Source organism: Paenarthrobacter sp. TYUT067, assembly GCF_023656375.1.
Taxonomy (GTDB): Bacteria; Actinomycetota; Actinomycetes; order Actinomycetales; family Micrococcaceae; genus Arthrobacter.
The window spans coordinates 57117-114787 of record NZ_JAMOIT010000003.1; the positions used below are offsets into that span (position 1 = coordinate 57117).

The 57671-nt window shown below is 62.3% G+C and carries 49 protein-coding genes (2 of these 49 cut by a window edge); 23 read left to right on the forward strand and 26 right to left on the reverse strand.

The genetic code is table 11. The features are described from left to right. The 3 genes from MOD31_RS03255 to MOD31_RS03265 form a co-directional block, all read right to left on the reverse strand. Window positions 1-102 carry the start of a universal stress protein gene (locus MOD31_RS03255; RefSeq protein WP_250819835.1) on the reverse strand. The gene continues 357 nt to the left of window position 1, outside the view, so the window shows 102 of its 459 coding nt (coding positions 1-102); its start codon is at window positions 100-102; its stop codon lies beyond the left edge, outside the window. A 67-nt stretch (window positions 103-169) separates the two neighbouring features. Then, window positions 170-2770 (reverse strand): cation-transporting P-type ATPase, encoded by a 2601-nt coding sequence (locus tag MOD31_RS03260; RefSeq protein WP_250819836.1) that lies wholly within the window; start codon window positions 2768-2770, stop codon window positions 170-172. Window positions 2771-2986: 216 nt separating this feature from the next. Next, window positions 2987-3781 carry a universal stress protein gene (locus MOD31_RS03265; RefSeq protein ID WP_250819934.1) on the reverse strand — a complete coding sequence of 265 codons (795 nt, stop codon included), beginning with the start codon at window positions 3779-3781 and terminating at the stop codon, window positions 2987-2989. Between the two features lie 170 nt (window positions 3782-3951). Between MOD31_RS03265 and MOD31_RS03270 the strand changes: the two genes are divergently transcribed. Together MOD31_RS03270 and MOD31_RS03275 are read left to right on the forward strand one after the other, a co-directional pair. Beyond that, window positions 3952-5106, forward strand: a complete 1155-nt coding sequence (locus MOD31_RS03270; protein WP_250819837.1) for an acetate/propionate family kinase — start codon at window positions 3952-3954, stop codon at window positions 5104-5106. A 7-nt stretch (window positions 5107-5113) separates the two neighbouring features. Then, a complete protein-coding gene (locus MOD31_RS03275) occupies window positions 5114-7519 on the forward strand; it encodes a phosphoketolase (RefSeq protein WP_250819838.1) in 2406 nt (801 codons plus the stop codon). A 40-nt stretch (window positions 7520-7559) separates the two neighbouring features. On the opposite strand, the gene MOD31_RS03280 is transcribed toward MOD31_RS03275, so the two are convergent. Together MOD31_RS03280 and MOD31_RS03285 are read right to left on the reverse strand one after the other, a co-directional pair. Then, window positions 7560-7655, reverse strand: coding sequence for a multicopper oxidase domain-containing protein (locus MOD31_RS03280; RefSeq protein WP_250819935.1), 96 nt, complete (start codon window positions 7653-7655; stop codon window positions 7560-7562). Window positions 7656-7794: 139 nt separating this feature from the next. Then, entirely contained in the window at window positions 7795-8217 is a 423-nt protein-coding gene (locus MOD31_RS03285) for a multicopper oxidase domain-containing protein (protein WP_238703438.1), read from the reverse strand. Window positions 8218-8238: 21 nt separating this feature from the next. Here MOD31_RS03285 and MOD31_RS03290 point away from each other — a divergent pair, with 21 nt between their 5' ends. Then, the gene (locus MOD31_RS03290; RefSeq protein WP_250819936.1) at window positions 8239-11004 is read left to right on the forward strand and encodes a polysaccharide lyase family 8 super-sandwich domain-containing protein; all 2766 of its coding nucleotides are present in this window, start codon (window positions 8239-8241) and stop codon (window positions 11002-11004) included. Window positions 11005-11158: 154 nt separating this feature from the next. On the opposite strand, the gene MOD31_RS03295 is transcribed toward MOD31_RS03290, so the two are convergent. The 4 genes from MOD31_RS03295 to MOD31_RS22035 all read right to left on the reverse strand — a co-directional run bounded on the left by MOD31_RS03295 (window position 11159) and on the right by MOD31_RS22035 (window position 14904). Beyond that, window positions 11159-11908 (reverse strand): maleylpyruvate isomerase family mycothiol-dependent enzyme, encoded by a 750-nt coding sequence (locus MOD31_RS03295; RefSeq protein WP_250819839.1) that lies wholly within the window; start codon window positions 11906-11908, stop codon window positions 11159-11161. Next, window positions 11908-12744, reverse strand: coding sequence for a fumarylacetoacetate hydrolase family protein (locus tag MOD31_RS03300; RefSeq protein WP_250819840.1), 837 nt, complete (start codon window positions 12742-12744; stop codon window positions 11908-11910). Before MOD31_RS03300 ends, MOD31_RS03295 begins: the two co-directional genes overlap by 1 nt. Next, a complete protein-coding gene (locus tag MOD31_RS03305) occupies window positions 12745-13872 on the reverse strand; it encodes a cupin domain-containing protein (RefSeq protein WP_250819841.1) in 1128 nt (375 codons plus the stop codon). A 189-nt stretch (window positions 13873-14061) separates the two neighbouring features. Next, the gene (locus MOD31_RS22035) at window positions 14062-14904 is read right to left on the reverse strand and encodes an IclR family transcriptional regulator (protein WP_250819842.1); all 843 of its coding nucleotides are present in this window, start codon (window positions 14902-14904) and stop codon (window positions 14062-14064) included. Window positions 14905-14952: 48 nt separating this feature from the next. Between MOD31_RS22035 and MOD31_RS03315 the strand changes: the two genes are divergently transcribed. Both MOD31_RS03315 and MOD31_RS03320 read left to right on the forward strand, forming a co-directional pair. Next, window positions 14953-16257 (forward strand): aromatic acid/H+ symport family MFS transporter, encoded by a 1305-nt coding sequence (locus MOD31_RS03315; RefSeq protein WP_250819843.1) that lies wholly within the window; start codon window positions 14953-14955, stop codon window positions 16255-16257. Then, window positions 16250-17500 carry an FAD-dependent oxidoreductase gene (locus MOD31_RS03320; protein WP_250819844.1) on the forward strand — a complete coding sequence of 417 codons (1251 nt, stop codon included), beginning with the start codon at window positions 16250-16252 and terminating at the stop codon, window positions 17498-17500. The genes MOD31_RS03315 and MOD31_RS03320 overlap by 8 nt, the downstream gene beginning before the upstream one ends. A 39-nt stretch (window positions 17501-17539) precedes the next feature. On the opposite strand, the gene MOD31_RS03325 is transcribed toward MOD31_RS03320, so the two are convergent. The 4 genes from MOD31_RS03325 to MOD31_RS03340 all read right to left on the reverse strand — a co-directional run bounded on the left by MOD31_RS03325 (window position 17540) and on the right by MOD31_RS03340 (window position 21126). Then, window positions 17540-18307 carry an SCO1664 family protein gene (locus MOD31_RS03325; protein ID WP_250819845.1) on the reverse strand — a complete coding sequence of 256 codons (768 nt, stop codon included), beginning with the start codon at window positions 18305-18307 and terminating at the stop codon, window positions 17540-17542. After that, the gene (locus tag MOD31_RS03330; protein WP_142939365.1) at window positions 18307-18855 is read right to left on the reverse strand and encodes a DUF3090 domain-containing protein; all 549 of its coding nucleotides are present in this window, start codon (window positions 18853-18855) and stop codon (window positions 18307-18309) included. The genes MOD31_RS03325 and MOD31_RS03330 overlap by 1 nt, the downstream gene beginning before the upstream one ends. Before the next feature lie 24 nt (window positions 18856-18879). Continuing rightward, window positions 18880-19572, reverse strand: coding sequence for a histidine phosphatase family protein (locus MOD31_RS03335; protein WP_250819846.1), 693 nt, complete (start codon window positions 19570-19572; stop codon window positions 18880-18882). A gap of 90 nt (window positions 19573-19662) precedes the next feature. Next, window positions 19663-21126 (reverse strand): glycosyltransferase, encoded by a 1464-nt coding sequence (locus MOD31_RS03340; RefSeq protein ID WP_250819847.1) that lies wholly within the window; start codon window positions 21124-21126, stop codon window positions 19663-19665. A gap of 215 nt (window positions 21127-21341) precedes the next feature. Between MOD31_RS03340 and MOD31_RS03345 the strand changes: the two genes are divergently transcribed. Together MOD31_RS03345 and MOD31_RS03350 are read left to right on the forward strand one after the other, a co-directional pair. After that, window positions 21342-22442, forward strand: a complete 1101-nt coding sequence (locus MOD31_RS03345; RefSeq protein WP_223942630.1) for a ferredoxin reductase — start codon at window positions 21342-21344, stop codon at window positions 22440-22442. 13 nt (window positions 22443-22455) lie between these two features. Then, window positions 22456-23616 (forward strand): acyl-CoA desaturase, encoded by a 1161-nt coding sequence (locus MOD31_RS03350; protein ID WP_223942511.1) that lies wholly within the window; start codon window positions 22456-22458, stop codon window positions 23614-23616. Between the two features lie 47 nt (window positions 23617-23663). Here the strand turns inward: MOD31_RS03350 and mtr are convergent, their stop codons facing one another. From mtr to MOD31_RS03365, 3 genes are all read right to left on the reverse strand, one after another. Further along, on the reverse strand, window positions 23664-25073 hold the full coding sequence (gene mtr, locus MOD31_RS03355) for a mycothione reductase (protein ID WP_223942512.1): 1410 nt from the start codon (window positions 25071-25073) through the stop codon (window positions 23664-23666). Between the two features lie 159 nt (window positions 25074-25232). After that, complete coding sequence (locus tag MOD31_RS03360; RefSeq protein WP_250819848.1) at window positions 25233-26192, reverse strand: D-glycerate dehydrogenase; 960 nt, start codon at window positions 26190-26192, stop codon at window positions 25233-25235. Then, window positions 26189-27388, reverse strand: coding sequence for a pyridoxal phosphate-dependent aminotransferase (locus tag MOD31_RS03365; RefSeq protein ID WP_166842091.1), 1200 nt, complete (start codon window positions 27386-27388; stop codon window positions 26189-26191). Before MOD31_RS03365 ends, MOD31_RS03360 begins: the two co-directional genes overlap by 4 nt. 124 nt (window positions 27389-27512) lie before the next feature. Between MOD31_RS03365 and MOD31_RS03370 the strand changes: the two genes are divergently transcribed. Further along, entirely contained in the window at window positions 27513-28547 is a 1035-nt protein-coding gene (locus MOD31_RS03370; protein WP_223942515.1) for an AAA family ATPase, read from the forward strand. 82 nt (window positions 28548-28629) lie between these two features. Here MOD31_RS03370 and MOD31_RS03375 read toward each other — a convergent pair whose 3' ends face one another. From MOD31_RS03375 to MOD31_RS03405, 7 genes are all read right to left on the reverse strand, one after another. Then, entirely contained in the window at window positions 28630-29652 is a 1023-nt protein-coding gene (locus MOD31_RS03375; RefSeq protein ID WP_142939356.1) for a DUF808 domain-containing protein, read from the reverse strand. A 139-nt stretch (window positions 29653-29791) separates the two neighbouring features. Beyond that, on the reverse strand, window positions 29792-30787 hold the full coding sequence (locus MOD31_RS03380) for a fumarylacetoacetate hydrolase family protein (RefSeq protein ID WP_166842093.1): 996 nt from the start codon (window positions 30785-30787) through the stop codon (window positions 29792-29794). A gap of 8 nt (window positions 30788-30795) precedes the next feature. Then, entirely contained in the window at window positions 30796-31872 is a 1077-nt protein-coding gene (locus MOD31_RS03385) for an amidohydrolase family protein (protein WP_142939354.1), read from the reverse strand. After that, complete coding sequence (locus tag MOD31_RS03390) at window positions 31869-32993, reverse strand: FAD-dependent monooxygenase (protein WP_142939353.1); 1125 nt, start codon at window positions 32991-32993, stop codon at window positions 31869-31871. Before MOD31_RS03390 ends, MOD31_RS03385 begins: the two co-directional genes overlap by 4 nt. Before the next feature lie 106 nt (window positions 32994-33099). Beyond that, window positions 33100-34059 carry a cyclase family protein gene (locus tag MOD31_RS03395; protein WP_243753300.1) on the reverse strand — a complete coding sequence of 320 codons (960 nt, stop codon included), beginning with the start codon at window positions 34057-34059 and terminating at the stop codon, window positions 33100-33102. Window positions 34060-34103: 44 nt separating this feature from the next. After that, window positions 34104-35045 carry a fumarylacetoacetate hydrolase family protein gene (locus MOD31_RS03400; RefSeq protein WP_250819849.1) on the reverse strand — a complete coding sequence of 314 codons (942 nt, stop codon included), beginning with the start codon at window positions 35043-35045 and terminating at the stop codon, window positions 34104-34106. 4 nt (window positions 35046-35049) lie between these two features. After that, a complete protein-coding gene (locus tag MOD31_RS03405) occupies window positions 35050-36069 on the reverse strand; it encodes a VOC family protein (RefSeq protein ID WP_166842095.1) in 1020 nt (339 codons plus the stop codon). 216 nt (window positions 36070-36285) lie between these two features. On the opposite strand from MOD31_RS03405, the gene MOD31_RS03410 reads away from it, so the two are divergent. Next, entirely contained in the window at window positions 36286-37242 is a 957-nt protein-coding gene (locus MOD31_RS03410; protein WP_142939350.1) for a LysR family transcriptional regulator, read from the forward strand. 84 nt (window positions 37243-37326) lie between these two features. Here the strand turns inward: MOD31_RS03410 and MOD31_RS03415 are convergent, their stop codons facing one another. Next, window positions 37327-38103: a type 1 glutamine amidotransferase domain-containing protein gene (locus MOD31_RS03415; RefSeq protein ID WP_142939349.1), complete on the reverse strand. Its 777-nt coding sequence runs from the start codon at window positions 38101-38103 to the stop codon at window positions 37327-37329. A 206-nt stretch (window positions 38104-38309) separates the two neighbouring features. Between MOD31_RS03415 and MOD31_RS03420 the strand changes: the two genes are divergently transcribed. The 8 genes from MOD31_RS03420 to MOD31_RS03455 all read left to right on the forward strand — a co-directional run bounded on the left by MOD31_RS03420 (window position 38310) and on the right by MOD31_RS03455 (window position 48354). After that, on the forward strand, window positions 38310-39377 hold the full coding sequence (locus tag MOD31_RS03420) for a LacI family DNA-binding transcriptional regulator (RefSeq protein WP_250819850.1): 1068 nt from the start codon (window positions 38310-38312) through the stop codon (window positions 39375-39377). 78 nt (window positions 39378-39455) lie between these two features. Continuing rightward, window positions 39456-41129, forward strand: a complete 1674-nt coding sequence (locus MOD31_RS03425; protein ID WP_250819851.1) for an ABC transporter substrate-binding protein — start codon at window positions 39456-39458, stop codon at window positions 41127-41129. A gap of 131 nt (window positions 41130-41260) precedes the next feature. Further along, entirely contained in the window at window positions 41261-42238 is a 978-nt protein-coding gene (locus MOD31_RS03430) for an ABC transporter permease (RefSeq protein ID WP_166842098.1), read from the forward strand. 10 nt (window positions 42239-42248) lie between these two features. Beyond that, window positions 42249-43187 carry an ABC transporter permease gene (locus MOD31_RS03435; protein WP_250819852.1) on the forward strand — a complete coding sequence of 313 codons (939 nt, stop codon included), beginning with the start codon at window positions 42249-42251 and terminating at the stop codon, window positions 43185-43187. Then, window positions 43184-44146, forward strand: coding sequence for an ABC transporter ATP-binding protein (locus tag MOD31_RS03440; RefSeq protein ID WP_250819853.1), 963 nt, complete (start codon window positions 43184-43186; stop codon window positions 44144-44146). Before MOD31_RS03435 ends, MOD31_RS03440 begins: the two co-directional genes overlap by 4 nt. Beyond that, complete coding sequence (locus tag MOD31_RS03445; protein WP_142939343.1) at window positions 44143-45237, forward strand: ATP-binding cassette domain-containing protein; 1095 nt, start codon at window positions 44143-44145, stop codon at window positions 45235-45237. Before MOD31_RS03440 ends, MOD31_RS03445 begins: the two co-directional genes overlap by 4 nt. Beyond that, window positions 45234-46796, forward strand: a complete 1563-nt coding sequence (locus MOD31_RS03450; RefSeq protein WP_250819854.1) for a glycoside hydrolase family 32 protein — start codon at window positions 45234-45236, stop codon at window positions 46794-46796. The genes MOD31_RS03445 and MOD31_RS03450 overlap by 4 nt, the downstream gene beginning before the upstream one ends. A gap of 133 nt (window positions 46797-46929) precedes the next feature. Next, a complete protein-coding gene (locus MOD31_RS03455; protein WP_308196349.1) occupies window positions 46930-48354 on the forward strand; it encodes a glycoside hydrolase family 32 protein in 1425 nt (474 codons plus the stop codon). Between the two features lie 166 nt (window positions 48355-48520). Here the strand turns inward: MOD31_RS03455 and MOD31_RS03460 are convergent, their stop codons facing one another. Continuing rightward, window positions 48521-49966 (reverse strand): SLC13 family permease, encoded by a 1446-nt coding sequence (locus MOD31_RS03460; protein WP_250819856.1) that lies wholly within the window; start codon window positions 49964-49966, stop codon window positions 48521-48523. A gap of 12 nt (window positions 49967-49978) precedes the next feature. Continuing rightward, a complete protein-coding gene (locus MOD31_RS03465) occupies window positions 49979-51091 on the reverse strand; it encodes a PrpF domain-containing protein (RefSeq protein WP_166842103.1) in 1113 nt (370 codons plus the stop codon). Between the two features lie 241 nt (window positions 51092-51332). Here MOD31_RS03465 and MOD31_RS03470 point away from each other — a divergent pair, with 241 nt between their 5' ends. The 6 genes from MOD31_RS03470 to MOD31_RS03495 form a co-directional block, all read left to right on the forward strand. After that, window positions 51333-52271 carry a LysR family transcriptional regulator gene (locus MOD31_RS03470; RefSeq protein WP_250819857.1) on the forward strand — a complete coding sequence of 313 codons (939 nt, stop codon included), beginning with the start codon at window positions 51333-51335 and terminating at the stop codon, window positions 52269-52271. A 275-nt stretch (window positions 52272-52546) separates the two neighbouring features. Next, a complete protein-coding gene (locus MOD31_RS03475; protein ID WP_166842104.1) occupies window positions 52547-52951 on the forward strand; it encodes a tautomerase family protein in 405 nt (134 codons plus the stop codon). A 162-nt stretch (window positions 52952-53113) separates the two neighbouring features. Beyond that, on the forward strand, window positions 53114-54148 hold the full coding sequence (iolC, locus tag MOD31_RS03480; RefSeq protein ID WP_250819858.1) for a 5-dehydro-2-deoxygluconokinase: 1035 nt from the start codon (window positions 53114-53116) through the stop codon (window positions 54146-54148). Further along, window positions 54145-55107, forward strand: coding sequence for a deoxyribose-phosphate aldolase (locus tag MOD31_RS03485; protein WP_250819859.1), 963 nt, complete (start codon window positions 54145-54147; stop codon window positions 55105-55107). The genes iolC and MOD31_RS03485 overlap by 4 nt, the downstream gene beginning before the upstream one ends. Before the next feature lie 6 nt (window positions 55108-55113). Beyond that, window positions 55114-57060, forward strand: a complete 1947-nt coding sequence (iolD, locus tag MOD31_RS03490) for a 3D-(3,5/4)-trihydroxycyclohexane-1,2-dione acylhydrolase (decyclizing) (protein ID WP_250819860.1) — start codon at window positions 55114-55116, stop codon at window positions 57058-57060. Between the two features lie 45 nt (window positions 57061-57105). Continuing rightward, on the forward strand, window positions 57106-57671 hold the 5' end (the start) of the coding sequence (locus MOD31_RS03495; protein ID WP_142939335.1) for a CoA-acylating methylmalonate-semialdehyde dehydrogenase. The gene runs 946 nt beyond the window's last position; 566 of the gene's 1512 nt are visible here — the first part of the coding sequence; the start codon lies at window positions 57106-57108; its stop codon lies off the right edge, out of view.

The following is a 57671-nucleotide window of genomic DNA, read 5'->3' on the forward strand; positions in this document are numbered from 1 at the left end:
CAACGCAGCTGCCATGCGGCCGGCCATCTGCAGGGTATTGGAGGAATATTCGGATCCATCGACGCCGACAACGATCCGATCTGAGCGCGAGTGTGTATTCATGGGACCAGCCTGCTCTTCCACCGGTCCGCGCCACTAGGGTCGAAGGGCACGGATCCGGCAGACTGCCCTAATGGGTGTGGGTCCCTCCGTGACGCAGCCGTTTGTAGAGCCAATCCGCCCCCAGAACGCCTGGAATCGCGAGGAGGGCAACGGCGAAGCCAGGGAGGGGAGGAGGAGCCTGGCCCAGGATGCCGGCTACGGGTGGTACATAGAGGAACAGTGCTAACGCCGCCAGTTCCACCCCTACAGCCCACAGCAGCAACGTATTGGTAAACCATCCCTGCCTCCACGCGGGAACGGTAGCACTGCGGCAAGCGAAGGCAGTTGCCAACTGGCCAAGGACCACCGCTGCGAACGCGGCCCCTGATGCGCCCATCAGCACAACGGGGTCCAGCGGGTCCCCACGGCCCCAACCGCTGCCAAAGAGAACCACGGAGAAAGCCCCCATGGCGAACAACGCCTCCGTGGGACCCATGACAGCAAACACCCTGAGCATGAGTTGCCGATCCAGGAGATGCCGTTTTTCGGGAGGCCTGCTCAACACCCGCTTGCCTGGTGGTTCCGCCCCGAGGGCCAATGCGGGAAGCAGATCGGTTCCGATGTCCAAGGCCAGGATCTGGAGAACGCCGAGGGCCAAGGGGAATTGACCACCGGAAAGTGCCCAGATCACGAAGGGCGTGAGTTCAGCGACGTTGTCAGTCAAGTGGTAAGTGAGGAACCGATGAATATTTGAGTAGGTGGCCCGGCCCTGTTCTATGGCGGCAACGATGGTGGCGAAGTGGTCATCCAGGAGCACTAGGTCTGCTGCCTCGCGGGCCACATCGGTGCCACTGAGTCCCATGGCCACGCCGATATCGGCTTGACGTAAAGCGGGACCGTCGTTGACGCCGTCGCCGGTCATGGCAACAACGTGCCCGCGGCTCTGCAGGGCTTTGGCCACCCTCAGTTTCTGTTCGGGAGAAACCCGGCTCACCACCACTCCATCACGGTCCAGCAGTGCCCCGAGGACTTGTTCGTCATGGGGGAGTTCAGCGCCTTGAAAGACCATGTCCGGTTGCCCCAGGAGGCCGATTTCCCGTGCAATTGCCGCTGCGGTGGAGGGGTGGTCGCCGGTGATCATCGCAATACGGATTCCTGCACCCCGGGCGGTTTTGATGACATCTGCCACGTCCGGACGGGGTGGGTCATGGAGGCCAATGAGGCCTATTCCTTCGAGGTTCAGCTCAGCCTCTTCTGCGGCCCGCTCACGCCAACTGCCGGCTGCTCCAGGCAGTTCCCTCGTGGCGACAGCAACGACGCGGAGGCCTTTGGCAGCCATGGTTTCTACTTCCCGGGACAGTTGAGTGGCTTCGACTCCGCAGAGGGGAAGGACGGATTCCGGAGCTCCTTTCACATATAGTGTGTTGCCCACAATGACCGATTCCCTCCGACGATCGGCGTCGAAGGCGAACCGTACCTCTGGCTGAAGTTCCTCAGGTGCATTCCCCACAAGGCGTCGGGCCAAAACATCGATCGCCGCTTCCATTGGATCTCCGCTGGCCACCCATTCCTCGCCGTGGAGCACGGCGCGGCCCTGCGACGCGGCGCGGGCCGCACTGGCCACCCGGAGGGCAGAGGGACGGCCTGGCCCATCAACCCGGGCCTCAGGCGTATAGCCGTCACCGCTGATATGTAGCGGCCCTTCCAGCGTGAAGACCTCGACGGCGTTCATCCGGTTTTGCGTCAGCGTTCCGGTTTTGTCGGTGCAAATGAAGGTGGTGGAGCCAAGGGTCTCCACGGCTTCAAGATTGCGGACGAGTGCGTTTCTCGACGCCATACGCTGTGCGCCCATGGCCAAGGACAGGGTAACCGTTGGCAGCAAGCCCTCGGGGATCAGCGCAACCGCAACTCCAATGGCAAACAGGAAGGAATCACGCCACACAATTCCGACCAGAAGTGAGACCACGAAGAACAGCCCGGCGACGGTGAGGGCCACCATGGCAACCAAGCGGACTATTCTGCGCAGCTCCATGGTCAGCGGAGTGGGCGGAGACTTGGTGCCGCTGGTCAGCGCTGCGATGGCGGCTAGCTTGGTGTTGGCTCCGGTGGCCGTGACCAACCCTTCCGCTTCGCCGTTGACCAGGAACGTGCCGCCCCATGCAGTGTCCGTCGCGGATTTGGGTACGGACTCGCTCTCACCGGTGAGCATCGATTCATCGACGCTGCATGCTGACGCCGAAATGAACTGCACGTCTGCCGGCAACCTGTCGCCTGCGGCCAGAACCACCACATCTCCCGGTACCAAGGCATTCGCATGCACCCTCTGAAGCCGCCCATCCCGCCGGACAGTGACGTCGGCCGGGAGCAGTCCTTGCAATCGTTCGGCTGCGTGTTGGGCCCGTTCCTGCTGGATGTGGGCGAAAACGCCGTTGACGATCACCACGATGATGATTGCGATGCCCAGTTGTGGCATGCCTGCCACGTAAGCGAGCCCAGCTGCAACCCATAGCATCAGGGCGAAGAAGTGGGTCAGTTCCCCGAGCAGCTTCCGCCATGGGGGGACCTTTTCGGCGGTGGGTAGAACGTTTGGTCCGGTTCGTCGCAACAGATCGCCGGCCGCCTGCGAGCTCAGGCCCTCGGCGCTCGGGGTCTCGGACAGTGAGGCCGAAGGTGTGTTCCCAAGGGACATCTTCTCTCCAATGCAGGAATGCCTGTTCGATGAAAGACTCCATCGGGGAACTGCCCGCGTCTAGGGTCGAAAGGCATGGTCGGGAGGGGCCGGACCATGAATCAAGCTCGACGTTCTTCGGGTGAGGGGGTGATTGCCGTGGAAGCCGATGGGTTCAACCGTTACGGGAGAGCCGCCTGGAGTTGTCCCTCAGAGGTAGCCCACCGGCATCTCAGGCTAGCTTCGGGTCAGGATAGTGGGACACTGCACCTGCAGGAGCACATGCTGGGCAACGGAGCCCACCAGTACGCTCAAACCGCCTCGCCCTTTGCAACCCATGACGAGCAGCTGTGCTTTTGCTGCAGCAGCTATCAGCGCTTCTCCGGGGCCACGGCTGGTATCCAGGACTTCCTTCACCACGACGGACGGGAACTCGTGCTTGACCCGCCGGACAGCCGCGTCAAGAACGTTCCTGCCATCGGCAGGGTCAACCCCGGGACCCGATGCGTGGACAATGGTCAATTCAGCATCCACACGTTGGGCCTCCTTGGCCCCCTGATCCAGGGCATCCACCGACTCAGGGGAGCCGTCGACGCCAACCACTACGCCGGAACGCTCTTGACGGGCAAGGTCGGGAACAACGGCGACGTCGCACTTGCTGGTAACAGCAACTTGGAAACTGACCGAACCGTATCCCTGCCCCTCCGTACCGGGTCCGCGGTCTGTGCCCACCACCACCATCGAGTAGGCCGATGACATGGAAGCGATCGTTGTGGCAGGTTCGCCTGACAACCGGTGAGTCGTGATGGCCAGAAGGGGAAAGGCTGCCGCCAGCCGTTCCGCTTCCTCGGTGAGCAGATCCTCAGCGCGGCGTAGCGCCAGTTGACGGTCGCTCTCCCGGGGGTAAGCCCACCGATCGGGGATTACATGGACCAAGGCCAGGCCAAGGTCAAGGGACTCCGCGCGGGCCGCAGCCCAGTCGGCCACAGGAGACCTCGCCCGTGAGCCGTCGAGGGCAACCAGAATCTGCATCTTCACGAACCGATGTTCCCTTCGGATGGCCAACGGTGGTGCTCTCCACTATCTGCCGGCCGGTCCGTCGTCGCAAGGGCCGGAAGGCCCTCCCGCTTAATAGCTCAGTGCACTAGGGTCCAGAGGAGAGGCATCCACCTTCCCCTTCCCGGCGGACGTGAAAGGAGAATATGCGCGTCCTTGTGCTGAACCCCGGCTCCTCATCGCTGAAATACCATGTGCGGGACACCTCAGCTTCCCACCCTGGAACGGACATCCTGGCGTCCGGACAGGTGGACTGGCCACCTGATGAGCGTTCTACTCAGGACGGCCTGCACTCTGCCTTTGAAGAACTCGATGCCACCGTAAAGAGCCTCGGATCCGCAGGGCCGGAGGCGATTGCTCACCGCGTAGTCCACGGCGGCCCACGGTTCAGCAGCCCGGTACGTGTCACAGCGGACGTAATAACCGCCATTGAAGACCTCAGTCCCTTGGCGCCACTGCACAACCCGGCCAGTATTGCCTGCATGGACGCCGCCGGTAAGCGTTGGCCCGACCTCCCACAGGTGGCCGTCTTCGACACGGCTTTCCATCGCTCCATTCCGGACTTCGCTGCGCGCTACGCCATACCGGAGGACGCCTACTTGGCGCATCCTGTGAGGCGCTACGGGTTCCACGGGATCTCGGTGGAGATGGCCTGCCGCGACACTGCAGAGTTTCTCGGGATTCCGATTGCGTCTTTGAATGGGATCGTGGCGCATGTTGGCAATGGCGCATCCGTCACCGCCCTAAGACAGGGGCTCAGCGTGGACACCTCCATGGGAATGACCCCACTGGAGGGCCTGGTCATGGGTACGCGCTCGGGAGACCTGGATCCCTCAATTGTCTTGTTGATCCAGCGCGGCGGTGCAACTGCCGAAGAAGTTGACCATATTCTGAACCACCGCTCGGGCTTACTTGCGGTGGCGGGAACCGCTGACATGCGTGAAATTGGCCTTGCTGCTCTTCAGGGAGAACCTGGTGCGATTCTCGCCTTGGATATGGCTGCCTACCGTCTGGCCAAATACATTGCCTCCTATTCCATGGTGGTTGGCCGGCCCAACGCTCTGGTGTTCACCGGAGGCGTGGGTGAGAACTCTGCACTCTTCAGGGACAAGGTGGTGGCATGGTTGGGACCACTGGGGCTTTGGCTTGATGAGGAAACGAATTCGGCCAGTAAGGACGGCATCCGCAAAATCAGCGCCACGGACTCCGCATTTCCTGTGCTGGTAGTGCCCAGCGATGAAGAACGCGCCATAGCAGAATCGACGGCGGCTTTGCTCGCCATGCCCCCGAAGGAAAGTTGATTGCACCATGAGCCTGGAAGAGAACGCCACCGCTACCCATGCTGAGTCGAAGGAAGAGAACTTTGACCTCCTGCACCGGTATTGGTCTGCGGCCAACTATCTGACCGTTGCCCAGATCTACCTGCAGGAAAACCCCCTGCTCCGGGAACCGCTGCAAGTGAAGCACATCAAACCCAGACTTCTGGGTCACTGGGGAACAAGTCCCGGATTGTCTCTGATCTACGCGCACCTCAACCGCCTTATCCGTCGCACAAATGCGGAAGTTCTGTTCGTGGCCGGTCCCGGCCACGGGGGACCCGCCGTCGTCGCCAATACCTATCTGGAGGGCAGCTACTCGGAGGTTTATCCCGCCGTTGGCAAAGACGTCGAAGGGTTGCGGAGGCTGGTCCGGCAGTTCTCGACCCCGGGAGGCATCGCCAGCCACGTCGGACCCGCCACCCCCGGTTCCATTCATGAAGGCGGCGAGTTGGGCTACTCCCTGATGCATGCCACCGGAGCGGCCATGGACAATCCGGACCTGATCATTGCCTGCGTAGTGGGTGACGGGGAGGCCGAAACCGGTCCTCTGGAGGGCTCGTGGAAGGCGCCCTCGTTCATCAACCCATGCAGGGATGGTGCTGTGCTTCCAATACTCCACCTCAACGGGTACAAGATCTCCGGCCCCACCGTGCTGGGCCTTCATACGAACCTGGAGGTAGCATCACTGCTGGAGGCCCACGGCTGGGATCCCGTCATCGTCTCCGGCGACGACCCAGACCGCGTCCACCCCGACCTCGCCTCAGCGTTGGACGCAGCCTACGCATCGATCCGGACAATCCAGTCCCGCGCCCGCACAGAAGGAGTCGCCGGTCCCGCACGATGGCCGGCCATCATCCTACGCACCCCCAAAGGGTGGACAGGGCCGGTGACAGTGGACGGAAAGCCCGTAGAAGGAACACACCGCTCCCACCAAGTCCCCCTGGCGGGCGTCAGCAAAAACCCCGATCACCTCAAGCAACTTGAGGCGTGGATGCGTTCGTACCGGCCGGAAGAACTGTTCGACGCCGACGGCCGGCTGATTCCCGAACTCGCGCAACTCGCCCCTGAAGGCGATTTGCGCATGGGTGCGTTGCCGGCCAGCCGTGGCGATGGAGGCCATGATCTGGTGATTCCAGGGCTCGATCAGTACGCCATAGAGGCCGTTCCCCGCGGTGCCGTGATGCGTGAGAGCACCAGACCGTTGGGGGAAATGCTCCGGGATATCTACACCGGTACGGCCGAGGACCCAAGGTTCCGCCTCTTCTGCCCCGACGAAACCAACAGCAACAGGCTCGGCGCAGTATTCGAAGCCACCGACAGGTGCCTCCTGGAACCGGCTGCGGCGCTCGCAAACGATCATGTATCCGCCAGCGGACGCGTGATGGAAGTCCTCTCCGAACACCTTTGCCAAGGGTGGCTGGAAGGATATGTGCTGACCGGACGCCACGGACTGTTTGCCAGCTACGAGGCGTTTGCGATGGTAAGTGCTTCCATGACCATCCAGCACGCCAAATGGCTCCAACATGCACGGGAACTGGAGTGGCGGAAGCCCGTTCCGAGTCTGAACATCCTGCTGACCTCCACCTGCTGGCGGAACGATCACAACGGCTTCAGTCATCAAGGCCCAGGCCTCATCGACACCGTCCTGTCCCTGTCCAGTACAGTCATCCGTGTCTATTTCCCTCCCGATGCGAACACACTGCTGGTCACCGCGGAACACATGCTGAAGAGCAAGGACTACGTGAATCTGGTGGTCATCGATAAACAGCAACATCTTCAGTACCTGACCCTCGAGGAGGCACGGAAGCACGCAGCTGTGGGTGCATCCACCTGGGATTGGGCTGGAAATGAAGCTTCTGGAACTCCGGCCGCCCAGAGACCGGACATTGTCCTCGCATGTGCCGGTGATGTTCCCACACAGGAAACATTGGCGGCGTCATGGTTGCTGAGGAAGTATGTCCCCGACATGTCCGTCCGGGTAGTCAACGTCATGGATGCCATGGTCCTGCCACCTCCGGACACGCATCCGCATGGGCTGGCAGGGGAAAAGTTCGAGGAACTCTTCACCGCCGACGTGGACGTTGTGATGGCGTGGCATGGTTACGCGAGGGCCCTGCATCAACTCCTGCACGGCCGCCCGCACCCCGAGCGGTTCCATGTTCGTGGTTACAACGAGCAAGGCACCACCACCACTCCGTTCGACATGGTGGTCCTTAATAAGGTCAGCCGGTACCACTTGGTGATGGAAGCACTACGCCGGGCACATGGGCAGTTTGCCGGGGCAGACCAACTGCTGCAGCATTGCCGGACGCAGTTGGAGGACCACGCCAGGTATATCCGCGAGCACTTTGAGGACCTCCCCGAAATCAGGGACTGGGTGTGGACGCAGCAGTAGGCTTCCAAACGGCGTATTCCTCAACGGCCTGACCTGCCGCTCAGATCGCTTGGACAGTGGTCAGCATGCCTTGGTCTTCGTGATCGAGGATGTGGCAATGGAAAACGGTGCGGCCGGGGAAGTCATCGAATGCCACCCGGATTCCAGAGAACAAATGTCCAGTGTGCCTTCACCGGCCGGGCCGCCACGTCCGATGGCCGGGTCCCCCATCATGGGACTCATGCTGCCACGGTTCACAGGGGCAGCCGTGAGCGTGGCATACGCTTCCCGGGTTTTCACGAGCAGTTCCACCCGGTTGCCCGGTGCGAGAACCACCTCTGTAACTTCCTCAGGCTCCGGCAAATAGCCGATGTCACGGCTGAGCAGGCGGACCTGCTGTCCGTCAAGGGACAATCGCAGGTACCGGGAGGGGCAGGCATTGATGATCGGTCCGGCCGGGCAAGGTTGCCGTCGGCGTCGAGGGACAAATCGGAGATCACCATCACCCTTTCCTTCGTGACTGGAATCGGTTCGGTGTCCTCCACCACTATCGCGCCGCAGAGACAACCGGCCACTTGGTCGGCAGCATGGCCGTGGTGACGGGGGTGGTACCAGTATGTGCCCGGTGGGTGGTCAGCAGGGAGTGTGCACTCGTAGTCGAATGTTTCGCCCGGGCTACGCTGACGAAGGGGTTGGCACCGGGCCCACTGTTCAAGCACAGCCCGGCACTGACCGCGGCTGTGGCGCCCGCTCCTGCTGCACTCAGCACCAGCAGGAGCCGGCGCGTCAACGGTTTCACTGGCTGCTTCTTTCTAGTACTTCCAGTATGCGCCGTATTTCCGCCCTGCTTATCTCTGTGGCCTGATCTGCCCGTTGGTTCGGTCTCTGCCAACGTCACGGCCTGCTATAAGCGGCTGCGAACCATGGCGCTTGCCTACGGTCAACAGGGCAGTGGAATAACTGGCGACCCCTCATTGGCAGCAAGCATCGCAGCCGGGCTGGATTGGATGCACACAAACGCGTACTCACCGACCACCGCTACCTTCAACAACTGGTGGGATTGGCAAATCGGGGCACCATCTAACATGCTGGACACGGTCCTGCTGATGTACGGACAACTGACAGGGGCCCAGATCGCGAACTACTGCGCCGCAATTGATCACTTCGTCCCGGCAGCGGTGGTGTCGAGTTACACCGGAAACAGTACCGGGGCGAATCGTGCGGATCTCTGCAAGGTACTGGCGCTGCGAGGAGTACTTGCCAAGGACCCCACCCCTATCGCGGTCGCGCAGGCCGGACTTTCACCAATCTTCCCGTACGTGCTCGCCGGCGATGGACTTTACGCCGATGGAAGCTTCGTGCAGCACACGTGGATTCCGTACACCGGAACCTACGGTGAAGTGCTGCTCAACAACCTCAGCAGGCTGACAGCGCTGCTGGCGGGTACACCATGGATGATCACTGACCCCCAGGCACAAAACTTCTACGACTCGGTTACTGACGCGTACGCACCCTTCATATTCAACGGTCTGGTCATGGACGGCGTGTGCGGACGTGGAAGCAGCAGGGGCCTTCGAGCCAACGGTTTGGGCCGCTCCAGCGACCACGCACGAGGCCATCTCCTCGTTTCCCACATCCTGCGGCTGGCACACACCGGAGCAGTGCCCGCGGCGCAGGCGGCGGCGTGGAAAGCCATGGTCAAAGGGTGGCTGGAGCGCGAATATTATGAGCCGTTGCTGAACGACACTAACCTGGAAATTCCCGAGCTGGCACGTGCACAGGCGCTCTTGAGCGACTCAAGCATCACGGCTTCGGCTGAACCCGTCGAACACCGACTATTCGGTATGGACCGCGCCGTGCACCGTCGCGCCACGTGGGCGGCAGCCATCAGCATGTGCTCAACAAGGACCGGTTTCTATGAATATGGCAACGGCGAGAATCTACGCGGCTGGCATACCAACAGCGGCATGCTCTATTGGTGGGGCGATAATCACAGTAATGGGCAGTTCTCCGATGAATTTTGGCCTACCGTCGACCCATATTCCCTCCCCGGAACGACCGTCTCCACGAAGGCACTAGCAGATGGTGCCGGTCAGGCGTGGGGCAAGGACCGTCCGAACGCGGCGTGGGCAGGTGGGACAACCGATGGGACGTTCGCCGTCCTCGGTCAGGACGTCCGCGGCCTTCAGTCGACTCTTGCCGGGAAAAAGTCGTGGTTCTGCCTGGACGATTCGATTTTCTGCCTAGGGGCTGGAATCACGGCCAGCGACGGTGCAGGCGTCCGCACCACGATCGATAACAGAAATATGGGTGCTACGAACACCTTCACCTTTTCGGTCAACGGCACAACACAACCGACGAACCTCGGCTGGGTCGACACGTTTACTGACCCGCAATACATGACGGCCAGTGGCGTGGGTTCTTGGGTTTTCCCACAGGGCGGTTCGGTCACAGCAAAGCGGACTGCCCGCAGCGGTAAATGGTCCGACATCAACACCGGCGGCGCCACCACGCCGCTCACCCGCAATTACGTGACAATGTCCTTCGAGCACGGCACCAACCCATCGGGAGCGAGTTATTGCTACCAACTCATGCCAGGGGCAACGGCGGCGCAGGCGGCGGCGCGTGCAACAACGCCAAACGTAACTGTACTGTCCAACACGGCGACAGTGCAGGCGATCAAGGTGCCGCTCCTTGGCCTGACGATGGCAAACTTCTTCGCCGCCGGCACGGCCGGACCGATCACAGTGGACAAACCCTGTTCGGTGCTGGTCCGCGAGCAAAATGGAGCGATGGTGGTCCATATCTCCGATCCGACCCGGACCACCACAACAGTACAGGTCACGATTGCAAGCACCGCCTACACGAAGGTTGCTGGCGCGCCAATAGGCATCACCGCATTGACCGCCACGGGCAAAGTCGTATTGCTGGCAGAAGTTGGTGGAACGCTTGGCGCTAGCCGCACAATAAGCCTTTCCAGTACCGGGACAACGATCATTCCCACAACAGCCATTCAGCTGGCCCCCACGGCTACCGCCTACATCCGCGACGGGTCGTACGCGGGCACCAACTACGGCGGCCTCAGCACAATGGTTGTGAAGAACACCAACTCGACTGCCAGCGGTTACACCCGCCGATCCCTGACCAAATTTGACCTGACCGGAATCACAGGCACCGTACAGCGTGCTGTGCTCTGGGTACACGGCAACGTGCAGGACTCGGCTGGAGTTCAGACCACCCTCCAGGCATTCGCACAGGGCGCGGCCCCGTGGTCCGAGTCAACGGTCACCTGGAACAATGCGCCAGCACTCGGTGCCGCCCTCAGCAGCGGTCTCCTGGGCACCGCCAGGGACTGGGTTGCGCTCGATGTGACCAGCGCCGTTGCAGCAGCATCGGGAGCCGTTTCCCTCGCAGTCTATGAGCCGTTGGGGGCGGTGGGACTGGCGGCCGTGCTCGATACCAGACTCGGGCTGCAGCCGCCTCAACTCCAGTTGATCACCAAATGACCTAGCTCCCGGGACCGGGCGGGATGTCAGGGTCCCTGTTGACTACGTTCGGCCGGGTGTGAAGCCCTGACTGCTTATCTGTCCAATAGGCATACCTCATCCTGATTTATGAGTAGCATCGGGGGTTTGTGGCTACTAATGGCATCGGCCGCGGCTAAATCCACTTCGGGGCAGCTGGCGTCGTTCCTTGGGTGAGTGGCCCGTCGGCATTGACGCCGTTGGAGCCGCGGCCGGTGGCCCATTCGACGACGGCGGGCAGGGTGCCGGTGATGAGCGTCGGGTCTGCGGCGGCAGTGTCGCCGAACGTCAACTCCGTGTCATCTACTGTGATGAGGAGTCCGGTGTCGGTACCGCGGGTTTTCCATGCGCCGGTGATGTCTTTGAGCAAACGTTCGAGGACCGGGGCGGGGATGTCGTTGAAGGTGGCTCCGTTGTCCAGGTCCACAGCGTGGGTCCAGACTTCGCGGGTGCGCATCCATACGGTTTCGGAGGCGGGGACTGTTCTGCCTTGGGCGGTGCGGACCTCGTTTTCCCAGTTCAAGTCGGGCAGGTCGCGCCATTCCACGGACAGGTGCACCGCGGAATGGTCGAACAGGTTCCGCAGTGCAATCGGGGATAGGGTCGCGCCGAAATCGATCTCGTGGTTCCGTGCCTCGGCGGAGGGGTACATGGGCGTCTCCACCCCTGTGGCAGCCCACTCCACCAAGCGCGCGATCGCGCGGGCGTTGTATCCCACGTGCGCCACCACATGGCGGCGGGTCCAGTCCGGAAGGAGGGTGCCGCCGTCGAGTTCTGCATCGGAGAGTTCGTTCAGTTTGCGGGCGAAGAAGGCGGTGCCCCGCCGCGCCTGCAGGAGATCTTCCTGCAAGCGCGGATCGGTGGCGAGATCGTGGCGGGCGACCATCAGGCTTCCTTGACCACTCGGTTGTTTAGCTGGCCCAGGCCCTCGATGGTGGTGACCAGGAGCTGGCCTTCCTGCAGGTACCGCTTGGGGTCCTGGGCATGGCCCACTCCGCCGGGGGTGCCAGTGGCGATCACGTCGCCCGGGTTCAGGGTGATGATGGTGGAGATGTAGGAGACCAGGAATTCGGGGGTGAACACGAGGTCGCCGGTGGGGGTGGACTGCTGGATCTCGCCGTCCACGGCCGAGGTCATGAGTGGGCCGGCGGTGAACTCGTCCTTGGTGACCAGGGCCGGGCCGAACGGTGTGGAGTTCTCCCACGTTTTGCCCTGCAGCCACTGGATGGTGCGGAACTGGTAGTCGCGCATGGAGACGTCGTTCAGGACCGCGTACCCGGCAATGTGGTCCGCGGCGTCGGCCTCGGCGATGCGGCGGCCCTTCTTGCCAATGATCACGGCGAGTTCGGCTTCCCAGTCCACGGTGTCCGATTCCTGCGGCAAAGCGAGGTCATCATTCGGGCCGATCAGCGATTCGGTGTACTTCGCAAACAGGGTGGGGTGCTCCGGGATTTCCCGGCCCATTTCCTTGATGTGGTTGCGGTAGTTGTGACCCACGCAGATGATCTTCCCGGGTGCGGGCACGACGGCGGCGAGGTCGGCGCCGTCGAGCGCGTGCGTTGCGCCGCTGGCCGCCGCAGCAGTGGTTTCCCAAGCGGGATCCTGCAGCAGCGCGCCGACGTCGGCGAAGCCGGTGATCTCCGTGAGGGTGTCGCCGTCCTGGCGGACGGCTACGGTGCCTTTGCCGGCGGCGTTTTCGGTGCGGAGGGTGAGGAGTCTCATTTACTTGCGTCCTTCGGTGTAGCTGCGGTTGAAGTTCAGTCGTTCAAAGATGGGGGCGTCACTGAAGCGGAACAGATCAAACTCTGTTTCGGACTCCAATGACCACTCCTGCCAGGAAGGGACCACGAAAAGGTCGCCCTTGGCCAGCTGCTTGGTCTCGCCGTTCAACACGACGGTGCCGGTGCCCTCAAAGACCTGCCAGACGCTGGATCCGACCTCGCGGAGCGGCTCGGTGGCGGCGCCGGCGCGGAGGCGGTGGAACTCGGCCCGGATGGTGGGCATCACGTCCCCGCCGGTGGTTGGGTTTGAGTACCGGATGGCGGCATGGCCCTGGGACACAGTGGCAGGGTGGCCCTCGTCCTCCAGCAACAGCTGCTCACGCAGAGCGGCGTCGGTGTGTTCCCAGCGGTACGCGGCAATGGGGGAGTTGGTGGTGTCATCCAGCCCGGACAGGGGCCGGAGGCCGGGGTGGGCCCAGAGACGTTCGGAACGGGAAAGGTCCGGGGTGGCTTCGTCGGTGACACGTTCGGTGCCGAACTCAAAGAACCCGGCATCGGCGTAGTGCACGAACGGGATGTCCAGGCCGTCGATCCATGCCATGGGTTGATCGGTGTCATTGTGGTGGCCGTGGAAGTTCCAGCCCGGGGTGAGCAGGAAATCACCGCGACGCATCGCCACCGGATCCCCGTTCACCACAGTCCACACACCCTCGCCCTCGACGACGAAACGGAACGCGTTCTGCGAATGGCGGTGCTCCGGAGCAACCTCATGGGCGCCCAGGTACTGGATGGCGGCCCACAACGTTGGAGTCGCGTACGGTGTGCCGGCAAGGCCGGGGTTCGCCAGGGCAATCGCGCGGCGTTCTCCACCCCGGCCTACCGGAACCAGGTCACCGGCACGGGCAGCCAACGGATACAAGTCATTCCAACGCCACACATGCGGGACGGCCTTCGGGGTTGGAACCATCGGCATCAGATCGCCGATCTCCGTCCATAACGGAACCATGTTCCCGGCAGCGAAGTCCTTATACAGCTGCTCCAACTGGGCAGCTTCCTCCGGTGTGGGCTCAGGCAAGGCGTGGCTGGCGGCCACTGATTCATGAGTCGTGTTCTCGGCGGTGATGGACACGGGGGCCTCCTCGATAGGGTCCGAACGGTGTTGGCGTAGTTCGACCCTACGGAGGGCCCGGGCGGGAATCAGAGAAGTTTCTGCTGTGCAGAATAACTAAGCGCGTTGCGGGGCCCGCTCTGCGGGGAATGGAGCTCGTTTTAGGCGCAGATCGGGCCTCGCAACGCCGGGGTGGTCGCGTTGTGGATCCTATTCGGCTCCGTCGGCCGGGTTAGCCGCGATGTCCACTTCAAGTTGTCGGCAGGTCTCGCGCAGGGCGGCGACCAATCCGGCGTCGAACACTTTACGGAACCGGGTGGCAGGCGTGGCGACGCTGAGCGCGCCCACCACGTGCCCATGCCGGTTGTGGAGTGCCATCCCGAGTGCGCTAACGCCTTCCTCCGTGCCCTCGAAGTTGGCCGCGAATCCGTTGCCGCGGATAGTGTCCAGCTCCCGCAGAAACGCCGGATACTCGGCGTCGGGAATGGTGTCGCCGCCGATTTCGGCATTCTGGCTTCGGAACAGTTGCTCGATCATGCCAGGTTCCAGTTCTGCCAGCATCACCTTGCCACCTGATGTTCTGTTAGCAGGCATCACGGTTCCTTGCCGGTCACCGATGCGCAGGACGTTGCTGCCTTCCACGGTAGCGAGGAACCTCACTTTCGTGCCCACGCGCACCATCAAGTTAACTGTCTCATCGAGCCGCGAAGACAAGAGCTCCATGTGAGGCTGTGCCAGGTCCCTCAGGAGCCGGGTCCAGCTCAGTCCTGCCGGGCCCACGCCCATGGCCGGCCCGGGGACGTACCGGCGGTTTTCGTCCTGGACGGCGAAGCCGCGATACACGAGCATTGCCAGAAGCCTGTGGGCAGTAGAAGGTGCAACACCCAGCTCGGCTGCTGCGTCCTTGAGTCGAAGGGCACCGCCGTCGCGAAGAAGCTGGAGGAGCTGTAAAGCATTGTCCACAGCCTCGATGGAATACGTGGGCCGTTTCTGGACAGGTTTCCGGTTCTGGGCCGGTATCCCGCGCTGCTTCGAGGCTGAGTTGTTCTGCACAACAGAATTCTATGGCCTTGTTTGCCTGACCCATCCGAAAGTGGTGGGATGAATCACTCACTTCCCGCTGCAGCGTCGCAAGAGGCATCCTCCAGAATTGTCGACGCTGCTGTTCCCAGCACTGAGGCCGGTCCGCGGTTTTCCAAAGGCTCGGCACTAGCCGTCCTGGTGTGCTGGCTTCTGGTGGTTTTCGACGGCTACGACCTCATTGTCTACGGCACCGTCCAGGCCTCCCTGATCTCCGAGACCGGCTGGGGCCTGACCAAAGCCACCGCCGGGACCATTGGGTCCATGGCATTCCTCGGCATGATGATCGGAGCGATCTTTGCAGGCCGGATGGCCGACTCCTGGGGACGGCGCAAGACAATCCTCGGGTGCGCGATCGTCTTTTCGATCTTCACCATCCTGTGTGCGTTTGCTCCCAATGCGGCGGTCTTTGGTGCCCTTCGCCTCCTGGCCGGCGTCGGGCTTGGCGGGCTGGTGCCGTCGGCCAATGCCTTGGTGGCGGAGTTGGTCCCCACAAAATGGCGCTCCACCATCGCCACGCTCATGATGTCCGGCGTCCCGATCGGCGGCTCTCTGGCCGCGCTGGTGGGAATTCCCCTGATCCCCGCTTTCGGGTGGGAGGTGATGTTCCTGGTGGCTGTCCTGGCGCTGGTGATCGTGGTGCCGCTGGGCTTGAAGTACATCCCGGAGACGCTGACGCCGGGCTCGATGAAGCGTACTAAGTCCAAGAACTCCTCTGGTTTCGGTACTCTGCTCCGCGCCCCTTACCTGGGTGTCAGCATGCTCTTTGCCCTCGCCACCATCGCCACCTTGTTCGCCTGGTATGGCTTGGGCACGTGGCTGCCCAATCTGATGCAGTTGGCGGGCTACAACCTGGGATCGGCTCTCACCTTTGCGCTGGCACTGAACCTCGGTGCCGTTGCCGGATCGGTCATCACGGCATGGGCGGGCACACGCTTCGGGCCGATTCCGACGGCCATAACGGCAGCCGCCGTCGCCGCCGTCGGACTGGCGGTCCTCCTGGCCAGCCCGCCCGTTAGCGTCGTCTATGCCGCACTGGTGCTTGCCGGCGTCGGAACCCATGGCACCCAGTGCCTCATCATCGCCGCGGTGGCCAGCCACTATCCCTACCACCTGCGGGGGACAGCGCTTGGCTGGGCGTTGGGCACCGGCCGGATCGGGGCTGTCATCGCACCCCAAGTGGGTGGCCTCCTTCTGGCAGCCGGAATGGGCGTCAACTCAAACTTCCTCGCGTTTGCCGGAGCCGCAGCGATTGCCGCGGTCCTCCTGGCCGGCATCGGACTCAAAATCAAACCCACCATCTCCCAAGGAGCACGCAATGTCTGAGTACCTCAATTCCACTGACGTCCTGGTTGTGGGAGGAGGCATGGCCGGCCTTGCAGGCGCCCTGGCCCTCCGCGAAAACGGCGCCAACGTCACGCTGGTAGAGCGGGCGCCCGAGTTCGGCGAGGTAGGCGCCGGCCTGCAAATGGCACCGAATGCATCCCGTGTCCTAAAGCGCTGGGGCTTGCTGGAGAAGGCACTGGAAATCGGTTTCCAGCCCAAGCACTTGGTGTTCCGGGATGCTGTTACCGGAGAAGAGCTGACGAGGCAGTCGCTTCAGGGGGAGTTCAAGGACCGGTACGGCGCACCGTACGTGGTGATCCACCGCAGCGACCTGCACCGGGTTCTCCTTGAAGGCTGTGAAGCTGCCGGGGTGAAGCTCATCAACGATGTCATGGTGAACGGCGTGGAAACGGTGAACGGCAGGGGAGTAGTGCACACCGAGTCGGGTGTGGACTATGAAGCCGATGTGGTGATCGCTGCCGACGGATTGAAGTCCACGCTGCGCCCGCTGGTGGCCTCGGATGAACCCGTTTCCTCCGCTTACGTGGCATACAGGGGAACCGTGCCCATTACGTCGGAAACCCCTGCTGCGGACCTCGAAGACGTCGTGGTTTATCTCGGCCCGGACTGTCACCTGGTGCAGTACCCCCTGCGCAAGGGGGAGCTGCTGAACACTGTGGCCGTTTTCAAATCGCCGTCCTTCGAGCGCGGTGAAGAACAATACGGCGGAGTGGACGAGCTGCAGGCCGCCTACCAGGACTGTGTTCCGGCGGTGCAGGCGGCTCTTGCGAACCTCGGCACGGGCATCCGCTGGCCCATGTACGATCGCGACCCCATTGAAAACTGGGTCGCCGGCCGTATGGTTCTGATGGGCGACGCCGCCCACCCCATGCTCCAGTACCTTGCCCAAGGTGCCTGCCAGGCCCTCGAAGACGCCGCCGTGCTGCAAGACGTCACCGCAGGCACCGTCTTCACCGCTGACGGCGTCAACCCGGCCGCGTGGGATGAAGCGCTTGCCGCGTTCAATTCCGCCCGCGCCACCAGGACAGCCCGGGTCCAGCGCACCGCCCGCGTCTGGGGCGAGTCCTGGCACGTTTCCGGCCTCGCGCGGACACTGCGCAACTTGCTGTTCAAGAGCCGCAAGGACAACGACTTCCAGTACAACGATTGGCTGTATGGGGCGGCGGTCCAAGGCGTGCCTGCACTGGAGGCGGCCTTGGTAACCAGCAAGCAGCCCGCCTGATGTTGGGCGTTTGTTGAGGGGCCAGCCGGACCTGGTTCCCTAAAACAGGGGCCAGGGCACGGCCGGCATCTCCCCGCTCGGAGCCGGAAAGCGCCCTTCGGCGCGCAACCGCTCGCACCGAGTGGTGAGCGATGCGATTTCTTCGGCGCTGAGCAAGTCGGCCAGGTCCCGGCCGAGCCCACCTTGCAGTCCTTCGGTCACACGATCGATGCCTTCGAGTTCCTCGTCCGTAAGAGCATCGCCCAGCCAGCCCCACAGCACCGTGCGCAGCTTGTGGTCCTGGTGGAAGGTCAGTCCATGGTCCACGCCGTGCCGGACGCCGCCCGTCATGGCGAGGATGTGGTCGCCTTTCCGGTCGGCGTTGTTGACCACCGCATCGAACACAGCCATTCGCCTGAGCGCGGCCGAGTCTTCGTGAACGAGGGAAACCATCCGTCCGTTCTCATCCTGTCCTTCGAGGACGTGTTTCCATCCCGTCTCCGGTACGTGCTCCGTCGCGAGCAGGTTCACTGCGCGCTGGGTGGGGTCTTGCTCCTGCCAGAGCTGCACCATTCCAGCACCCAGGGGACCATCGCGTAGCCAGGTGCGTGGCACGATGTCCCAGTCGAAAACCTGCGAGACCAGGTAGGCGGCTACTTCGCGGTGAGCCAGGCATCCGTGCGGAAAATCCCATAGCGGGCTTTCGCCTGCTATGGGCTTGTAGACGACGTCGACGTCGGCGATGCTGCCCAGGAAGGTAGCGTTCGACGCCGTCGTAATGCGGCCGGTGAGTGTCAGCTCGGCGGTCATGAGCTCCGGCGCGGGCATCAGGCCTCGGGAAGGGCGCAGACGTGCCCGTCGGCGTCCATGGGGAGACCGCACAGCGGGCACGCGGGTCGTCCGGCCCCGACGATCTCCCGGGTGCGTTTGGCGAAAGCGCGGGCGGTGCCTACGGGCATGCGCACCAGCAACATTTCGGCCGCGTTGGAGCCGTCCTCATCACGTGGTTCGTCGTCGTCATCGAGGTCAGCGATGGGGTACGCCTCGATGACAACCTGCGCAGTGGTTGGATCCCAGCCCAAGCTCATAGCGCCTGTGCGGAACTGTTCTTCAACGGCTTCCAGAGGGTCATTGTCTACAAGTTCAGGGGGAGTACTTGTGGGAACGCTGAACGGGTTGCCTTGGACGGTGATGAGCTGATCGAGGATTTCGTCGATCTTATCCGCGAGCAGAGCCGACTGCTGCTTCTCCAAAGCAACACTCACCATTTGCTTTCCCGTACGCACCTGCAGGTAGAAGGTCCGCGACCCTGGAAGGCCGATGGTGCCAACAACGACCCGATCAGGCCAGGCAAACTCGTGAACAAGTGTAGGCATGTCTGTATTTTAGGCACATAAGGTTCACAGAGCGTTGTGCCCCACACCGCCGCCCACTGGCGCATCCCCGGCGGGGACAATATTTGTAAGCCATGACAGATCACCCGCGTCTGTGTTCATCGCGTAAACGCTCGGCCGGCTAGGGCCGTAGCGCACGATCGAAACAGAGGCAGGGCCCACGTTGATTCGCTGAAACAGGTCAAGGTGCATGCCGAGCGCGTCGGCGAGGATCGACTTGATAACGTCGCCATGACTTACGGCAACCCATACGGCACCTGGCCCGTGCTCGGCTTCGAAGGCCGCATCGTGACGTCGAATCGCTGCCACGGAACGAGCCTGCATTGCCGCCATGGATTCACCAGCGGGAAACACGACGGCGGCTGGTTGCGATTGCACAACCGGCCACAAATTCTCGGTGGCCAGGTCGCTGAGGGAGCGGCCCTGCCACTGGCCGTAATCGCACTCGGTGAGATCGGGGTCGACCGGCGCGTACGGCGTGCCGGCCTGGCGGTCGATGATGAGCCGGGCCGTCTGTTGGCAGCGCTCAAGGGGGCTCGATACGACCGCGACTACCGGGACGGCCGCGAGCCGGTCAGCTGTCTGAGCCGCCTGTTCGCGGCCCACCTGGTCCAGGTCGACACCAAGGGCCCGCCCGGCCAGCAGTCCAGTTGCATTGGCCGTGGTGCGGCCGTGCCGCACAAGAATAACTGTTGCCATTGACCAAGCCTAACCACCGGATGCTTGGGGACAGAGCTGGTGCAGCGGGGAAGCAGCTGGTGGGCAGGTCCACCGATGGGGTTTTGCCAGTTACCCATGGAGGTCGTGGAACGGCGCCAACGGCCCTTCGACACGGACAGGAAGTGCGTCGTCGCCCCTCAACATGGCGCGGAGCAACCTCCGTTGCTCCCAACGGAGAAGCAGGGACGCCCGGCCGCGCCGGAGCACCAAGTCTCCGTCCGGCGTCGAGTACCGCTTCTGCAGATCCGGCAGCTCATCTTCCTGAAGAAGTGCAACCGTGCTGCCCGAAGCCTGGTCGACCAAGCGCACCAAAGAGGAAGGTCCCGTGAGGTCGGTTGCGACAAAGCGGTTCTCGCTGGCGGCAAGGATGGTCCTTTGTGCCGCGCGCGTCACTACCAGCGGCCTGGAGGGCCCGCCCAGCAGCTCGCTTAGTACGTCGGCTGCGGCGTCAGGGCGGCCTGTTCTCTGCGCCGCCGCCTGCATCTTCTGCAACCGGCCGGGATCGCGCAGTACCTGGTCGATCTTCCAGCCGATCGTTGCGGCGGTGTTGCAGCGTACGGCTGCCCCCTGCTCCATGAGGTAATCGCCGTTGCGTACTTCCTGACCAGGGATCGGGTTCACAAGGACCATGGGGAGACCCGCGGCCATGCATTCCGACGCCGACAGCCCGCCCGGTTTGCCCACGAACAGGTCCGCCCGCTGCAGCAGCTGCGGCATTTCCGCTGTGAAGCCAAGAACGCTGTAGCGGTCGCCGGCCGACGCCACGAGTGCCCCGATGCGCTGCCGCAGCGCATCATTGTGGCCGCACACCACTGTGACCGTGAAGGCTGAGCGCATATGCAGTGTCTGCCGAACCACCGAGACAGCGTAGTCGCCACCGGTCGCACCCGCAGAGATGAGCAGCATGGGTGGCTTGTTGGAATCGCGTACGGGCCCCGGACTGAGCTGTTTCTTGATGGGGATCCCCGTGGCAGTCACACGGTCGGAAGGAAGACCAAGCGCCATCAGCTCCACCTTTCCTTCTTCCCGGGCCACAAAGATCTTGTGGAATGCCCCGGAGAGCCACAAGCCTTGAAAGTCGTAATCGGTGGTGACCACAGCTGTCTTCGCATCGATCAGGCCGCGGAGAAGCAGTGCGGCCAACAGCTGGGCCGGAAGGAAATGTGTGCACACAATCGCGGTGGGCCGGAACCGCTTGATCGCACCAACAACCGGACTGGCGTTGACCCGCGTCCAGGGGTCAATCGGGCCACGGCGACGGAACGGCGGGTTGCTGATGTCGTAGCCCCATTCGACGAGCCACGGCAGGCCTTCCACGAGGACGAAGTAGCCCCGGCTCAAGAGTGCGCGGTAGAGGACGCTGCTCACCTGCAGCACGTCCAGCACCTGCACCTCGGCGATGTCAGCGCGCGCGGCGCATGCTTGCTGCACCGCCGCCGCGGCGCTGTTATGCCCGGATCCCACACCAGCGGTCAGGATTAGTACGCGCTGTCCGCTGGCGGTGCGTTTGTCTCGTGCAGACGTTGTGCGCATGAGGTGAGGCTAGCAGTCTGCATCCCCTTGATGACCCGGTGGCCGTGGCTTGATGTCGGTTCGACCTCAGGGAGGCGTTGGGTCTCCAAGTGGCGGTTTGCGCAGAATCCGGTGATGATAATACTCTCAGTCCTACTGAACCGGCATGGGCCACATAAGCCTCTTCCGGCCGAAGTGGTCGGATTCTTGTTCTCTGTCGTTGCGAGGAGCAGCTCATCGTCCGCTTCAGACCACTGGCCCGCATAGCCTCGGTTTTGACCACCCCGCTTGCGCCGGAGGATGTCCTGGCGCTCTTCAACCCTGTCTTTTCGTCCCGTCAGTTGCGCGGGGTGGTCACGGAGGTTGTCCATGAGACGGCCCAATCGGCCACTATTTTCTTTCGGCCCGGCCGCGGCTGGCATGCCCACCTGGCCGGTCAGTGGGCGCGGATAGGTGTAGAGCTCAACGGGGTTCGCCATTGGCGGTCCTATTCCCTGAGTTCACCGGCCGGCAAGGACCCGGCTATTACTGTCACTGACGTTGGATCCGTGTCAGGAACTCTGGTCCGCAAAACGAAGGTGGGTGATGTCCTCTTTTTGGCTCCACCTCAGGGCGACTTTGTCCTCCCTGAGCACCCCCGTTCACTCCTGATGCTCACGGCGGGAAGCGGCATCACGCCCGTCATGTCAATGATCCGGACGCTTGTCCCAAGCCGGCCCGATGCGAACGTTGTGCTGATCCACTCTTCCCGCGGGCAAGGCGACAGTATCTTCCGGGAGGAACTGGCTGAACTTGCTGATCAATTTCCTAACTTCCGGCTTGTCCAATGGCACACCGAAGGCCGTGGCCGCATGAACTTCACGTCCACGGCCGTGTTGGAGGAGGTTTGCCCGGACTGGCGGGCCAGGGCGGCGTATGCGTGCGGCCCCGAGTCCTTCCTAGATGACGCGGAAGCCATGTGGAACCAGGCGGCGCTGGCCGGTGCCGCTGCTTCCGCGAACGAATCCAAGGGTGTAAAAGAAGTGGGTTCGCTGACGATTGAGCGGTTCAGCACTGAACTCCGGGGAGGGGACGGAGGCGAAGGTGGCATAGTGACATTTGAGGCTTCCGACCGCGAGGTCCTTGCAGGCGGCAACGTTCCCATTCTCGACGTCGGGGAGGACGCAGGGTTGCTGATGCCCAGCGGATGTCGCATGGGCATTTGTCACAGCTGCCTCACCCCGCTGCTCGCCGGAAGGGTCCGCGATCTTCGTACCGGTGAGGTCCGCGGGGCACCTGGGGAACTCATCCAAACGTGCGTCTCGGCAGCTGCCGGACCCGTCAACCTCGGAATTTGAGGAGTACCACCGCATGTCAGTAGTTTCAGCCAAGAGCTCCGCCACCGCCGTCGGGCCCAAGACCCGGCCCGGTGCCCTTGCCGAGGCCGGCAGGCCGACAGTGCGGCCACCTGCGGCAGCCCACCTGAGCGACGAACAAGTAGCCCAGCTGGGCCGTGAGCTCGATGCCATCCGTGACGAAATCCTTGGCAAGCGAGGCTCCAGCGACGCCGCCTACATCAGGCGCATGATCAAGATCCAACGGGGGTTGGAAATCTCCGGTCGTGCCGCGCTGCTGGTGGGTAGGAACAAGGCAGCCTGGTTCACCGGCACAACGCTCCTCAGCGTGGCAAAAATTCTGGAGAATATGGAACTAGGCCACAACATCCTCCACGGGCAGTGGGATTGGATGAGAGACCCGGACATCCACTCCACCACGTGGGAATGGGACTTCGTTACCCCCTCGCGCTCGTGGCAGCACACTCATAACGATCTTCACCACCGCTGGACCAACGTGGTGGGCAAGGATCGCGACGTCGGGTACAACCTTCTGCGGATGGATCCCGATCAGGAATGGAAGCCTTTTAACCTGGGCAATCCCCTGTATAACGCCTTGCTCGCGCCCGTCTTCGAATGGGGCATAGCCATTTACGACTTGGAGATCCCCGAGTACAAAGAAGGCCTGAAATCCAAGGAGGCCATGAACAAGGATCTCAAAGCGCTGGGGCGAAAGGCGGTCAAACAGTTCGCTAAGGACTACGCCGCCACTCCTGCCTTGGCCATGCTTACAGGCTCCGGGAAGCAAGCCCTCTACGGCACACTGACTGCCAACGCTATCCGTAATGTCTGGGCCCACGCTGTCATTTTCTGTGGCCACTTTCCCGAGGGAACCGACACGTTCACCGAGGAAATGGTGGAAGGTGAAACCCGCGGCGACTGGTACGTACGTCAGATGATCGGATCGGCCAACATCTCAGGGCCCCGGTTCATGCACCTGATGACCGGAAACCTGTCGCATCAAATCGAGCACCACCTCTTCCCGGATCTGCCGTCCAACCGTTACGCCGAGATCGCACCCAAGGTCCGTGAGATCTGCGGTCGCTACGGTCTGAAGTACACCACGGGGCCGCTGCTGAAACAGGTGGGATCTGCGTGGGCTAAAGTTTTCAAGCTCGCCCTGCCCACAAGGAGTTAGTGTCTGCTTAGCTTCGGTGTGCGCGGACGTGTGACGTGGTGTTCTGGTCAGTTGAAGGTGAGACCAAGCAGGGCGTTTTCGGTGACTTCGGGCAGCGCGGGGTGAATCCAGTATTGATGGGCGGCGAATTGACGTACGTCGAGGTCGAAGGCCAGGACAGTGATCATTTGCTGGATCAGGGTGGATGCTTGTGGGCCCATGTAGTGGGCGCCGAGGAGTTTGCCGGTGTCCTGATCGGCTATCAGCTTGCAGATGCCGGTTGTGTCTTCCAGGGCCCACCCAAAGGCCACGTCCCCGTAGTCCTGGACTTTGACGGTGACGTTATGGCCGTGTTCGCGGGCTTGGGATTCGGTCATGCCTACCGTGGCAATCTGGGGATGCGTGAAAACGGCGGCGGGGACATGGCGGTGAGGCATTTCCTGAAGCTTGTTCGGGTTCAACAGATTGTGGCGGACGGCGCGCATCTCTGCGTTGGCTACATGCTTGAGCATGTAGGGCGAGGAGACGTCGCCAAGAGCCCACACGCCGTCGGCGGAGCTCGACCGGCCGTACTCATCGACCTTGATGCGCCCGTCATTGGTCATGTCGATCCCGCCGGAAGGTAGGTCCAGCAGGTCTCCGTTGGGGGTGCGCCCGGCGGCTACCAGCAGTACCTCCCCGGTGGCGGTGGAGCCGTCGTCGAGCCTGACGGAAATACCGTCATCGCTCTGATCGGCGCCAACGGTGGTCCTGCCGAACCGGACATCGAAGCGTTTGGCGGCCAGGGTGTTGAAACGATCGTGAAGGTCCTCATCGAGGTTCTTCAGGAGCGTGGAGCGGGCGATGATTGTGACGTCCGTGCCAAGGGCGTCGAAGACGTGGGCGAACTCCATGGCAATGTAGCCTCCGCCAATGATCACCAGGGATTTGGGCAGCTGCGGAATCCGCATGATGTCCTCATTGGTGTGGTACCGCACGCCGGAGTCGGCGATGGCCCCGGGAATAACGGGTCGGGAGCCGGCCGCGACGACGATCCGGTCGCCCGAGATGGTTCGCTGGTGGACCCCTTGGCCGGTTCGCAACGTACGATCACCAACGAAAACGGCGTGCTGGTCATAGACGTCGATGTTTGGGGTCTGCGGTCCGCGGCGATACTCTTCACCGGCAGCGGAGATGGCATCGATCCGGTTCCCGAAGATGCGGCTCACCATGCCTGGCCAGTCAACGGAGTTGACCTCAGCCTCCAAGCCCAGCCTTCCGGACTCCGCGGTCTGCAGTGCGACGTCGGCGGTGTGAACGTACATCTTCGTGGGGATGCAGCCTACGTTCAGGCAGGTCCCGCCGAAGGAAGCCTTCTCGATGATCGCGATCGATTGGTCCTCGAACCCGGGTCCGGGAATGGAATTCCCGGACCCGGTGCCGATGATCACCAGGTCGTAGTGTCGGTCTACGGCAGTCTTGCTGGCAGGGGTGTTCATAAGGGTTGTCCTCGCTCTTGGTTGTTCCAACCCTACTGAACTCCAACCTCACGGTTAGCGCAGCCTTGGCCGGTAGCTTCGCGCGTCCGCGAAGCTCGAACACCCCTGGCGGGTTAACCGGAACTGACTGGCGACCACATCTATGTTGGCCCCGACGCCCTATGCGATGGGCGCGGGTGGTTGTTCTCCGCTCAACACTGCCAGTGCGTTATCAGCGGCGAGCATGGCCATGGCTGTGCGTGTCTCCACGGTGGCTGAGCCGAGGTGTGGCACGAGCGCAACATTGTCCAGCCCAAGAAGTTCGGGGTGAACGCTTGGCTCTTTCTCGAAGACGTCGAGCCCGGCACCGGCAATTACACCCTCTCGGAGGGCTGTTGCCAGCGCATCTTCATTCACGATGGGTCCGCGCGCAGTGTTGATGAGGAATGCAGAATTCTTCATTGCAGCGAGTTGTTCGGCCCCGATCAGGTGATGAGTGGCGGGACCGTACGGGCAGTGCAGGGAGACGACGTCGGCAACGGCCAGCAGCTCGTCGAGATCGACGCGTCGGGCGTCCAGTTCGGCGGCGATTTGAGGATCGACTTCGCTGCGGGACTGGTAGACGATCTCCATGCCGAAGGCTTTGGCCCTCCGCGCGGTTGCTTGGCCGATGCCGCCCATGCCTACGATGCCGAGGGTCTTGCCTTGCAGGCTGGACCCGAGGAGGAAGAACATGCCCCACTTCCAAGCTTGGCCGGAGCGGATGAGTCGTTCGCCCTCGCCGAGTCGTCGGGTTGCCATGAGGATGAGACCGAACGCGATGTCGGCCGTGGCCTCGGTGAGGACACCGGGGGTGTTGGTGGACACAATTCCCCGTTGAGTGCAGGCGGGCACGTCGATGTTGTCATAGCCGACGGCGACGTTCGCCACGACTTTGAGCTGCGGGCCGGCGGCCTCGAGCAGTTCTGCGTCGACGCGCTCGGTGAGCAGGGACACTATGGCATCGGCTCCGGCTACGCGGCGCAGAAGTTCTTCGCGGGTGATGGTCTGGGGACCAGCCCAGGCATCGACGTCGTGTTCGGCCCGAAGCTTTTCAATGGCAGCCTCGGGGATGCGTCCCGTGACGACGACGCGGCTCATGCGGTCACCATCCAGTCGCGGAGGCGGCCAAGGCCGTCACGGATGTCAGCGACGTCGATGCCTGAGTAGGCGAGGCGGATGTACTGCCGCTCTTCTCCGGGTTGGCGTCGGCCGAAGTGCTCACGGGTACAGAAGGAAACTCCGGTTTTGTAGAGGGCGTCGCTGGCGAAGTCGCCCACTGCCGTGTATCCCATCTTCTCCATGACGTCGGTGACGTCCGGGAACAGGTAGAACGTGGACTGCGGCACTGCGACGTGCATCCCGGGGACGGAGTTCACGAGCTCACAGGCTGCATCCCGGCGTTCACGCAGGATGTCCAACATCTGCTGGACGGGTTCCTGGGTGCCGCGGAGTGCTTCGATACCCGCCCACTGTACGTAGTGAGTGGTGCAGGATTCGTCGTTGGTGTTGAGGGTGCTGAGTACTTTGGCGATCTCGAGGGGCGCGACGGCGCAGCCGAGGCGTGAGCCTGTCATGGCGAACTTTTTGCTGAAGGTGTAGAGGATGACGGTGCGCTCGGCCATTCCCGGGATGGATGCGATCGAGCTGGAGACACCCTCGTAGCGGGTTTCGAAGTAGGCCTCGTCGGAGAGCACCCAGAGGTTGTGCTCTTGTGCGATGTGGGCGATGGCTTCACGTTCGGCCGTGGTGGACTCTGCAGAGATGGGGTTCTGTAGATCGTTGTAGATGATCGCTACGGTGTTCGGGGTGATGGATGCGCGTACCTGGTCGAGGTCAATCGAGAAGCCCTGGCTGGTGGGGAGGTAGCGGTACGGTACCGCCGTGCCGCCGAGGTATTCGATCTGAGACTCGTAGATCGGGAATCCAGGGTTCGGGTAGAGCACTTCCTGCCCGGGGTTCATCACTGCCTGCAGGAACTTGGTGATGACGGGTTTGCCGCCGGTCATCACCACGACGTTGTCGGGGGAGAGGGTGATGCCGCGGCGTGAACCGAGGTCCTCGGCGAGGGCTTCGCGCAGTTGAGGGATGCCGGGGCCGGGGCAGTAGCCCGTGTAGCCGTCAGCGATGGCTTTGGTCATAGCTTCGATGATGTGCGGGGCGGTGGGGATGTTGATGTCGCCGAGGTGGAAGGGGAAAACCAGGTTTCCTTTGGCCTTCCAAGCCGCTGCCGCTTGGGCGACGCTAAAGGCGGTTTCGGTGCCAAGCCGGTCGAGTCGATGCGCGAGTTGCTGCATGCTGTGTACTCCTCGTTGAGTAAGGGTCTTTCGTAGACGCTAATACTTAACTAATATATCAGAAGCGCTTGATATAACTTAGGTACACCGGACCCTCCAGCCACTTCTGCCCTACAGTGGATGTATGGCAGCCAGCCGCAATCCGCTTGATGACCTGCGTGAAACCATTGGCCACTTGGCCAATCAGCTCAGGTTGTCCGGCTCGGAACGCGTGGACGATCTAATAGGTGATGTCACGGGCGCAAGGCCCGGGCCGGCCCGGCCACTTTCGGAGGTGCAGTCCGAACTGGACTCGCTGGTGGGCCTGGAGACCGTGAAGGAACAGGTGCGAGCCCTGGTCGCCTTGCTCCAAGTCCAGGCCCGCCGTAAGGCTCACGGCCTCCCGGAAGTTGCCACGTCTCAGCATTTGGTGTTTTTGGGAAACCCGGGGACGGGCAAGACCACCGTGGCCCGGCTCCTGGCCGAGATGTACCGCGCTGTGGGTTTACTGCAAAAAGGGCATTTGGTTGAGGTGGATCGCTCGGGCCTGGTGGGGCAGTATGTTGGGGCGACTGCCATCAAGACGGACCGCGTGATCCGACGAGCGCTCGATGGTGTCTTATTCATCGACGAGGCCTACGCGCTGGCACCGGAAGATGGCCGAATGGACTTCGGCCCCGAGGCAATCGAGGTCTTGCTCAAGCGAATGGAGGATCACCGCCATCGGCTTGTGGTGATTGTGGCCGGCTACCCGCGCCTGATGGAAGCTTTTCTGCTCTCCAACCCCGGACTCCGTTCACGTTTCGCCCGGGAGATCACGTTCCCCAACTACTCCGTTGATGAGTTGCAGACCATATTCCACCGTATGCTGGCCCAGCACGAGTACATTTTGGAACCCGGTGCGGACCAGATGCTGCGTCGAATCCTTGCCGGGCTCCATGCCGGGGAGGACTCCGGTAACGCACGCTTTGCCCGCACGTTGTTCGAGCAGGCACTCAACCGACAGGCCCTGCGGCTCTCGCTTGATGAGGCTCAAAGTCTGGATGCACTCGATCGGGAGGCCGTCATGACCCTCACCGGAGTAGACCTCGTCGAGGCAGCGCTGGCTTTGGGTGAAGAACCGGAACCAGAGCCGACGCCGGAACCGGAGCGGTCGCGCTGGTGGAGCTGGCTGGTCTGAGTGTTTTCGGGCGGTCGGTCCGCGTAATATCCGGCTGCAGCTGCGGCGTCCAGGCTCACCTATACCGGACGCCGCAACAGTTCTAGGAGACCGGATCCTCGTGGTTTTTCGCGGGCTTGTGTCCGGCGATCGCGGAACGGACGTCGCCTTCTTCGTGCCCCTCCTCCTTCTTGCCGAACGGCAGCACCTTCAGCAGCGGATGCAGGATGAGCATGATGACGAGGCCCCAGATGGCTCCCAGAATGGCAGAGCACAGCGTGTTCACCAGCCAGGCGAGGAAGCCGCCCACTACAGGGATCCCGGCGAAGGGTGACTCAAGTACATGAACCAAGTCGTAGGGAGCGTGCCAGCCGAGATCGTAGGCGCCCTGCAACATGATGTGACCGCCAACCCACAGCATGGCGATGGTCCCGATGAGCGTGATGGCACCCAGGACGGCCGGCATGCCCTTGACGAGCAGGCGGCCGAAGCGCTGGGAACCCGCGGAGTCCTTGGTGGTCAGGTGCAGGCCGATGTCGTCCATTTTGACGATGAGCCCTACCGCACCGTAAACGAGGACGGTGATGATTACTGCTACGACCACCAGGATGAAAGCCCTGACCCACAATGACTCAGCTGCTACCTCATTCATGGCGATGACCATGATCTCGCAGGACAGGATGAAGTCCGTGGTGATGGCGCCCTTGGTCACCTTGGCCTCGGCCTCGGGTCCGCGTTGAACGGCCGGCGCTTTCTCATGCTCGGAGTGGCCACGAAGTTTGTGCCAGACCTTCTCGGCGCCCTCGTAGCAGAGGTAAGTGCCGCCCAACATGAGGATGAACGGAATAACTCCCGGAATGAAGGCGCTGATCAGCAGCAACGCCGGGAGGATGATCACCAGCTTGTTCCGCAGTGAACCCCAGAAGATCCGCTTGATCATGGGCAGTTCGCGGGACGGGTCCGCCCCGGACACGTACTGCGGAGTCACGGCGGCGTCGTCAATGACCACGCCGGCGGCTTTGGCCCCTGCTTTGGCTGCCCCTGCGGCGATGTCGTCGACGGATGCAGCCGCAATGCGGGCCAAGGCGGCAACATCGTCCAGAAGCGCTACCAGACCGCCGCTCATAGAACCGCCCCGTCCTGCTGAGGGGTGGACAAGAGAGTATGGCAACCTAAGGAAAAACGCGTAATGGGCATGATCGGATTATATGTTGCGGTGACAAAGAGCAGATGGCCAAAACGCGCGCAAAGGGACAATGTCAGTCCTAGGTGCGGAAGGCCACACTGACGGTGCGGTTCCGGGGACGGTTCCGGGCCGGGACCCTGGTCACGCCGTTTCGCCTTTCACCCACGGTGTTCTCGATGCTGCCGATTCCCTCCACAGCCATCCGCACAACGTCGCCGGTCTTCAGAGGTGGGGGTGTCTTGGACCCGTTCCGTCCCCAGAGTTCAGCGAGGCAGCCGCTGCCGCAGGTTCCGGAGCCGAGGACGTCCCCCGGTCGCACTACCGAGTCCTGGGACGCGTAGGCAACCAGCTCAGCGAACGGCCAACCCATGTTGGACAGCAGATCCTGGCCTATGGGCTGCCCGTTGACTTCCACAGCCATGGAGATGGGGAGAAAGCCCTCATCGTCATGCAGGTGTTCGAACTCATCAGCCGTCACGATCCAGGGGCCCACAGTATTTGCGAAATCTTTGCCCTTGCAGGGACCTAGGCTGACTTTCATTTCGCGGCGCTGAAGGTCCCTGGCGGACCAGTCATTGAGCACGGTGTAGCCAAAGATGTGCCGGTGGGCATCTGCCGCTGACAGGTTACTGCCGTCGCTGCCCGGTACATGCCCGACGACGGCGGCTACCTCGGTCTCGAAGTCCAGTTCGCTGCATCCCGCCGGAATACTGATCACATCGCCTGTGCCTGTCACCGTGTGGGGGTTGGTGAAGTAGAACGTGGGTGCCTCGTACCATTCCGCAACAACGCCGGCCACGCCGTCGATGCTCTTCCTCACACCTTCCACATGCTCTTCAAAGGCCACGAAGTCCCTGATGGTGGCAGGTACCAGCGGCGCCAGCAACTCTACGTCCGCAAGGGCAACCGAAGGTGCGCCGCGAAGCGTTTCCGCGGCGATCTCCAGCGTTCTTGCCAAACCGGCACTCAACAAGTGGTTAACGGTTTGTCCCTCCGGCAACCCGAAGCAACTGCCGTCATCCACGAACCCGGAGTATGTACCGCCATCGTGATTCCAGCGGGCGATCTTGACCATGTGTTTCCTTAGGTGGTGGGGCGGACGGCGAGGCTGGCCGCAGCGCTGATGCCGAGGCCGGAAGCGTTGCCGGCAAGAACTTTGGCGGCATCGGCCGCGGTGAATCCTGCTTCGCTAACTGCCCCGACGGGATCGCTGGAGCCCATGTCGAATGGATAATCCGAGCCGAGCAGGACTTGCCCGGCGCCCGCCACCTCAACGAGGGCGCGCAGCTCGCGGGTGCTGTGCACCAGGGAATCGAAGAAGATCCTCTGAAGATACGTCGACGGCGGTTCGGCGCACCGCTGCGCCTCGGGGCGAACCTTCCAAGCGTGGTCCGATCGGCCAATGGTGGTGGGCAGGTAACCACCCCCGTGCGCGGCGAGGATCTTGAGGTCCGGGTGACGGTCCAGGACCCCGCTGAAAATCACGTGGGACAGCGCGACGGCGTTCTCTGCGGGCTGGGAGACCGTATTGGACAGGTAGAAGCGGTCCAGTCGTTCGTCCAGGGAGCAGCCAAAGGGGTGGAGGAACACGATTGCGTCCAGTTCCGCAGCCCGGTTCCAGAAAGGTTCCAGCCGCGGATCGGAGAGCTCAACAGTGCTGCGCTCCGGGTCCCCGGGCGTGGCAGCAAAGGAGCCGATCTCCACGCCCAGCAAGCCGCAGTCAAGAACAGCATGTTCCAAGGCCTCCACCATTAGCTGCGGATGTTGCAACGGAACCAAGCCCAGCCCGTTCAACCGTTCCGGTGCCTGCTGGACAAGATCCCGGACTGCCTCGTTTGTTTGCATGGCAAGCCGCAGTGCGAGCTCTTCCCCGGCAAAATAGTAGAAATGCGACGGCGACGGTGACACCAGTTGTACGTCCACTCCTTGGGCGTCCATGTCCGCCAGCCGGCGGTCAAGATCAGTGAGCTGCGGCCACCGTTCTTTGATCATGAGGCCGGAGTTCGCCATGGACTCGGGACCGTTCCGCCTGACTTCCAACGCCTGCAGTTCTGCGAAACCTTCAGGGTCAGCGGTGGCCACCAGCTGCTGCAAGGCCGGAATCAGAACGTGGGCATGGACATCCACAGTGGGCTGTTGGGCTGTTTCGATGTGGTTCATGCGGGTTCCTTAAGCATGGTGGAGAGCGAGTTCATCAGGCCCGGAACATTTGCGTCCCTGACACCGTCCAGCATCCATTGACCAAGCTGGACTGAGGCTTTGACGACGGCCGTTGCCCTGTCCAGGCGGCGGTCCGCGAACTCCTTCCAGAGGGTTTCCGTGACGTGGTCCGCGGCGATCAACAGCTCCGCAAGTACCGCGGCGTCTTCCAAGGCCATGGCCGCGCCTTGCGCCACTGTTGGAGGGCAGCTGTGCGCCGCGTCCCCAATGATGACGGTACGGCCGCGGTTCCACGGTCCTTCCACCAGGTGCGAAGTGAACCACGTGTAGTTGATTCGGGCGCCATGGTCCAGGTTTGAGCGGATCTCGTTCCACGGGCCGCCGTAGGCGGCGGCGAGTTCGGCCATCACCTTGGGGCCGTCTTCCTGCTTGCGTTCCTGGGCCTTCTCCACGAGGTAGGCATAAATGGTGTCCGGGCCGGTGGGGCAGTAGCCGGCGATGAAACACGGTCCTCCGTAAGTGAGGTCGGTCCGGACCACTTCCTCAGGCCGTTCGACGAAGGCGCGCCAAATACCCATTCCCGTAGGCTTGGGCTCCACCTCGATGCCGATCGCTTTGCGGACTGCGGAGTGCAGTCCATCTGCGCCGATCAGGAGGTCGTAGCCCGAGGTGCCGCCGTCGCCGGTGCGGACGGTGACGCTGCCGCCGTCGTCCTCTATGTCGGTGACGGTCTTGCCGTAACTGATGCGGGCACCTGCCTGCACGGCGCGTTCCCGCAGGATGGCAGTCAGGTCCGGACGGTACATACCGAGCGTCGCCGGAAGGTCGTCGCCACCGGTCCGGATGTCGTCCAGGACGGCAATCACGGTACCTGCGGGATCGGGGGCGCGCAGGCCGAGGGTGCTGAACGCGTACCCTTTCGCCTCCACGTCTTCCCAGACGCCAAGATCGCGCAGGACGCGCAGGGCGTTTCCCTGCAGCGTGATACCGGAGCCAAGGGTTTGTGGCTCGGTTGCCTTCTCCAGAACCTCCACCTCGATCCCGGCATCTGCCAGGAGGATCGCCGCAGTGAGTCCTGCAGCCCCTGCTCCGACGATTCCGACCTTCTGTACTGCTGCCATCTTTGACTCCTTTGTGGTGACGGCCATACTGCCTATTGTGCTGCTTCTCGCGCGAAGCTGTTTCTGCCCTGGGCTACTTCGGCTGTGAAACCGGAGGGCGGACCAGCTATCGCACGGCTATGGGGTTGACCGGGGAACCGACCGCTCCGGTGATGGGAAGCGGAGCGGCTGTCAGCATGAACTCATACCTGCCGTCAAGGGCGCATGCTTCCGCCAATTCATCCAGATCCCACATTTCGCCGAGGAACAGCCCCAGATTGGGAATGGCGATCTGGTGGAGGGGCTGGAAAGCACCTTCAAACTCGTTGGGCCGGACTTCGAATCCCCAGGTGTCTGTGGCGATTCCGGCGATCTCCGAGGCGTGCAGCCATGGTGCCGTGCTGAACGACAACCCGGGAGCGGACCCTCCGGCGTAATCACCCCAGCCTTCGCGGCGAACACGCGTGTACTGCCCGGTGCGGAGCACCACGATGTCGCCGCGGCGAACTACCGAGCTTGGACCCTGGCGTTCAATGGTGCGCTCCAGGTGCTCCGGGGTGATGGCGAAGCCATCGGGCAATTCCCCGTCAGTACGTCCAAGCTCCGGCCCCATGGCGCGGCCAACATCCAACAAAACACCACGGGTGACGATTTTGGCGGCGGCGGTTTCTATCCCGGTGAAGAGGTCGCCCTCAGAGGTGACAACATCTCCCGCGGCCCGGCCGTTCCAGGCTTTGCCGCGATCGAAGATGTGCCCAAGCCCGTCCCACTGAGTAGAGCACTGCAAGGGCATGGCGATCACGTCATCAGCCCCACCGAAGCCGTGCGGGAACCCCTGGTTGCCGCGCTCCGCGTCCACCCCGGTGTCGGTCATGGTGTGAACCGGGTTGGTGCGTCGACGCCACCCCTTCTGGGGGCCATTAGTGTCGAAGGGCTGGGACAAGGAGAACGCATCGCCAGACTTCACCAACGATGCCGCCTCCACGCGCTTGCCGTTGTCTATGAAGTTGAGGGTACCGAGGACGTCGTCGTCGCCCCAGCGTCCCCAGTTGTTGTATAGCTGAGCCGCGGCGGCGATGCTGCCCATCGGGTCAGAGGGCCGGATCAGGTTGGTCTCAACGGCGTCGGCGGTCACTGTTCGTCCTTGCAGTGAATGCGTTGGGTTCCCAGGCCGGTGATGGTGCCCTCCATGACGTCGCCGTCCTGCAGGAGCCGCCCCCAGTGCTGGCCGTTGCCCGCGGGGCTTCCGGTCAGAACCAGGTCGCCGGGCCGAAGAGGCATGATTTGGGACGCTTCGCTGACCAGTTTGGCGACACCGAAGATCATGTCCTGTGTTGACTCGTCCTGCATGGCCTTGCCGTTGAGCTCCAGTGTCACTTGGACATCCTGAGGGTCGCCGAAGAACTTGGCGGGCACCAGCAGGGGACCGGTGGGCAGGAAGCCCGGTGCGTTCTTGGCGCGGTACCAGTCCGAACCGATGGCGGGCATGTCCTTGCGGAACACATACTCGCGCGTGGTGATGTCGTTGACCATGGTGTACCCAAAGACATACTCGAGAGCTTCTTCCGGGGTTACCCGGAAAGCTTCCTTACCGATCACGGCTGCTAGCTCGAGTTCCCAATCGTGGGACTTGCTGTATGCCGGGAGGGTGAGATCGTCCGTGGCTGAAGCGATAGCCGTGGGGAGGCCGATGAAGAAATAGGGTGTTCCCTGGCCGGCGCGCTCATCCATCATGGCTGCTGTCTTGGCGCGCACCTCTTCGGCATCCTGGCCGGCTTCCCGGTGGGCCACGGCCAGATCGATCACGTGCTTGCGGTAGTTGGCGCCGGTCTGTAGGACCTGCGCCGGTTCCACTGGAGCAAGGACCTCGACGGCGGACAAGGCAAGGCCCGCCTCTTCACCGGCCGAGGCTGCGAGCTTGTCAAGTTCGTGTTCGGTGGTCTCCCAGTGGTGGATCAGGCCATTGATGTCACTGTCCAGGGGGAGGACACGTTCGCCTACCAGCAATCCTGCCCTGGCCTTTGTGTCGCCGGGTTCCTGGAAGCGGATCAGCGAGTACGTTGCGTCAGCCATGTTCCTAGCCCCGACCCTGCTTTGCGTAGGGGTTCAGGAGGGCTTCCTTCATTTCGGCGGATGCACCTTCTTCCGTGGCGGTGAAGCCTTCCGCCGGCGGGAAGGATTCTGTCATGGAGTGCGGCATGGCGCCGTTCTTGTAGAAGTTGTTGGAACCTTCCGAGGGCTTCCAGGTGTTGGCGTCCCAGTCCGGCACGTAGTTCCGGTAGCCGCCGGAGTTGAGCTCAACGCGCAGGCCTGAGGGGTCGCGGAAGTACAGGAAGTTCTGTTCGCCCACGCCGTGGATGGAGGGGCCGTATTCCATGGGGGTGCCGTTTTCCATCATGACGTCAGCAGTGCGGAGAAGGTCCTCGGTGGCGTCCACCCAGAACGCGATGTGGTTGACGCGGCCGGCGCGCTGGGAAGTATCTTTGACGACGCCGAGGTCGTGGGACTTCTCGTTGGTGGTCAGTACTGAGAAGACGGTGATGGGTGCTTCGTCCAGGTCAACGAACGCCATGACGCGGAAGCCCAGTGCCTCGTTGTACCACTTGGCGAATCCGCGGACATCGGAGGAAGCCACCGTGACGTGGTCCAGGAAACGGGGAGCGGCTGCGTGGCTGCTACGGCGTTCGGGACGGTCGGGGTACGTGGATTCGAAGCCGGGCTCGGCAACGAACTTCTCCACGTCGTAGAACAAGCGCATGTGGTGGCCGTAGGGGCCGGTGAATTCGTAGGCCTTGCCGAAGCCGTGGCCACCGGCCGTCCAGGTGCCCTGCACACCTGTTGCTTCAACACGGGCTGCTGCGGCTTCCAGTGCTGCTTGGGAGTTGGTGCGCCACGCCATCCGGCCGAGCGATGCCTCGGGGCCTTCAGTGATGACCAGGCTGTAGCGGTAGTAGTCGCCCCAGCAGCGCAGGTACACATTGCCATCCACGCGATCAATGATGCGCATGCCGAATTTCTCCTCGTAGAACCGTGCCGAGGCTTCAACGTCCGGAGTGGTGATCTCGAGGTGGGCAAGATGGGAGAGGGGAGTTTCCACGATGAATTTCCTTCTGAGTGCTTGATTGCTGGGACAGTTATCTGCAGGTCCTGTAACAACCATGAGCCACATCACGTATTCGGAGAAGAGCAAGTATCTGATAGCAACTATCTGTTCGGCAAATACTGGCATGGCTCGCCGTCATGGTCCTTGTCCGGGGCCCGCGGCTCGTGGGCACGCAAGCTAATGTCCTTCTCCTGTGGATAACCTAGGGGCATGAAGAACCTGGATCTGAACCTCTTGCCACAACTCCAGGTTCTGCTGGAGCTGCGGAACGTTTCCCGGGCTGCGGAACGGCTCCAGCTCAGCCAGCCGGCCACAAGTGCGGCGATGGCCAGGCTGCGGAGGCATTTCGACGACGAACTTTTGGTCCGTAACGGCCGCAGCTACGAGCTCACTCCCTTCGCGCAGTCTTTGGTCCCGCTGGTTGACGAAGCCATGCTTCACATTCAGCGGGCCACGCGCGTCAGGTCCGGATTCGATCCCACCACCAGTGAACGTGAGTTCGTGATTGCCGCATCCGATTATGCCGCGGCACTCATCGTGGGGCCCTTGAGGGGAATCCTGCGGCAGGAGGCTCCGCATGTGGTGGTGGACATCGTCCCCACGTCCGGGGTTCAGGGCGCCTTGGCTGACTATTCCAGAATGGACCTGCTGGTGGGGCCGATGGGCTACAAGATGCAAGGAACCACGAAACAACTGTTCCGGGACAGTTTTGTGGCCGTGGCCGATGCAGGAAACCCTCTTCTGCAGTTGCCGCGGCTGACCTTGGAGGACATCGTGGGGGTGCCGCACGCCGTGGGGTATTTCGGCGAGGGCATCAGCACGCCGGCGGACAAACTCTTTGAAAAGCGCGGTGTTCGGCGACGCGTGGCCGCTGTGGTGGCCGGCTTCCTGTCCCTGCCTTTAATGGTGGAGGGGACGGACCTTGTGGCGCTGGTTCCGCGCATGCTGGCATCCAGGGCGCAGCGGGGGGCGAGCATCGAGGTCCTGGAGTTCGCAGGGGAGTTGGAAGCGGCCTTGGTGGAAGCCATGTATTGGCATCCATCCCTGACAGAGGATCCCGCAAATGCGTGGCTCCGTTCCGTGGTGCAGCGCGCCTGCTCACAGCTCCATGAGATCTTTCATGTGACGGCTCATCCGGTCACCATCACGGCGGATCAGGCCAGTTAGCCCGGGAACGGTCGGGCGCCCCCACGGATGGGGGCGCCCGGATCAGAGTTGGCGGCCTAGCGCAGGGTACGTAACCCCATGGGACTAGTGATCGGCGTCCGCCGCATCTTTCTTGGCGGACTTTTCCGCGTCCTTCTCTGCGCGCAATGCCTCTGACTCGTGTTGCTCGTCGGCCTTTTCCTGATGGATGACCTGGGCGAAGAGCTTCTCCATCTCCTTGGCGACACCTGCCGCTGAGGCTGGATTCTGGCCTGTTACCAGGCGCTCGTCCACCGCAACTTTCTCTTCAAAGACACCTGCGGAAACATGGCGGGCACCCTGCTCCTCCAAGCGGTCGGCCAGGAAGAACGGAATAACCTTGTCCTTGCCGGCAGCTACTTCCTCGTCATTGGTAAACGCGGCTACGTCGCGTCCTTGGACGAGTCGGAACCCGTTTTTTAGTTCCACATTCAGCAGACCGGCAGGGCCGTGGCACACAGCTCCTACCAGACCTCCGGCGTCGTAGACGCTGGCTACCAGCCGCTGCAGTCCTTCGCTGTCCGGGAAGTCCCACATAGTGCCGTGCCCGCCTACGAGGTAGACGGCATCGTATTGGCCGGGATCCACGACGTCCACGCGGGCGGTGTTGTACAGCCCGGCGCGCGTGGTCTCATCCTGGGTAAAGGCAACCTGGATGGGGTCATCTGTATCTACCTCGTCGCTGGGAGGCTGGCCGCCCTTGATGGAGGCGAAGTCGACGAAGTGGCCTGAATCTTTGAAGACTTTCCAAGGATGTGCGGCCTCGGCGACGTTGTAACCGGTCTTCTCTCCCGTATCGCCGAGCTCGGAAACGCTGGTCAGTACCATGAGGATTTTCTTCATGAAGTGCTCCTTTCGTCCAACGTCCACCCTACGCCCCTTCCGTTTTTAGCCCTCCGGGCAGCCTGTTGACAGACGGGAAGTAACGCGGGTAACCTAAGTCACATGTTCACCGGGTAACGCGCGTTACCAACAGGGTTACCGGTGAGCAGCCAGATCATGAAGCTCTGGCACACCCTCGGATCGAACAAGAGCACCCGGAGCATTCAATGGCGAAAACCACCCCTGACGAGGCCGTGCCCGTGCGGCAGCGGGGAGTCACCATGAAGGACGTTGCCAACCACGCCGGCGTCTCCCGGACTGCAGTCTCGTTTGTGCTGAGCAACCGCGAAAACGCAAGCATTTCCGAGGAAACCCGCACCCGGATCAACCAGTCCGTGCAGGAGCTGGGTTACCGGCCCAACGCCGGTGCACGTGCTTTGGCATCCCGGCGCAGTGACTGGTACGGCATCGTGACAGAGATCGTCACGGCACCGTTCGCTGTCGACATCATTAAGGGAGCCCAAGACCAAGCCTGGCTTGACCGCCGGTTCCTACTCATCGCGCCCTCCGACCAGGCCGATGCCGTAGGACCCAACCAGGGCTTGGAAGATGCTGCAACTGAACAGCTGTTGGAACAACGAGTGGAAGGACTCCTGTACGCAGCCACGTTTCACCGGGGCGTCCATGTTCCGGCGAGCGCCAATGAAGTACCCACCGTGTTGATCAATTGCTTCGATGCGGATGGAAAGCTGCCCTCGATCGTCCCTGACGAGCGTGGGGGCGGCCGGGTGGCCGTCGAACGGTTGCTCCAAGCCGGCCATACGCGGATTGGAGTCATCAATCTTGACCCGGTTATTCCTGCTTCAGTGGGGCGTTTGGAGGGTGCACGCGAAGCACTCGCCGCAGCCGGACTGGAGCTTGACCCGGAATTGGTGGTGTCCGGATATGCAACGGCTGACGGCGGCTACGAAGCTGCCTGCCACATCCTGGATCGCTACCCGGAAAGCGGCAGGCCAACGGCGCTGTTCTGCCTCAATGACCGGATGGCGATGGGCGCCTATGACGCCATCAAGGAACGGGGCCTGACCATCCCCGGGGACATCGCCGTGATCGGCTTCGACAACCAGGAACTTATTGCGGCCTACCTGCGGCCAAAATTGACCACGGTTGCGTTGCCCTTCGAGAAAATGGGCGCCTTGGGCGTCCAAACGCTCGCCGCTCTCACAGCAGGACAGCCGATCCTTGCCGACCAGCAATTGGTCGACTGTCCGCTGCTAGAACGCTCTTCGGTCTGACCGCGAAATCAACGTCGAAGAGCAACCCTTACCCACCCCTTCACCTTGCACGATGAAGATAGGAAAGAGACAACCATCATGACACAACCCCGATACTTCCGGGCTGCCCGGATGACGGCGGCAAGCCTTGCAGTGGGCGCGATGCTGCTCACCGGCTGCACGGCAAATGTCACCAAGACAAGCACTTCCGACGCCGGAGCGAACGCCAGCGCGTTTCTCACCATTCCGCGTGAGGACATGGGAACGTTCGTGCAGAACTTCAACCCGTTCGCCCCCACGGTGAACCCGATGGTTCAGCAGTCCATCTACGAATCCCTCCTGATCTTCAACCCGGCAAAGGGAGATACGGTGCCGTGGCTGGCCACTGAGTGGAAGTCGGCGGAGGACGGCAAATCGGTCACCTTCACCCTTCGTGACGGTGTGAAGTGGTCTGACGGGCAGCCGTTCGTGGCTGACGATGTTGCTTTCACGTTCGAACTTCAGAAGAAGATCAAGGGCGGTTTTGAATACCTGGACACCGTCACGGCCGAGGGCAATAAGGTCACGTTCAACTTCAACAAGCCGTGGTCTCCGGCCCTCTATGATGTGGGTCAGCTGATCATCCTGCCCAAGCACGTATGGTCCGCATTGCCGGACCCGGAGAAGGATGCAAACGCCAAGCCCGTGGGCACTGGACCATACACCGAGGTTGATACTTTCCAGGCGCAGTCCTTCGTGCTCAAGAAGAACCCCAATTACTGGCAGCCGGAAAAGCAGAAAATCGCCGGCATCAAGATGCTCGCTTTTGCAGGAAACGACGGCGCCAACCTCGCCGCCGCAAACGGGGACGTGGACTGGGCTCCGCAGTACATTCCCAACATTGAAAAGACGTTTGTCTCCAAGGACAAGGAACACCGCCAGTACTGGTTCCCGGCCACCGGTGCCATGATCAACTGGCAGCTGAACACCGCCAAAGCGCCGTTCAACGATGTTGATGTCCGCAAGGCGCTGAGCATGGCCGTGGACCGCGATCAGGTCACCAAGATCGGTATGAGCGGCTATGCCAAGCCGGCGGACTGCACTGGACTCTCCGGTAACTATGAGACGTGGAAGAACGCCGCGGTCAAGGACAACTGCACGTGGACCAACCACGATGTGCAAAAAGCCAACGAGCTTCTGGATAAGGCGGGCTACCCCAAGGGAGCTGACGGGAAGCGCACGTTCAAGGACGGGAAGCCCTTCGAGTTCAAGATCTCCGTGGGTGCGACGTCCTCTGATTGGCTGTCCGTGGCCAACGTGATCGCGCAGAACCTTGCCGAGGTGGGCGTTACTGCCAAGGTGGAGTCCCCTGACTGGGCGGCAGTGGTTGCCGGTTACGAGACAGGCGACTTCGATTCCGGGATCGTCTGGAGCGCCAACGACCCCAGCCCGTACAAGTACTTCAACACCTCCATGGGCACCGCCACGGTGAAGCCGGTAGGCACCAAGACCTTTGATAACTACCACCGCTTCGGCGACACAAAGGCCGATGCCCTCCTGGCCGACTTCGCTGCGGAAGCTGACGAGTCCAAGCAAGAGGACATCGCCAACAAGCTGCAGGAAGAATACAACGACGTCGCACCGTTGGTGCCGCTGTTCTCCGGACCTGAATGGGGTGCCTTCAATGACACCCGATTCACCGGATGGCCCACGGAGGACAACCCGTACGCCACCCTCTCCGTCCGTTCACCCACAACGGTGCTCGTCCTGACCACGCTGGAACCGCGCAAGTAATCCCTGGCAGGCCTCACGCCGCCGCATCAGCGCTGGCACGCCCGGCGGCACCCTGCCGCTGACCCGGCCTCCCCGCCGGGCGTGCCGCTTCACTTTCCGCAATCCCCGCAATTCCCGAATGGAGGGAAACCGTGCGCTTCATCCTGCGCCGCCTGGGTTTCTACCTGATCGCCTTCTGGGCATCCATCACCCTAAATTTCCTGCTCCCGCGATTCATGCCCGGCGACCCCGTGTCCCGTATGTTCGCCCGCTCCCAGGACCGAATGCAGCCCGAACAGATCGAGGCCCTGCGCAAGCTGCTGGGTGTTGATGACCGGCCCATTTGGGAGCAGTACATCGACTACATTCACAACATTTTCACTGGGCAGATGGGTGTCTCCATCTCGCGTTTCCCCACCCCGGTCACCGAGGTCATCTCGTCCCAAATCGGCTGGACACTCCTGCTGGGCGGAACCGCACTGGTGATCGCCGCCGTCGTTGGTAACCTGCTGGGAATCCTGGCCGCTTGGCGTCGTGGCGGCGCGATCGACTCCGCGCTCCCGCCCGTGCTGGTTTTCATCGGCTCGTTCCCCTACTTCTGGCTGGCCATGGGTGCGCTGTACCTCTTCGGCGTGGTGCTGGGATGGTTCCCCATCAGGCACGCTTTCACGGACGGATTGGAACCGGCATTTACGTCGGAGTTCATCGGCGACGTCGGCGCCCACCTTGTGTTGCCCGCGCTGACGATCGTGCTGGTTTCGATCGGCGGCTGGATGCTCGGCATGCGGAACACCATGATTGCCACCAATTCCGAGGACTACATCACCATGGCCGAAGCCAAGGGACTGCGCCCTGGCCGCATCATGCTCCGCTACGCAGCCCGCAACGCCATGCTCCCGTCGGTGACCAGTTTTGGCATGGGACTGGGATTCGTGGTGGGTGGTGCGCTGCTCACAGAGGTGGTGTTCGCCTACCCCGGCGTTGGCTACCAGCTCCTCAACGCTGTCCAAGGCCTCGACTATCCGCTCATGCAGGGCCTGTTCCTGACCATCACCGCCGCTGTGCTGCTGGCCAACTTCCTGGTGGACATCCTCTACGTCCGCCTCGACCCGCGCGTGCGCAGCAACTAGAGGACCGATCATGACTACCGCACTTCTGAAGCAGCCAACACCAACACAGGCTGTCCGCAAGCCCAACCGCAGCTTCGTCCACGGCCTCATCAGCAACAAGAAAGCGCTGACGGGCATGGCCGTGATGGTCATCTTCCTTGCACTGGCACTGCTGGCGCCGGTGCTGTTCCCGGGTGACCCATCAAGGATCACCGCGATGGCCTCCCTGGAACCATCGGCCGAGCACTGGCTTGGCACTACCGCCAAAGGACAGAACGTGCTCGCCCTGACCGTCCACGGCTCACGTAGTTCGCTGTTCGTGGGACTGACTGTGGGCGTGGCGTCCACTTTCATCGGCATCCTGGTGGGTCTGGCCTCGGCGTACTTCGGCAAATTCATAGACGAAGCACTGTCCCTGGTCACCAACGTTTTTCTGTTGCTGCCCGGCCTGCCATTGCTGGTCATCCTGGCCGCCTTCCTCCCGCCGGGCCTGGGCACAGTGATCCTGGTTCTTGTGGTCACCGGGTGGGCCGGGTCAGCCCGCGTCCTGCGCTCACAAGCACTATCCATCCGCTCCAAGGACTTTGTGGCCGCGGCCGTAGTTTCCGGCGAGCGGGCAGGCCGGATCATGTTCCGCGAGATCCTGCCCAACATGGCCTCGATCGTCATGGGCACCCTCCTGGCCTGCGTGATTTATGGAATCGGCGCCCAAGCGGGCCTGGAGTTCCTGGGACTGGGCGATGTCAGCACGGTCTCCTGGGGAAACAACCTCTTCTGGGCCGGTAACGAAGGTGCCCTGCTGACCGGCAGTTGGTGGGTCTTTGTACCCTCCGGCGTGTGCATCGCGCTGGTGGCCTTCGCCCTTGCACTGATCAACTACGCGGTGGACGAAGTCACCAACCCGCGGCTCCGAAAGATCAAAACGCCCAAAACAACACCCGCGAAAGCCGAAAGGAGCGCCGCCAAATGACCATCTCCCAGGTTTCCTTCGGCTCCCACCAACCTGTCCTGGAGGTCAAGAACCTCACGGTGCAGTACGTCGGCGATACCCGCTCCACCACCGCCGTCGATCACGTTTCCTTCAGCATCGGCACCGGCGAGGTGTTCGGTCTCGCGGGGGAGTCCGGATGCGGAAAATCCACCATCGCCAACTCGATCATGAGGCTCCTGAAGGATCCCGCGAAGATCGCCGGCGGCAGCATTTCCTTTGGCGGCAAGGACGTCCTGGCCATGACTCCGGAGGAGCTGCGGCGCTTCCGCTGGCAGGACGTGGCCATGGTGTTCCAATCGGCCATGAACTCGCTCAATCCGGTGCTGACCATCGGCGAACAGATCGTAGATATCTTCACGACCCATGCCGGCTATTCCCGCAAGGAATCAATGCGGCGAGCTGGGGAACTACTGGAACTGGTGAGGATCGAACCCTCCCGGCTCAAGTCCTACCCGCACCAGCTCTCAGGCGGCATGCGTCAACGAGCTGTGATTGCCATGGCTGTAGCGCTCAAGCCGTCACTCTTGATACTGGACGAGCCAACTACCGCACTGGATGTGGTGGTTCAGCAGGAAATTATGGCCCAGATCAAGGAGCTCCAGCGCGAGCTCGGTTTTTCTGTCCTCTTCATTACGCACGACATGTCCCTCATGGTGGAACTCTCGCACCGCATGGCCGTGATGTATGGCGGGCGGATGGTGGAAACCGCCAAGGCCCAGGACGTCTACGCCAGCCCCCGTCACCCTTACACCCAAGCGCTGATGGGCGCGTTCCCGCCGCTCACCGGCCCCCGCGTTCCACTGACGGGACTGCCCGACGGCGTGAAGTTCCGCAACATCCCGGACCTCGCTGAGGTGGCACCCGGCCACTTTGTAGCCCCGTTTGACGCCGACACTTCGGTGGTCAATTCCGTCAACCTGGAAGGAGCCGCACGATGAGCCACTCACTGATGACCCCGGCGGCCGTGTCCACCACCGGCACCCCTGCCCTGGAAATTCGCGGCTTGGGAAAGACTTTCCCCATTGGCGGTTTGTTCTCCCGCGATTCTGTCCGCGCCCTCCACGGGATCGACCTGAGCATCGCCAAAGGCGAAATCGTAGCGCTCGTGGGGGAGTCCGGTTCCGGCAAGAGCACCTTGGCCCGCTGTGTGGCGCGGCTCGAAAAGCCTAGTTCAGGGGAAATCCTGATTGACGGCGTCGACGTCCTCAAACGCGACCGGTTCCAAGCATCGCGTGCGTTCCGATCAAAACTGCAGATGGTGTTCCAAGACCCCTTCGGTTCACTGAACCCGGCCCACAGGATGGATCACTTCCTGCGGCGCTCGTTGGCGATCCACGGCAGGAGCGGCGGAAGCGAGCGGGAGACCCAGCGGCGGCTCGAAGAACTCATGACCACCGTTGGCCTTCAGGCTGACATGCTGAACTCGTATCCGCACGAGCTCTCCGGCGGCCAGCGCCAACGCGTTGCGATCGCCCGGGCCCTCGCCGTTGAACCGCAGGTCATCCTGGCTGATGAGCCCACGTCCATGCTGGACGTTTCTGTCCGGATCGGCGTGCTGAACCTGATGCGCAAGCTCCGCGACGAGCAGGGCATCTCCATGCTCTACATCACCCACGACCTCGCGTCCGCACGGTACTTGGCAGACAGGACCGCGGTCATGTTCGCCGGTGAACTGGTTGAAGAAGGCGAGTCCTTGGACCTTCTGGCCAATCCTGCCCACCCCTACACGCAACTACTGGTTTCAGCTGTCCCTGACCCGGCCCGTGCAGGCTCCTATGATCCGGTACGCAGGGCCGAACTGCGGCAAGCGGTCATGGCCTCAACGCACTGCGCGTTCCACGGCGATCCGAACCAAGCATGCTCGTCCGAGGAACCTGTGCGCCATCAGGTGGGTGACCCCGAAAACCGTCACTGGGTTCGCTGCCACCTCTACCGGCCGTGGGCTGCTGCCGGCAGTCATGCCTTGGTCAGTGAACCAACCCAAACCAGCCACCCGGCGTCGAACGCTCACGAAGAGGCTTCCGCATGACTGAACTTACCCACCCGCTCGCCACCGTTCCGCGCGACGAACTGCTGTCCCGCGCCGAGGCCGACCCCCTTCGCCCGCGATTCCACTTCGTTTCACCGGCCGGTTGGCTCAACGATCCCAACGGGGTCAGCCAGTGGAACGGCACGTACCACTTGTTCTACCAATACAACCCTGAGGGTGCTTTTCATCACCGGATTCAGTGGGGCCATGCCACCAGCTCGGACCTGGTCACCTGGACTGATCAGCCCGTGGCTTTGGAGCCATCCGCGGGACCGGATGCCGAGGGCTGCTGGTCCGGGGTGTTGGTGAACGACGACGGCACACCCACCTTGGTGTACTCCGGACGGTTCGCGGACAAGGAGTTGCCCTGCGTCGCCATAGGATCCCCTGACCTTCTGGACTGGACCAAGGATCCGGGGAACCCAGTGATCGCAGCGCCGCCTGCAGGGGTGGACATCACTGCCTACCGCGATCACTGCGTATGGCGCGAGGGGACCGTGTGGAGGCAGTTGGTAGGCTCAGGAATTCGTCATCGCGGCGGTACGGCGTTCTTGTACGAGTCTTCGGACTTGAGATCGTGGGACTACGTGGGGCCGCTGTTCATCGGAGATGCCTCACAGGGTGACCCGGCGGACACTGACTGGACCGGGACCATGTGGGAATGCGTTGATCTGTTCCGGGTGGGACAAGGTTCTTTAGGATCCGCACCTGCTGACGACTCGCCGGATGTGCTGGTTTTCTCCGCGTGGAACGACGGCGAAACCCGCCACCCGCTGTATTGGACCGGTCGCTACGCCGGAAATTCCTTCGAACCGGAGGCTTTGCACCGGCTGGACCTTGGGGGTCGCTTCTTCTACGCCCCGCAGTCTTTCCAGGATGAGTCCGGCCGACGTGTCATGTTCGGTTGGATGCAGGAAGGGCGCAGCGACGCAGCCATGGTGGAGGCCGGCTGGTCCGGGGTGATGAGCCTGCCGCGGCTCACCACGGTGGCCAACGACGGAACCCTGGAGTTTGCACCGGTTCCCGAAATCGCGAAACTCCGTAGCAACCACGTCAGCGTGCCGGCCCAGGTTTTGGCGGGGGCTGGAACGCCACTGGATACCCGTGTGTCCGGCAACCAGCTGGACCTTGAGCTGGACCTACATCTTGCCCCTGGTGCGGAGGTTCGCCTCGGCGTGCTCGTGTCCACGGATGGTGCTGAGGAAACGCTCATCATGCTGAGCCGGGCTGCTGACGAAACCCCAACAGGCACTCTTCGCCTTGACCGGACCCGCAGCAGCCTCAACCCTGCCGTTGACGTTGAGGACAAGTCCGGCCCCATTCCCATGACTAATGGGCGAGTTCGCCTGCGCGTTCTGGTGGACCGGTCCGCCGTCGAAATTTTCGCCAATGGCAAGCCGCTCACGGCCCGTATTTACCCAACCCTCGGCGGCGAGCGCGTGACGCTGGCAGCCACCGAAGGTTCGGTGCGGATCCTCTCCTTCGATGCCTGGACCATGGCCGGGGTCTTTGAAGAGACCCGTAGCCTGCAGCCGGAACGGAAGAAAACCCATGGATGAATCACTGTCAGTCTCCCGCCGCGGACTTCTGACCGGCGCTGGCGCTGTTGCGCTGGGCGGGTCCATCGCGCTCTCCACTCCTGGAGGACCCGCTATGGCGGTGGGTGGCCCAGCCTCGAAAGGATCATCGCGGATGCGCCCTGTCTATCACTTCAGCGTGACCGACAACTGGAAGAACGATCCCCAACGACCCATCTACCTTGACGGGGAGTACCACTACTACTACCTGTACAACGCTGACTACATCAAGGGCGGTGGAGGCACGTCCTGGCGCAGGGCCACCACCACGGATCACGTCGCATTCCGGGATCGCGGAGTGGCGATACCCAAGTTCAGCAACGGCAACGGCGATTGTTGGTCCGGATGTCTGGTGGTTGATGATGCCAATACTGCCGGATATGGTGCTGGAGCCGTCATAGCCCTAGTTACCCAGGCTCCGGAAGGCCGGCAAGCACAATACCTCTGGTACTCCACGGACAGGGGGCGTTCTTTCACGCCCGGCGGCGAGGCGCCGGTACTGCCCAACCCGGGGGTGCACGATTTCCGAGACCCCAAGGTGATCTGGGACGCAGACCGCGGCCGGTGGTTCATGGCCAATGCCGAGGGGCAGAAGCTGGGTTTTTACACTTCCCCGGACCTGCGGTCCTGGAAACGTGTTGGCGAATTTCTTCGCAGCGACCTGGGGCTGCTGGAGTGCCCTGACCTCTTCAAGATGACTGCCGACGACGGCACCTCGCACTGGGTCCTCGGTACCAGTGCCAATGGCAAGGGGCGCGGGTTGCCTGCGACGTATGCGTATTGGACTGGAGCTTTTGACGGCAGCTCCTTCACCCCCGACCTCGCCGAGCCGGAATGGCTTGATTATGGCTTCGACTTTTATGGCGCAGTGACCTACCCGCATCACGATGCGACGGGTGCGGAGGACCCAACCCTCCGACGGGCAATCGGGTGGGCCAATTTCTGGGATTACCCCCACAACACGCCAACCCTTTCCACTGACGGCTACAACGGCGATGACATGATTGTCCGCGATGTCCGGCTCAAGCGTGGAAGCGACGCCTATTACCTCGCCTCAGCGCCCACATCTGCCCTGAGCGATCACGTGAAGCGCACACATCGACTAGGTGATGTGGCGGTTGCCGGTACTCATGACCTGAAGATCCGCTCGAATGCTTACGATCTGAGCTGCGAGGTGGTGTGGGATCCGGCCGCGCCGCCGGCCAATCTCGGGTTGGAGGTATGCCGCGCGCCAGGTGGAGGCAGGCATGTGGCCGCCGGTGCGTTCCTGCGTGGCTCGTTTACGTACGTCAACCGCCGCCCCACCGTTAACCCCACTGCGGGGGAAACCCAAACCGCGATGGATCCCACCACTGGCAGACTTACGCTCCGCATCCTTGTGGATCGCACCAGCGTCGAAGTGTTCGTCGGCGATGGGCGCGTGGTGCACTCGCACCGGGTTTTCCCCCTTGAAGGTGATGACGGCATCCGCCTTTACGCCCATGAAGGATCGGCCACATTCCAGGACCTGACCATCCGTGAGCTCAAGGTCACGCCCTAGCCCCACCCAAAAATAACGAAGGGCAGGACCACTGGTGGGTGGTCCTGCCCTTGGTGCGATGGGTCGCGCCCCTGCGCCCGGAGGTCGGGTTACCTGTTGCGATGGTGTGCCGGAGCGGTTCCTACGCGTACCGAACCTGTTCTTCGGCGTTTAGTAATACGTTGAGCTACATGATGCCCGTTGGTACAAGCAATGCCCAGGCGAGTGCGGGTGCCACCAAAACCACTCCGCCGGCGTACATCATCAGCTGCTTATAGACGCGCTGACGGTCATCCTCGCGAGCGTTGGCCACCACCAACGCGCCGTCGGTGGAGAACGGCGATACGTCCACCACGGTGGCGGCGATCGCCAGGGCCGCAACGGTTCCCGATGCACTGAGCGAACTCGTTGCCAGCAAAGGACCAGCCAGAGGGATGAAAGCTGTCAGCAGCGCGGTGGAGGAGGCGAAAGCGGAGCCGACGCCGATGACATAGCAGAGTACCAGGGCAATGAGGAGAGGTGCTCCGAGGGCCAGGGCTTGCTCTGCGAGGGTGTCGATGACGCCAACGTGCTGCAGGAGGGAAACGTAAGTGATCATTCCGGCGACGAGCAGCACGGTGGACCAGGAGACTCCGCCGATGAAGGTTTGGTGCTCCCTGATGTTGACCAGCGCCAGCAGGAGTCCCGCCGAGAGGGCGACGAAGCCGATGGGCATGTGGAAGCCCAAGGCGCAGACAAGCATGGCCACGATGAGCCCCAGCGTCAGGATCTGCTGGCCGTGCGGGCGGGTGGGTCGTGCCTCGAGCTCGGCGTGCTGGCCTGCGGCGCCGTCGCGGAGTTTACCCAAAAGGGCGAACAGCACCACGGTGAGTACGGACAGGATCAGATTCAGTGCGAAGCTCGCTCCGAAAAGTGCGCCCTGGGAGATTGGGAAGCCGTTCTTGACAGCAATGTCATGCACCAGGACACCCGCCACGGACAGCGGGGAGAAGCCGCCTGCGTGGGCTCCGTTGATGATGAATGCGCCCATAAGAACCGGGTGGATGCGTGACTCGTAGGCCAGGCCGATCGCAGCCGGTGCCAGCAGAGCCACAGCGGCGGGGGAGAACGTGCCCAGGGCGGTCAGTGATGCTGCGAGCAGGAAGAATACCCACGGCAGCAGCAGAGTCTTTCCACGAACAAGCCTGACGCAGTTTTGGACGATGATGTCGATGGTCCCGTTCCGCTGGGCCATGCTGAAGAAGTAGGTAACACCGATGATGGTGATCACGATGTTCGCCGGGAAATCGGCCAGGATCTCCTTGTCGGTCATACCCAGCATGAAGTAGCCAACCCCGAAGGACGCCACGAGTCCCATGACGCCGATGTTCAGTGGCCACTTGGTGGCGACGACGAACATCACCACAAGGATTACCAGCGGGATGATCTGGATGGCAGTCATGGTCGGCTCCGATTCAGGGGTGGCCGCCGGGTTGAAGATGGCACCCCCGAACAGGATGGCAAACAGACCCAGGATGACTGAAGCGGCAACCGTTATCAGCAGGATACGGCGGCGGTTGCCGGGTCGCTGGGAACGCTCTTCCCGGATGTCGCTCTCAGCCTCGGGAGCTGGTGTGGTAATAGTCTTAGCCATGGTTGTTTCTCCTCATCGAGTGGCTGTTGCTAGTGAGGCTTCGACGACGTTGCCGAGAGTCTCCGGGAGGTGAATGATGCTGGAGGCGATGGTGCGCGCTGTTCGGTCTACGCCCACCAGAAGGGACCCATCTAGTTCCTCGCTCCAGGTTTCGATGACGCCGGCAGGTGTCCGCAGTTTCAGGACTGCCTGGGGTGCGTCGCCGGTGATGTCGTTCATTACCGTGCCCGGGGTGCGGGCGGCGAGTGTGAGGGCGATGCTGCCGGTGATGGCCAACGCCGGATGGGGCTTGCCCATCGACAGCATCATGACGTTGACGTCGCACTCGGGCCCGGTGGGTGGGCCGACGATTGCGAGCTTGGGAACGGCGCGTGCGGCTTCGGCTGGAGTTGCTGCCATTCCCATTCGGACCGCTGCCTGACGACGGATGACGTCCAGGGTATCCAGGTGCAATTCCACGCTGGCCTTCCACGTCTCGTAGCGGGCTGTGTCCAGTCCAAGTTCCTCGGCCCGGACGATGACTACCGGGGCGCCGGCATCCACCATCGATACGGTCCAGCGGGTTCCGCCGGCCATGATCGTGTCTGACGCCTCACCCGTGGGGAGCAGATGTCCGGTGGTCTTGCCGGCCGGATCTTGGAAGCCAAGACCGACTTTGTAGCCGGGAAACACGACGCCGGGCATGTGCGCGTCCGGGGTGATCGGCAGCGCGCCGGCAGGTGTGGAAACCCGCTGGATGATGATCTGGCCCGTGTTGGTGTTACGGGTGACGATGCGTGTGGAATCGGCGTCGGGCACGACCCAGCCTTTCTCGATGGCGTAGAGGCCGACGACGGCGGAGCAGTTCCCGCAGTTGCTGCCCCAGTCAACGGTGGCCTCCTCGATGCCCACCTGGGCGAAGGTGAATTCGACGTCCACCCCCGGGTTCGCCGGTCGGCTGAGGATCATTGCCTTACTGGTAGTCGATGTAGCCCCGCCCACCCCATCGATTTGCCGGGTATCGGGGCTTCCAAAGAGTCGTGGCAGGAGATCGTCCAGGTTGGCGTTGGCCGTATCCAGGTGTTCAGTTTCAAAGACCCAGCACTTGCTGGTTCCTCCGCGCATCCATTCAGCTTCGATCTTCATTGTGCTTCCCTGCCTCTCGTGGCAATCCTGCAAAGTTTGTTTGCCTGTTACGAGGATGATCCGAATCACATATGAAGACAATGTTGGATAAATGAGGGGGAGTGTAGTGATACTTCATTCACTGAGTAGGCAGGGTTAGGCAGAGCTTAAAGATTGCGAAAACCCTGGTTTCCACCCTGGTGCAGGCGCTGAATGCCGTGCAACTGCTTAGAATGAACCAAGTATGGAGAAGGGTGAAGCGATGCTTAACGATGAAAGTTTGGGTTTATTTGATATCCGGCGACTTGCCCTCCTGGTGGAGGTGGTGGAACAGGGATCGATCACCGCGGCGGCGGACATCATGATGTATTCGCCATCGGCTGTCTCGCAGCAGCTGCGCAAATTGGAGCAGGAAGTGGGGCAGCCCCTGCTCAACCGGCGGTCCCGCGGTGTTGTCCCCACGGAGGCGGGGCAGGTGCTGGCAGGACATGCGCGGAAGATCGTGGGACAGATGCGCGCCGCCCGGTCCGACCTTGGCCAGATTGCCGGTTTGAACCGCGGCTCATTGACGGTTGGCACGTTCCCTACACTGGCCGGTTCATTTTTGCCCTTAGTGATCCGCGCCTTCAAGAAGCGCTACCCGGCGATTGGTCTCTCAGTGCGCAGCGCCCGCTTCGATGAATTGGTCTCGGACCTCGAATCCGGAGTGACCGGGTTGTGCTTGCTCTGGGACTACCCCTGGAACCGCTTCAACGACGAATCCATTCGGGTCACGGAAGTCTTCCAAGAGAGCACGGTGATCCTTGTGGCCAAGGGGCACCCTTTGGCCGATCGCGACGAGGTGACCATGAAAGACCTCCGAAAGGAATCGTGGATAGTCCGCGCAGAGGCGCACCCGGTAGTGGAGGTACTTCAACGCTCCGCCCACGACGCCGGCTTTGAACCAAACATCGGATTCCTTGCCAACGATTACCAAGAGGCTCAAGCCATGGTCAGCGTCGGCATGGGGGTGGCGATGGTCCCCAAGACAGCGGTGGCCTTGCAGCATCCGGATGTCAGGGTCCTCAGCCTGGGGGCCGAGGCACCCCTGCGCCGGGTTCTCTTGGCCCAACGCCAGGACAAGGTCTATGCGCCTGCGGAGGTGGCGTTCCACTCCACCCTGTTGGAAATAGCCCGTGAACGAGGCAACGACTATCTCTGAGGTGGTGCATGGCATCGGACGCGCTAGGGCAGTGGGTCGACCCTTGGTACAGGCGTAGCGTTCGCTGACCCTGGTGGTTATCACCTATCACGTGGCCTTGGTGAGGCACATGTGCCATTGGGTGGCAGTCGTCCACCCACCTTCGATTACCGCCACCCCCCTTGCCGCCCCGCGGCCGGGGGGTTGTTTGTTGTTGGCACCAAGGGAATCACGGCATCCTTGAATTTCGAAGATGCAGTTTGTTAGTATGACAGGACAAACTAGGAGAGAAAAACATGCCGCTTGTTCGAATCGACGTCAATCAAGGCCGCACCCCGGAGGAATTGACCGCGCTGAGCCGCGCTGTTCACGATGCCATCCTTGCGGAATATGGGATACCGGAGCGCGATTACTTCCACATTCTCACCGAGCATCCCCAGGGTCAGATTATTGCCCAGGACGCCGGCCTCGGGTTTGAGCGCACTTCCGGGATGGTGATGATCCAGATCTTTACGCAGGGTGGCCGCAGCCAGGATGCCAAGAGTTCGTTATTTGCGGCAATCGCCAGCAGTCTGGCTGAGGTGGGAGTGCCGGGTGAGGACGTCTTTGTGGGCTATGTGGAGAACTCGCCAGGTGACTGGTCGTTCGGCTTTGGCCGCAGTCAGTATGTCACAGGCGAACTGGCCGTGCCGAGCAAATAATGGCACCCGGTGTCATGTTGTAAATATGTCAGTACAAACCTTTGACAGGACATTGAATCTGGTGCAAAGTAGTCCTGTGGCCCCGCTCACTGAGGGGTGGCAAGGCATTGGGGCCCAGCGCTCAAAGGTTTAGAGTTCACAAGAGAAAGGTCAACGATCATCGTGACCCACGAACTGCTTACGATCGGGCGCATCAGCGTTGATATCTACCCGAACGACATCGGAGTGGACCTTGAGGACGTAACGTCCTTTGGGAAATACCTTGGAGGTTCGCCCTCCAACGTAGCCGTCGCCGCGGCGCGTCACGGCCGACGCGCGGGCGTCATCACCCGTACCGGCGATGACGCCTTCGGAAACTACCTGCACCGGGAACTGCACAAGTTCAATGTGGACGATTCTTTCGTCTCCGCGGTCAAGGAATACCCCACGGCGGTGACCTTCTGCGCGATCAAACCGGCCACGGACGAATTCCCACTCCACTTTTACGGCCGTTTTCCCTCGGCACCGGACCTGCAGATCAAGGCTGCAGAGCTGGACCTGGCGGCCATCCGTGACGCTGGCATTTTCTGGTCCACCGTCACCGGCCTGTGCCAGGAACCCAGCCGCGAAGCCCACATCAAAGCCCATCAGGCCCGGCCCCGTGCCGGACTGAAGCAAGGTCAGTTCACCATCTTGGATCTGGACTACCGTCCCATGTTCTGGGCCTCCGAAGCCGAAGCCCGCACCGAAGTTGCCAAGGTCCTCCCTCACGTCACTGTTGCCATTGGAAACGATAAGGAATGTGCAGTTGCCGTAGGTGAGGGCACCCCTGACGAGCAGGCGGACCGCCTACTGGATGCCGGCGTCGAAATTGCCGTCGTGAAGCTTGGCGCGGAAGGCGTGATGGCCAAAACCCGCACCGAGCGCGTGGTCTCCGCCCCTGTCCCGGTGGAAACCGTCAATGGCCTGGGTGCCGGCGACTCCTTTGGCGGCGCCTTCTGTCACGGGCTGCTGTCCGGTTGGCCGCTGTCCGAGGTCCTGGACTACGCGAACGCCTCCGGTGCGATCGTCGCCTCACGCCTCTCCTGCGCTGATGCCATGCCGACGCCGGACGAGGTCACCTCGCTGCTCACTGAACGAGGCCGCCCCATCCCCGGTGCGGCTTCGGCAGCTGCCACAGTCGGAGCCTCCACCCTTGCAGAAGGAGCAGTTCGTTGAGCGCCAACGATGACCCCCGCCGTTACGAGCATTTGAGCCGTATCAGGTTGGAGGACCCCGAGGCCGTGGCCCGCGCTGCAGCCACCCGCCGCCGTCACCCCGGCCTGAAACACAACACGCAGAACTTCATCGTCGCTGCAGACCATCCTGCCCGCGGCGCCCTCGCCGTTGGTCCACAGCCCATGGCCATGGCGGATCGCAGGGACCTCCTGGACCGTCTGCAGATTGCCTTGGCGAACCCTGCCGTTGATGGCATCCTCGCCTCGCCGGACATCATGGACGACCTCCTGTTGCTGGGGGCCTTGGAAGGCAAACTCGTCTTCGGTTCCATGAACCGTGGTGGACTGGCCGGCCTGGTCAACGAGTTCGATGACCGTTTCACCGGCCATACTGCCGCTGCGCTGGAAGCGCTCGGTGCCGATGGCGGCAAAATGCTCACACGCATCTGCCTCGGTGACCCGGACACTGTGGCCACTCTTGAAGCCACGGCGAAAGCCATCGATTCGCTGGCCGAGCGCAAGCTCATCGCTATGGTTGAGCCGTTCCTCTCTGTCCGTGATGCGCACGGAAAGGTCCGCAACGACCTCCGTGCAGATGCCGTGATCAAGTCTGTGGGTATTGCCGAAGGCCTTGGTTCCACTAGCGCCTATACCTGGATGAAGCTCCCGGTGGTGGCTGAGATGGAACGCGTCATGGCGTCCACCACCATGCCCACTGTGTTGTTGGGTGGTGACCCTGACGGAAGTCAGGACGAGGTGTTCGCCAGCTGGCAGGCAGCTCTGGCATTGCCAGGCGTCCGCGGCCTCACGGTGGGCAGGACGTTGCTTTACCCGCACGACGGCGATGTGGCGGGTGCCGTTGCGACTGCGGCCTCGCTGCTGAACAACACTGCGCCCGTGGCCGCCGCTGCGGACAAGCGCACCTTGGTAGACCGTATTCCAGTGAAAGTATCGGAGTAGCTAGTAATGGGTACAGCAACCCGTCGGATGACCGTGGCCCAGGCTGTGGTCGAGTTCCTTTCCAAGCAGTACACGGTGGATTCCATTAATGGTGTGGAGTACCGTGAGCGGCTGATTCCGGGCACGTTCGGCATCTTCGGACACGGCAACGTGGCCGGCGTGGGCCAGGCGTTGAAGCAGTACCAGGCCGCGGACCCCACGATCATGCCGTACTACCAGGGCCGCAATGAGCAGGCCCAGGTCCACCAGGCTGTGGGCTACGCACGCCACACCCGCCGCCGCCAGACGTTCGCCATCAGCACTTCCATTGGCCCGGGTTCCTCGAACCTGCTGACCGGCGCCGCGTTGGCCACCACCAACCGTTTGCCTGTACTCCTGCTGCCCAGTGACACGTTCGCCACGCGCGCCGCTGATCCCGTACTGCAGCAGCTGGAGCTCCCGTACGCGTATGACATCACGGTCAACGATGCCTTCCGTCCGCTGTCCAAGTTCTTCGACCGGGTCTCCCGCCCGGAACAGCTCTTCTCAGCGTTCCACCACGGACTCCGCGTTCTCACGGACCCCGCGGAGACCGGCGCGGTCACGATTTCGCTGCCGCAAGATGTCCAGGCCGAGGCTTTCGACGTTCCCGAAGAGTTCCTGGCCGAGCGGGAGTGGCGGATCCGCCGTCCCGAGGTTGAGGATGACGACATCCGCCGCGCCGTGGAGGCCATCCGCGCCGCTAAACGCCCGCTGATCATCGCCGGCGGCGGAGTCCTTTACGCCTACGCCAATGATGAACTCGCCACATTTGCTGAGCTGACGGGCATCCCGGTGGGCAACACGCAGGCCGGCGTGGGCGTCCTGCCGTGGGACCACCAGCACTCGCTCGGTGCCATCGGTTCAACGGGCACGACGGCGGCCAACGCCATCGCTGCCGAAGCGGACCTCATCATTGGCATCGGGACCCGCTACGAGGACTTCACCACCGCTTCCCGGACCGCGTTCCAGAACCCGGACGTGAAGTTCGTGAACATCAACGTCGCACCGATCGACGCCTACAAGCACGGGACCACGTTGCCGATCGTCGCCGATGCCCGCAAGGCCTTGGTGAAGCTCAACCAAGCACTGAGTGGGTACCGGGTGGGTGCCGATCTCGAAGAGAAGGTCGCAGCGGAGAAGAAGCGCTGGAACGCAACCGTGGACGAAGCTTTCGAGACACGCTACACGCCGCTGCCGGCCCAGAACGAGATCATCGGGGCCACCAACAAGGCCATGGATGACCAGGACGTTGTCATCTGCGCCGCCGGTTCCCTGCCCGGTGACCTGCACAAGATGTGGCGAGTCCGCGACCCCTTCGGCTACCACGTGGAATACGCCTACTCCTGCATGGGGTACGAAATTCCGGGAGGGCTGGGCGTGAAGCGCGCGGCACTGGCCGAAGCCGCTGCCGGTGGCCCGGACAGGGATGTGGTGGTCATGGTGGGGGACGGCTCCTACCTGATGATGCACACCGAACTGGTCACCGCCGTCGCCGAACGCATCAAGCTCATCGTGGTCCTCATCCAGAACCACGGCTACGCCTCCATCGGCTCTCTCTCCGAATCACTCGGTTCCCAGCGCTTCGGTACGCAGTACCGGGTCCTGGACAAGGAACAGCACAGCTTCGACGCCGGCGAGAACCTTCCCATCGACCTCGCCACCAACGCAGAATCCCTGGGAGCCAAGGTCATCCGGATCGAACCTGGTGAGAACGTCATTGAGGCCCTCGGCGCCGCCATCAAGGAAGCCAAAGCGGCCCCGGAAACAGGCCCCATCGTCATCCACGTTGAGTCCGATCCTTTGCTGGATGCCCCGAGCTCCGAGTCCTGGTGGGATGTTCCCGTCTCGCAGGTCTCAGACCTCGAATCCACCCAGCAGGCCTACAAGACGTATACAGACCACAAGAACCGCCAGCGTAAGCTGCTCGGCTAGTCACAGCCCCGCCCTAAAAGCCACAGACCACAAGGAAGTCCGCACATGTCGACGACGACCACACTGACCACCATCCACCACTTCATCAACGGCGCTGAAACCACCGGCGAAGGCGACCGCACCCAGCCCGTCTACAATCCGGCCACCGGACAGGTTTCCGCGGAGCTGCGTCTGGCCAACGAAGCCGATCTGAACACCACGGTGGCTGCCGCGAAGAAGGCCGCGGAGTCCTGGGGCGATATTTCCCTTGCCAAGCGCACCGCGGTGTTGTTCAAGTTCCGTGAACTCGTCGCCGCACATGTCGATGACTTGGCCGAGCTGATCACCGCTGAGCACGGCAAGGTCCTCTCCGACGCTAAGGGCGAGATCGGCCGCGGCCTGGAAGTCATCGAGTTCGCCTGTGGCATCCCGCAGCTGCTCAAGGGCGACTACTCGGACCAGGTCTCCACGGGCATCGATGTTTTCTCCTTCCGCGAGCCGCTGGGTGTGGTTGCAGGCATTACCCCGTTCAATTTCCCGGTCATGGTGCCGTTGTGGATGGCGCCGATGGCCATCGCTACCGGTAACGCGTTCATCCTCAAGCCCTCCGAGCGTGATCCGTCCGCCCCGAT

Bases quoted from the DNA above. Each gene is read 5' to 3' on its own strand.
- MOD31_RS03395 (WP_243753300.1), bottom strand. From the start codon at position 34,059: ATGGGCAGCATCGCCGCCGCGGCTCAGCTATACAACAACTGGGGACGC.
- MOD31_RS03470 (WP_250819857.1), top strand. From the start codon at position 51,333: ATGCTTAACGATGAAAGTTTGGGTTTATTTGATATCCGGCGACTTGCC.
- MOD31_RS03325 (WP_250819845.1), bottom strand. From the start codon at position 18,307: ATGCCCGCGCCGGAGCTCATGACCGCCGAGCTGACACTCACCGGCCGC.
- mtr (WP_223942512.1), bottom strand. From the start codon at position 25,073: ATGAACACCCCTGCCAGCAAGACTGCCGTAGACCGACACTACGACCTG.
- MOD31_RS03370 (WP_223942515.1), top strand. From the start codon at position 27,513: ATGGCAGCCAGCCGCAATCCGCTTGATGACCTGCGTGAAACCATTGGC.
- MOD31_RS03410 (WP_142939350.1), top strand. From the start codon at position 36,286: ATGAAGAACCTGGATCTGAACCTCTTGCCACAACTCCAGGTTCTGCTG.
- MOD31_RS03390 (WP_142939353.1), bottom strand. From the start codon at position 32,993: ATGGCAGCAGTACAGAAGGTCGGAATCGTCGGAGCAGGGGCTGCAGGA.
- MOD31_RS03445 (WP_142939343.1), top strand. From the start codon at position 44,143: ATGAGCCACTCACTGATGACCCCGGCGGCCGTGTCCACCACCGGCACC.
- MOD31_RS03455 (WP_308196349.1), top strand. From the start codon at position 46,930: ATGCGCCCTGTCTATCACTTCAGCGTGACCGACAACTGGAAGAACGAT.
- MOD31_RS03360 (WP_250819848.1), bottom strand. From the start codon at position 26,192: ATGAGCCGCGTCGTCGTCACGGGACGCATCCCCGAGGCTGCCATTGAA.
- MOD31_RS03475 (WP_166842104.1), top strand. From the start codon at position 52,547: ATGCCGCTTGTTCGAATCGACGTCAATCAAGGCCGCACCCCGGAGGAA.
- MOD31_RS03450 (WP_250819854.1), top strand. From the start codon at position 45,234: ATGACTGAACTTACCCACCCGCTCGCCACCGTTCCGCGCGACGAACTG.
- MOD31_RS03460 (WP_250819856.1), bottom strand. From the start codon at position 49,966: ATGGCTAAGACTATTACCACACCAGCTCCCGAGGCTGAGAGCGACATC.
- MOD31_RS03440 (WP_250819853.1), top strand. From the start codon at position 43,184: ATGACCATCTCCCAGGTTTCCTTCGGCTCCCACCAACCTGTCCTGGAG.
- MOD31_RS03330 (WP_142939365.1), bottom strand. From the start codon at position 18,855: ATGCCTACACTTGTTCACGAGTTTGCCTGGCCTGATCGGGTCGTTGTT.
- MOD31_RS03365 (WP_166842091.1), bottom strand. From the start codon at position 27,388: ATGCAGCAACTCGCGCATCGACTCGACCGGCTTGGCACCGAAACCGCC.
- MOD31_RS03435 (WP_250819852.1), top strand. From the start codon at position 42,249: ATGACTACCGCACTTCTGAAGCAGCCAACACCAACACAGGCTGTCCGC.
- MOD31_RS03420 (WP_250819850.1), top strand. From the start codon at position 38,310: ATGGCGAAAACCACCCCTGACGAGGCCGTGCCCGTGCGGCAGCGGGGA.
- MOD31_RS03465 (WP_166842103.1), bottom strand. From the start codon at position 51,091: ATGAAGATCGAAGCTGAATGGATGCGCGGAGGAACCAGCAAGTGCTGG.
- MOD31_RS03375 (WP_142939356.1), bottom strand. From the start codon at position 29,652: ATGAGCGGCGGTCTGGTAGCGCTTCTGGACGATGTTGCCGCCTTGGCC.
- MOD31_RS03335 (WP_250819846.1), bottom strand. From the start codon at position 19,572: ATGGCAACAGTTATTCTTGTGCGGCACGGCCGCACCACGGCCAATGCA.
- MOD31_RS03415 (WP_142939349.1), bottom strand. From the start codon at position 38,103: ATGAAGAAAATCCTCATGGTACTGACCAGCGTTTCCGAGCTCGGCGAT.
- MOD31_RS03350 (WP_223942511.1), top strand. From the start codon at position 22,456: ATGTCAGTAGTTTCAGCCAAGAGCTCCGCCACCGCCGTCGGGCCCAAG.
- MOD31_RS03300 (WP_250819840.1), bottom strand. From the start codon at position 12,744: ATGAGACTCCTCACCCTCCGCACCGAAAACGCCGCCGGCAAAGGCACC.
- MOD31_RS03265 (WP_250819934.1), bottom strand. From the start codon at position 3,781: ATGCAGATTCTGGTTGCCCTCGACGGCTCACGGGCGAGGTCTCCTGTG.
- MOD31_RS03315 (WP_250819843.1), top strand. From the start codon at position 14,953: ATGAATCACTCACTTCCCGCTGCAGCGTCGCAAGAGGCATCCTCCAGA.
- MOD31_RS03340 (WP_250819847.1), bottom strand. From the start codon at position 21,126: ATGCGCACAACGTCTGCACGAGACAAACGCACCGCCAGCGGACAGCGC.
- MOD31_RS03320 (WP_250819844.1), top strand. From the start codon at position 16,250: ATGTCTGAGTACCTCAATTCCACTGACGTCCTGGTTGTGGGAGGAGGC.
- MOD31_RS03295 (WP_250819839.1), bottom strand. From the start codon at position 11,908: ATGGTCGCCCGCCACGATCTCGCCACCGATCCGCGCTTGCAGGAAGAT.
- MOD31_RS03385 (WP_142939354.1), bottom strand. From the start codon at position 31,872: ATGAACCACATCGAAACAGCCCAACAGCCCACTGTGGATGTCCATGCC.
- MOD31_RS03380 (WP_166842093.1), bottom strand. From the start codon at position 30,787: ATGGTCAAGATCGCCCGCTGGAATCACGATGGCGGTACATACTCCGGG.
- iolD (WP_250819860.1), top strand. From the start codon at position 55,114: ATGGGTACAGCAACCCGTCGGATGACCGTGGCCCAGGCTGTGGTCGAG.
- MOD31_RS03425 (WP_250819851.1), top strand. From the start codon at position 39,456: ATGACACAACCCCGATACTTCCGGGCTGCCCGGATGACGGCGGCAAGC.
- MOD31_RS03400 (WP_250819849.1), bottom strand. From the start codon at position 35,045: ATGGCTGACGCAACGTACTCGCTGATCCGCTTCCAGGAACCCGGCGAC.
- MOD31_RS03270 (WP_250819837.1), top strand. From the start codon at position 3,952: ATGCGCGTCCTTGTGCTGAACCCCGGCTCCTCATCGCTGAAATACCAT.
- MOD31_RS03275 (WP_250819838.1), top strand. From the start codon at position 5,114: ATGAGCCTGGAAGAGAACGCCACCGCTACCCATGCTGAGTCGAAGGAA.
- MOD31_RS03260 (WP_250819836.1), bottom strand. From the start codon at position 2,770: ATGTCCCTTGGGAACACACCTTCGGCCTCACTGTCCGAGACCCCGAGC.